Source organism: Microbacterium sp. TWP3-1-2b2 (assembly GCF_049896145.1).
Taxonomy (GTDB): Bacteria; Actinomycetota; Actinomycetes; order Actinomycetales; family Microbacteriaceae; genus Microbacterium.
In genome coordinates this window covers 167,480-222,889 of sequence record NZ_JAFCTS010000002.1, presented here as the reverse complement: position 1 = coordinate 222,889, position 55,410 = coordinate 167,480, and the positions used below count along the sequence as shown (strand labels likewise).

Annotated in this window: 55 protein-coding genes and 1 tRNA gene (2 of these 56 only partly in view); 22 read left to right on the top strand and 34 right to left on the bottom strand. The window is 66.0% G+C overall.

What is annotated here, in order from left to right:
• From ACP7AR_RS16560 to ACP7AR_RS16545, 4 genes are all read right to left on the bottom strand, one after another.
• A protein-coding gene (locus tag ACP7AR_RS16560) for a gluconokinase (protein WP_426188231.1) crosses the window boundary here: on the bottom strand, window positions 1-420 show its 5' portion. 99 nt of this gene lie to the left of the window's left edge; the window shows 420 of its 519 coding nt (coding positions 1-420); its start codon is at window positions 418-420; the stop codon falls past the left edge of the window.
• The gene (gene manD, locus ACP7AR_RS16555; RefSeq protein WP_426188229.1) at window positions 417-1,655 is read right to left on the bottom strand and encodes a D-mannonate dehydratase ManD; all 1,239 of its coding nucleotides are present in this window, start codon (window positions 1,653-1,655) and stop codon (window positions 417-419) included. Before manD ends, ACP7AR_RS16560 begins: the two co-directional genes overlap by 4 nt.
• Window positions 1,656-1,984: 329 nt before the next feature.
• Window positions 1,985-2,470, bottom strand: a complete 486-nt coding sequence (locus tag ACP7AR_RS16550; protein WP_426188226.1) for an FBP domain-containing protein — start codon at window positions 2,468-2,470, stop codon at window positions 1,985-1,987.
• A 190-nt stretch (window positions 2,471-2,660) separates the two neighbouring features.
• On the bottom strand, window positions 2,661-6,128 hold the full coding sequence (locus ACP7AR_RS16545) for a bifunctional proline dehydrogenase/L-glutamate gamma-semialdehyde dehydrogenase (RefSeq protein ID WP_426188224.1): 3,468 nt from the start codon (window positions 6,126-6,128) through the stop codon (window positions 2,661-2,663).
• Between the two features lie 146 nt (window positions 6,129-6,274).
• Here ACP7AR_RS16545 and ACP7AR_RS16540 point away from each other — a divergent pair, with 146 nt between their 5' ends.
• Window positions 6,275-7,165, top strand: a complete 891-nt coding sequence (locus ACP7AR_RS16540) for a LysR family transcriptional regulator (protein ID WP_426188221.1) — start codon at window positions 6,275-6,277, stop codon at window positions 7,163-7,165.
• 92 nt (window positions 7,166-7,257) lie between these two features.
• On the top strand, window positions 7,258-7,605 hold the full coding sequence (locus ACP7AR_RS16535; RefSeq protein ID WP_426188219.1) for a hypothetical protein: 348 nt from the start codon (window positions 7,258-7,260) through the stop codon (window positions 7,603-7,605).
• Window positions 7,606-7,625: 20 nt separating this feature from the next.
• Here the strand turns inward: ACP7AR_RS16535 and ACP7AR_RS16530 are convergent, their stop codons facing one another.
• Window positions 7,626-8,027, bottom strand: a complete 402-nt coding sequence (locus ACP7AR_RS16530) for a hypothetical protein (protein WP_426188216.1) — start codon at window positions 8,025-8,027, stop codon at window positions 7,626-7,628.
• A gap of 98 nt (window positions 8,028-8,125) precedes the next feature.
• Here ACP7AR_RS16530 and ACP7AR_RS16525 point away from each other — a divergent pair, with 98 nt between their 5' ends.
• On the top strand, window positions 8,126-9,565 hold the full coding sequence (locus ACP7AR_RS16525) for an MFS transporter (RefSeq protein WP_426188572.1): 1,440 nt from the start codon (window positions 8,126-8,128) through the stop codon (window positions 9,563-9,565).
• On the opposite strand, the gene ACP7AR_RS16520 is transcribed toward ACP7AR_RS16525, so the two are convergent.
• Entirely contained in the window at window positions 9,555-9,710 is a 156-nt protein-coding gene (locus ACP7AR_RS16520) for an SDR family oxidoreductase (RefSeq protein ID WP_426188570.1), read from the bottom strand. The two genes, ACP7AR_RS16525 and ACP7AR_RS16520, sit on opposite strands and share 11 nt — an antisense overlap.
• A 70-nt stretch (window positions 9,711-9,780) precedes the next feature.
• Between ACP7AR_RS16520 and ACP7AR_RS16515 the strand changes: the two genes are divergently transcribed.
• A complete protein-coding gene (locus ACP7AR_RS16515; RefSeq protein ID WP_426188214.1) occupies window positions 9,781-10,332 on the top strand; it encodes a TetR/AcrR family transcriptional regulator in 552 nt (183 codons plus the stop codon).
• A 26-nt stretch (window positions 10,333-10,358) separates the two neighbouring features.
• On the top strand, window positions 10,359-11,408 hold the full coding sequence (locus ACP7AR_RS16510; protein ID WP_426188211.1) for a 2,3-butanediol dehydrogenase: 1,050 nt from the start codon (window positions 10,359-10,361) through the stop codon (window positions 11,406-11,408).
• A 90-nt stretch (window positions 11,409-11,498) separates the two neighbouring features.
• Here ACP7AR_RS16510 and ACP7AR_RS16505 read toward each other — a convergent pair whose 3' ends face one another.
• The 3 genes from ACP7AR_RS16505 to ACP7AR_RS16495 all read right to left on the bottom strand — a co-directional run bounded on the left by ACP7AR_RS16505 (window position 11,499) and on the right by ACP7AR_RS16495 (window position 14,254).
• Window positions 11,499-12,005, bottom strand: a complete 507-nt coding sequence (locus tag ACP7AR_RS16505) for a MarR family winged helix-turn-helix transcriptional regulator (protein ID WP_426188209.1) — start codon at window positions 12,003-12,005, stop codon at window positions 11,499-11,501.
• 76 nt (window positions 12,006-12,081) lie between these two features.
• Complete coding sequence (locus ACP7AR_RS16500) at window positions 12,082-12,537, bottom strand: MarR family winged helix-turn-helix transcriptional regulator (protein WP_426188206.1); 456 nt, start codon at window positions 12,535-12,537, stop codon at window positions 12,082-12,084.
• Window position 12,538: 1 nt separating this feature from the next.
• Window positions 12,539-14,254 (bottom strand): DHA2 family efflux MFS transporter permease subunit, encoded by a 1,716-nt coding sequence (locus ACP7AR_RS16495; protein ID WP_426188204.1) that lies wholly within the window; start codon window positions 14,252-14,254, stop codon window positions 12,539-12,541.
• Window positions 14,255-14,384: 130 nt separating this feature from the next.
• Here ACP7AR_RS16495 and ACP7AR_RS16490 point away from each other — a divergent pair, with 130 nt between their 5' ends.
• From ACP7AR_RS16490 to ACP7AR_RS16480, 3 genes are read left to right on the top strand one after another with little or no spacing between them, the layout of a single operon-like run.
• Window positions 14,385-15,053 (top strand): hypothetical protein, encoded by a 669-nt coding sequence (locus ACP7AR_RS16490; protein ID WP_426188202.1) that lies wholly within the window; start codon window positions 14,385-14,387, stop codon window positions 15,051-15,053.
• Entirely contained in the window at window positions 15,050-15,610 is a 561-nt protein-coding gene (locus tag ACP7AR_RS16485) for a hypothetical protein (protein WP_426188201.1), read from the top strand. The genes ACP7AR_RS16490 and ACP7AR_RS16485 overlap by 4 nt, the downstream gene beginning before the upstream one ends.
• Window positions 15,607-16,116: a hypothetical protein gene (locus ACP7AR_RS16480; protein WP_426188198.1), complete on the top strand. Its 510-nt coding sequence runs from the start codon at window positions 15,607-15,609 to the stop codon at window positions 16,114-16,116. The genes ACP7AR_RS16485 and ACP7AR_RS16480 overlap by 4 nt, the downstream gene beginning before the upstream one ends.
• On the opposite strand, the gene ACP7AR_RS16475 is transcribed toward ACP7AR_RS16480, so the two are convergent.
• The gene (locus ACP7AR_RS16475) at window positions 16,000-17,295 is read right to left on the bottom strand and encodes a hypothetical protein (protein WP_426188196.1); all 1,296 of its coding nucleotides are present in this window, start codon (window positions 17,293-17,295) and stop codon (window positions 16,000-16,002) included. The genes ACP7AR_RS16480 and ACP7AR_RS16475 overlap by 117 nt on opposite strands.
• Before the next feature lie 111 nt (window positions 17,296-17,406).
• On the opposite strand from ACP7AR_RS16475, the gene ACP7AR_RS16470 reads away from it, so the two are divergent.
• Together ACP7AR_RS16470 and ACP7AR_RS16465 are read left to right on the top strand one after the other, a co-directional pair.
• Window positions 17,407-18,729 (top strand): FG-GAP-like repeat-containing protein, encoded by a 1,323-nt coding sequence (locus ACP7AR_RS16470; RefSeq protein ID WP_426188194.1) that lies wholly within the window; start codon window positions 17,407-17,409, stop codon window positions 18,727-18,729.
• 56 nt (window positions 18,730-18,785) lie between these two features.
• Complete coding sequence (locus ACP7AR_RS16465) at window positions 18,786-19,280, top strand: hypothetical protein (protein WP_426188192.1); 495 nt, start codon at window positions 18,786-18,788, stop codon at window positions 19,278-19,280.
• On the opposite strand, the gene ACP7AR_RS16460 is transcribed toward ACP7AR_RS16465, so the two are convergent.
• The gene (locus tag ACP7AR_RS16460; protein ID WP_426188190.1) at window positions 19,249-21,636 is read right to left on the bottom strand and encodes an FdhF/YdeP family oxidoreductase; all 2,388 of its coding nucleotides are present in this window, start codon (window positions 21,634-21,636) and stop codon (window positions 19,249-19,251) included. The genes ACP7AR_RS16465 and ACP7AR_RS16460 overlap by 32 nt on opposite strands.
• Window positions 21,620-22,516: a formate dehydrogenase accessory sulfurtransferase FdhD gene (gene fdhD, locus ACP7AR_RS16455; protein WP_426188188.1), complete on the bottom strand. Its 897-nt coding sequence runs from the start codon at window positions 22,514-22,516 to the stop codon at window positions 21,620-21,622. Before fdhD ends, ACP7AR_RS16460 begins: the two co-directional genes overlap by 17 nt.
• Before the next feature lie 60 nt (window positions 22,517-22,576).
• On the opposite strand from fdhD, the gene glp reads away from it, so the two are divergent.
• The 6 genes from glp (at window position 22,577) to ACP7AR_RS16425 (ending at window position 27,233) form a co-directional block, all read left to right on the top strand.
• On the top strand, window positions 22,577-23,779 hold the full coding sequence (glp, locus tag ACP7AR_RS16450) for a gephyrin-like molybdotransferase Glp (protein ID WP_426188186.1): 1,203 nt from the start codon (window positions 22,577-22,579) through the stop codon (window positions 23,777-23,779).
• Window positions 23,776-24,366: a molybdenum cofactor guanylyltransferase gene (gene mobA / locus ACP7AR_RS16445; RefSeq protein ID WP_426188184.1), complete on the top strand. Its 591-nt coding sequence runs from the start codon at window positions 23,776-23,778 to the stop codon at window positions 24,364-24,366. Before glp ends, mobA begins: the two co-directional genes overlap by 4 nt.
• Window positions 24,359-24,619: a DUF6457 domain-containing protein gene (locus ACP7AR_RS16440; RefSeq protein WP_426188182.1), complete on the top strand. Its 261-nt coding sequence runs from the start codon at window positions 24,359-24,361 to the stop codon at window positions 24,617-24,619. Before mobA ends, ACP7AR_RS16440 begins: the two co-directional genes overlap by 8 nt.
• Window positions 24,620-24,717: 98 nt before the next feature.
• Window positions 24,718-25,938, top strand: coding sequence for a formaldehyde dehydrogenase, glutathione-independent (gene fdhA / locus ACP7AR_RS16435; RefSeq protein WP_426188180.1), 1,221 nt, complete (start codon window positions 24,718-24,720; stop codon window positions 25,936-25,938).
• A 3-nt stretch (window positions 25,939-25,941) separates the two neighbouring features.
• Entirely contained in the window at window positions 25,942-26,343 is a 402-nt protein-coding gene (locus tag ACP7AR_RS16430; protein ID WP_426188178.1) for a GlcG/HbpS family heme-binding protein, read from the top strand.
• Between the two features lie 62 nt (window positions 26,344-26,405).
• Complete coding sequence (locus tag ACP7AR_RS16425; protein ID WP_426188176.1) at window positions 26,406-27,233, top strand: helix-turn-helix transcriptional regulator; 828 nt, start codon at window positions 26,406-26,408, stop codon at window positions 27,231-27,233.
• 2 nt (window positions 27,234-27,235) lie between these two features.
• Here the strand turns inward: ACP7AR_RS16425 and ACP7AR_RS16420 are convergent, their stop codons facing one another.
• Together ACP7AR_RS16420 and ACP7AR_RS16415 are read right to left on the bottom strand one after the other, a co-directional pair.
• Window positions 27,236-27,613, bottom strand: a complete 378-nt coding sequence (locus tag ACP7AR_RS16420) for a YciI family protein (protein ID WP_426188174.1) — start codon at window positions 27,611-27,613, stop codon at window positions 27,236-27,238.
• A gap of 114 nt (window positions 27,614-27,727) precedes the next feature.
• Window positions 27,728-28,468, bottom strand: a complete 741-nt coding sequence (locus ACP7AR_RS16415) for a CPBP family intramembrane glutamic endopeptidase (RefSeq protein ID WP_426188172.1) — start codon at window positions 28,466-28,468, stop codon at window positions 27,728-27,730.
• Window positions 28,469-28,560: 92 nt separating this feature from the next.
• Here ACP7AR_RS16415 and ACP7AR_RS16410 point away from each other — a divergent pair, with 92 nt between their 5' ends.
• Window positions 28,561-30,255: a long-chain-fatty-acid--CoA ligase gene (locus ACP7AR_RS16410; RefSeq protein WP_426188170.1), complete on the top strand. Its 1,695-nt coding sequence runs from the start codon at window positions 28,561-28,563 to the stop codon at window positions 30,253-30,255.
• 13 nt (window positions 30,256-30,268) lie between these two features.
• On the opposite strand, the gene ACP7AR_RS16405 is transcribed toward ACP7AR_RS16410, so the two are convergent.
• The 3 genes from ACP7AR_RS16405 to ACP7AR_RS16395 are packed head-to-tail and all read right to left on the bottom strand — an operon-like array spanning window position 30,269 to window position 33,453.
• Window positions 30,269-31,276, bottom strand: coding sequence for a fumarylacetoacetate hydrolase family protein (locus ACP7AR_RS16405; protein ID WP_426188167.1), 1,008 nt, complete (start codon window positions 31,274-31,276; stop codon window positions 30,269-30,271).
• A gap of 60 nt (window positions 31,277-31,336) precedes the next feature.
• Window positions 31,337-32,233, bottom strand: coding sequence for an MBL fold metallo-hydrolase (locus tag ACP7AR_RS16400; RefSeq protein WP_426188165.1), 897 nt, complete (start codon window positions 32,231-32,233; stop codon window positions 31,337-31,339).
• Entirely contained in the window at window positions 32,230-33,453 is a 1,224-nt protein-coding gene (locus ACP7AR_RS16395) for an MFS transporter (RefSeq protein ID WP_426188163.1), read from the bottom strand. The genes ACP7AR_RS16400 and ACP7AR_RS16395 overlap by 4 nt, the downstream gene beginning before the upstream one ends.
• 141 nt (window positions 33,454-33,594) lie before the next feature.
• On the opposite strand from ACP7AR_RS16395, the gene ACP7AR_RS16390 reads away from it, so the two are divergent.
• Window positions 33,595-34,548 (top strand): LysR family transcriptional regulator, encoded by a 954-nt coding sequence (locus tag ACP7AR_RS16390; protein ID WP_426188161.1) that lies wholly within the window; start codon window positions 33,595-33,597, stop codon window positions 34,546-34,548.
• 4 nt (window positions 34,549-34,552) lie between these two features.
• On the opposite strand, the gene ACP7AR_RS16385 is transcribed toward ACP7AR_RS16390, so the two are convergent.
• Window positions 34,553-36,040, bottom strand: coding sequence for an aldehyde dehydrogenase family protein (locus tag ACP7AR_RS16385; RefSeq protein WP_426188159.1), 1,488 nt, complete (start codon window positions 36,038-36,040; stop codon window positions 34,553-34,555).
• On the bottom strand, window positions 36,037-36,930 hold the full coding sequence (locus tag ACP7AR_RS16380) for an IclR family transcriptional regulator (protein WP_426188157.1): 894 nt from the start codon (window positions 36,928-36,930) through the stop codon (window positions 36,037-36,039). The genes ACP7AR_RS16385 and ACP7AR_RS16380 overlap by 4 nt, the downstream gene beginning before the upstream one ends.
• 162 nt (window positions 36,931-37,092) lie before the next feature.
• On the opposite strand from ACP7AR_RS16380, the gene ACP7AR_RS16375 reads away from it, so the two are divergent.
• Window positions 37,093-38,049 (top strand): PDR/VanB family oxidoreductase, encoded by a 957-nt coding sequence (locus ACP7AR_RS16375; RefSeq protein ID WP_426188155.1) that lies wholly within the window; start codon window positions 37,093-37,095, stop codon window positions 38,047-38,049.
• 15 nt (window positions 38,050-38,064) lie between these two features.
• Window positions 38,065-39,270: a cytochrome P450 gene (locus ACP7AR_RS16370; protein ID WP_426188153.1), complete on the top strand. Its 1,206-nt coding sequence runs from the start codon at window positions 38,065-38,067 to the stop codon at window positions 39,268-39,270.
• Window positions 39,271-39,282: 12 nt separating this feature from the next.
• On the opposite strand, the gene ACP7AR_RS16365 is transcribed toward ACP7AR_RS16370, so the two are convergent.
• Window positions 39,283-40,404 (bottom strand): 5-methyltetrahydropteroyltriglutamate--homocysteine S-methyltransferase, encoded by a 1,122-nt coding sequence (locus tag ACP7AR_RS16365; RefSeq protein WP_426188151.1) that lies wholly within the window; start codon window positions 40,402-40,404, stop codon window positions 39,283-39,285.
• A 114-nt stretch (window positions 40,405-40,518) separates the two neighbouring features.
• The gene (locus ACP7AR_RS16360) at window positions 40,519-41,877 is read right to left on the bottom strand and encodes an aminomethyl transferase family protein (RefSeq protein ID WP_426188149.1); all 1,359 of its coding nucleotides are present in this window, start codon (window positions 41,875-41,877) and stop codon (window positions 40,519-40,521) included.
• Between the two features lie 144 nt (window positions 41,878-42,021).
• On the opposite strand from ACP7AR_RS16360, the gene ACP7AR_RS16355 reads away from it, so the two are divergent.
• Window positions 42,022-42,963: a LysR family transcriptional regulator gene (locus ACP7AR_RS16355; protein ID WP_426188147.1), complete on the top strand. Its 942-nt coding sequence runs from the start codon at window positions 42,022-42,024 to the stop codon at window positions 42,961-42,963.
• A 16-nt stretch (window positions 42,964-42,979) separates the two neighbouring features.
• Here ACP7AR_RS16355 and ACP7AR_RS16350 read toward each other — a convergent pair whose 3' ends face one another.
• The 11 genes from ACP7AR_RS16350 to ACP7AR_RS16300 form a co-directional block, all read right to left on the bottom strand.
• Window positions 42,980-43,747, bottom strand: a complete 768-nt coding sequence (locus tag ACP7AR_RS16350; RefSeq protein ID WP_426188145.1) for an alpha/beta fold hydrolase — start codon at window positions 43,745-43,747, stop codon at window positions 42,980-42,982.
• Between the two features lie 8 nt (window positions 43,748-43,755).
• The gene (locus ACP7AR_RS16345) at window positions 43,756-45,054 is read right to left on the bottom strand and encodes a protocatechuate 4,5-dioxygenase subunit alpha/beta (RefSeq protein WP_426188143.1); all 1,299 of its coding nucleotides are present in this window, start codon (window positions 45,052-45,054) and stop codon (window positions 43,756-43,758) included.
• Window positions 45,055-45,135: 81 nt separating this feature from the next.
• The gene (gene ligM, locus ACP7AR_RS16340) at window positions 45,136-46,539 is read right to left on the bottom strand and encodes a vanillate/3-O-methylgallate O-demethylase (RefSeq protein WP_426188141.1); all 1,404 of its coding nucleotides are present in this window, start codon (window positions 46,537-46,539) and stop codon (window positions 45,136-45,138) included.
• A gap of 95 nt (window positions 46,540-46,634) precedes the next feature.
• Entirely contained in the window at window positions 46,635-47,258 is a 624-nt protein-coding gene (locus ACP7AR_RS16335) for a PadR family transcriptional regulator (RefSeq protein WP_426188139.1), read from the bottom strand.
• A 92-nt stretch (window positions 47,259-47,350) separates the two neighbouring features.
• Window positions 47,351-48,616, bottom strand: a complete 1,266-nt coding sequence (locus ACP7AR_RS16330) for an ABC transporter substrate-binding protein (RefSeq protein ID WP_426188137.1) — start codon at window positions 48,614-48,616, stop codon at window positions 47,351-47,353.
• Complete coding sequence (locus ACP7AR_RS16325; RefSeq protein WP_426188135.1) at window positions 48,613-49,611, bottom strand: branched-chain amino acid ABC transporter permease; 999 nt, start codon at window positions 49,609-49,611, stop codon at window positions 48,613-48,615. The genes ACP7AR_RS16330 and ACP7AR_RS16325 overlap by 4 nt, the downstream gene beginning before the upstream one ends.
• Window positions 49,611-50,492 carry a branched-chain amino acid ABC transporter permease gene (locus ACP7AR_RS16320; protein WP_426188133.1) on the bottom strand — a complete coding sequence of 294 codons (882 nt, stop codon included), beginning with the start codon at window positions 50,490-50,492 and terminating at the stop codon, window positions 49,611-49,613. Before ACP7AR_RS16320 ends, ACP7AR_RS16325 begins: the two co-directional genes overlap by 1 nt.
• 3 nt (window positions 50,493-50,495) lie before the next feature.
• Window positions 50,496-51,206, bottom strand: coding sequence for an ABC transporter ATP-binding protein (locus ACP7AR_RS16315; protein WP_426188131.1), 711 nt, complete (start codon window positions 51,204-51,206; stop codon window positions 50,496-50,498).
• Window positions 51,193-51,975, bottom strand: coding sequence for an ABC transporter ATP-binding protein (locus ACP7AR_RS16310; RefSeq protein WP_426188129.1), 783 nt, complete (start codon window positions 51,973-51,975; stop codon window positions 51,193-51,195). The genes ACP7AR_RS16315 and ACP7AR_RS16310 overlap by 14 nt, the downstream gene beginning before the upstream one ends.
• A 134-nt stretch (window positions 51,976-52,109) precedes the next feature.
• Entirely contained in the window at window positions 52,110-52,994 is an 885-nt protein-coding gene (purU, locus tag ACP7AR_RS16305) for a formyltetrahydrofolate deformylase (protein ID WP_426188127.1), read from the bottom strand.
• 49 nt (window positions 52,995-53,043) lie between these two features.
• Complete coding sequence (locus tag ACP7AR_RS16300; RefSeq protein WP_426188125.1) at window positions 53,044-53,931, bottom strand: methylenetetrahydrofolate reductase; 888 nt, start codon at window positions 53,929-53,931, stop codon at window positions 53,044-53,046.
• A gap of 151 nt (window positions 53,932-54,082) precedes the next feature.
• On the opposite strand from ACP7AR_RS16300, the gene folE reads away from it, so the two are divergent.
• Complete coding sequence (gene folE, locus ACP7AR_RS16295) at window positions 54,083-54,805, top strand: GTP cyclohydrolase I (RefSeq protein WP_426188123.1); 723 nt, start codon at window positions 54,083-54,085, stop codon at window positions 54,803-54,805.
• A gap of 266 nt (window positions 54,806-55,071) precedes the next feature.
• Here folE and ACP7AR_RS16290 read toward each other — a convergent pair.
• Both ACP7AR_RS16290 and ACP7AR_RS16285 read right to left on the bottom strand, forming a co-directional pair.
• A tRNA-Ser gene (locus tag ACP7AR_RS16290) sits at window positions 55,072-55,161 on the bottom strand.
• 135 nt (window positions 55,162-55,296) lie between these two features.
• A protein-coding gene (locus ACP7AR_RS16285; RefSeq protein WP_426188121.1) for a hypothetical protein crosses the window boundary here: on the bottom strand, window positions 55,297-55,410 show its 3' portion. Its footprint extends 933 nt past the window's final position; only the last 114 of its 1,047 coding nucleotides appear in the window; its start codon lies off the right edge, out of view; the stop codon is at window positions 55,297-55,299.

Here is a 55,410-nt window from a genome sequence, read left to right as displayed (position 1 = left end):
CAAGGTCGCCAACTGCGAGTCCAGCAGTGCGGCAGGCATGAAGTGGCCCATCCGTGCGTCCAGCCGCTGACCCAGCAGTTCCCTGCTCCCCGCTAGATGCATGAAGCTCACGTCTCCCGCTTCGTTTCTGATGAGATCACGGTACGAGCGGCGCAACGCCGAGCAGGCGACGACGATGCTCCGGCCCAGTGCGCGCTCGGTGCGGATCGCCTCGCCGACGAGGCGGAGCCACGGCTCCCGGTCCTCGTCCGTCAGGGGAACTCCGGCATGCATCTTGGCCTTGTTCTGGGCCGGGTGCAGGTCGTCGGCGTCGACGAAGCGCGCGCCGATGCGCCCGGCCAGCAAAGCTCCGACCGTGGTCTTGCCCGAGCCCGAGACGCCCATGACGACGACTGCGGCCGGCGCGTTCTGCGCGCTCACCAGTCGTGGACCGTACCGTCAGCAAGGCGGTTGTACGGCAGATACGCCTGCTCATACGGATACTTGCCTGCTTCGTCGATGTTCAGCTCGACGCCGATACCGGGGTTGTCGCCGGGATGAAGCAGCCCACCCTGCCACGTGAACGACTGCTCGAACACCTGATCCGTCTTGTGGCCGTGCTGCATGTACTCCTGGATCCCGAAATTGTGGATCGCGAGTCCCAGGTGCATCTGCGCAGCCATGCCGACGGGCGAGATGTCGGTCGGGCCATGGAACCCGGACTTGATCTGATACAGCGCGGCGTAGTCGAGGGTCTTCTTCAGCGGGGAGATGCCGCCCATGTGCGTCACGGCACCGCGCACGTAGTCGATCAGCTGATCGCGGATGATGTCCTTGAAGTCCCACACCGTGTTGAAGATCTCGCCGATCGCGAGCGGCGTCGTGGTGTGCTGGCGCACCAGCCGGAGCGCCTCCTGGTTCTCCGCCGGTGTGCAGTCCTCGAGCCAGAAGAGGTCGTAGGGCTCGAGGGATTTGCCGAGCTTCGCCGCCTGGATGGGGGTCATACGGTGGTGGCCGTCGTGCAGCAGCGGGATCTCCGGCCCGAACTCGTTGCGCACGGCTTCGAACACGCCAGGCAGGTGCCGAAGATACGCTCTGGTGTCCCAGTCCTCCTGCACGGGCTTGGCACCCCGACGGGCGGGTTCGTGGTCGTAGCGGGACTCGCCTCCGCCGGCATCCGCGGACTGCGAGGCGATGCCGTAGATCGCTTTCAGCCCCGGCACACCGGTCTGGATCCGAATCGCCTGATACCCCTGCTCCAGGTGCGAACGCACGCTGTCGAATAGCTCGGGCAATTCCTTACCCGAAGCGTGCCCGTATGCCAGCAGTCCCGACCGCGATGCCCCGCCCAACAACTGATACAGCGGCATACCGGCCGCCTTCGCCTTGATATCCCACAACGCCATGTCCACGGCAGCGATCGCCGCCATCGTCACAGGACCGCGACGCCAGTACGCGCCCCGATACAAGAACTGCCATGTGTCCTCGATCTTCGACGCATCGCTGCCGATCAGCAACGGCACCACGTGCTCGGACAGGTACGCGACGACCGCGAGCTCGCGCCCGTTCAACGTCGCATCCCCCAGGCCGGTCAGCCCATCCTCAGTGGTCAGCTTCAGCGTGACGAAGTTGCGGTCAGGGCTGGTGACGATGACTTCTGCCTTATCGATCTTCATGACGATCCTTCTGATGTGAATGAGTTCCGGATGTCCGGACTATTTCTCGAAACTGGTCCAGCGTGCGCGCAGTGCGTGCGCGGCGGACTTGGGTCGGCGATCGCGCGTGAAGACGCACCGGCGCTTCGTGCTCGGTGACGAGCTGTGAAGCGATCAGCAGCCTTCGTCGTTGAACGCCGAAGGCTGCTCAACTCTGAGATCTACGCGTCGCCACCCGGTTGCAAGAATGCCAGAGACTCCGCTGCTCTGCTTCATCGCAATCGATTGCCATCCGGGACGGGACGCTATGCGGTCGCCAACCAGGCATCCGCGTCCCGGACGGCCGCGTTCTAACCGGCGACCTCGCCGAGGAAGGCGCGCACGTGCTCCTGCATCCGCAGGATGCGCAGGTCGCGCGCCGTCTCGCGGTCGTACCCCTCGTAGGCGAGCGGCGGGAGGCGCCGCACGTTGTGCGAGCAGCCGAACTCCGCACAGACCAGCGTGCCGATCGTGTCGCCCTTGCGCCCGGCGGCACCGGCCTTGCGGGCCGAGTACAGCTGCACGTCGTTGCGCAGGGTGACGTCCTCGCACCACGAGCACTGCGCTCGCGAGAGCACGCGCTGCTCGGCGCGCTGCAGCAGCACGCCCGTGGGGGCGTCGTCGACCTCGCCGATGACGTACGCACGTCGCGGGAACTTCGGGTCGGACCAGCCGAGGTAGTCGATCCGATCGAAGTCGATGTCGGCGAGGCCCGGAGGCAGCGACAGGGATGAGACCTCCTTGCGGGAGGCGTTGATGAAAGAGGCACGGATGGCGCGCTCATCGATGGGACGCATGAGAAGGACTGCTTTCTGATGTGAGGTGAGAAGATCACGGCATCCGTCAGAGGGATGCCGGGTATGACGAGTCACCGGCGACGGGGGTTCCGCCTCCGGCTCGCACTCAGCCTCTGCCGCCGGCGCGGGGCGCGCCTGCAACCGCCTTCCGCGCCCTCAGGGCGCTCATCGAGAACAGCACCCGGCGAGTTTACACCCGCTGCTGCCCCACGAGCGGCGCGATCTCGTGGCGGCGCGGGGTGCCGAACCGGTGCGACGAGATGGACACCGCCTGCTCGCGCAGGTACGGGAGCAGCTCGATCCGACCGGCGGAGAGCACCGGCCCTGCGTACACGGCGACGGCGGGTGAACCGCCTGTCGCGGCGGCCGTGGCAGCAGCATCCCCGCCGACGAGGCGGATGCGACCGCCACCTGTCTCAGCGAGACGCGTCGCACGCGCTGCCCACCCGGATGCGTCCTCCACTGCGACGACGACGCCGGCAGACTCGACCCAACGCGTGACCTCGCTGGGAAGCGCGGATGCCGTGCTCACGTTGACGCGCCCTCCTGCGCGAAGACCCGCCGCGATCACACGGACCGCCTCGGCGGCGCTCGCCTGCTCCAGCCGGATCGTGACGGGGACGACGTCATAGCGCAGCGCGTTCTGCTCGGTCGTCAGGGCGGTGACATCGCGCACGGCGCCGAACTCATCACGCCAGGCGGCGGCATCTGTCGAGAGAGCGCCCTGCAGCCAGGCGGCGTCCTCGTGGTCTCCGAGCGCCTCGAGTGCGCCGCGGGAGACGGCATCCTTCGGCGCCTTCGCCGTGACCGGCGCGTCCACCCAGTCGGACAGGCCGATGAGGTAGCTCGGGCCGCCTGCCTTGGTGCCGGCACCGACAGCGGCCTTCTTCCAGCCTCCGAACGGCTGCCGCTGCACGATCGCTCCGGTGGTGCCGCGGTTGACGTAGAGGTTGCCGGCCTGCACTGATGCCAGCCAGGCGGCGATCTCGTCCTCGTCGAGCGAGTGCAGCCCGCTGGTGAGGCCGTAGTCGATCGCGTTGACCATCGCGGTCGCGTCCTCGAGCGAGTCCGCCGTCATGATGCCGAGCACAGGACCGAAGTACTCGGTGAGGTGGAACGGGCTGCCTGCGGCGACGCCCTCGCGGATGCCCGGCCGCCACAGCGCACCCTCGTCATCGAGCTTCGAAGGCTCGACGACCCAGCTCTCTCCCGGCTCGAGCGTGGTGAGTGCGCGCAGCAGCTTGCCCTCGGCGGGACCGATCAGGGGTCCGATGCGCGTGGTGCCCTCCCATGGCTGGCCGACCCGATACGAGCCGACCGCGTCGATGAGCTGACGTCGGAACCGTTCGCTGCGCGCGACGGATCCGACGAGGATCACGAGCGAAGCAGCGGAGCACTTCTGACCCGCGTGACCGAACGCGGAGTACGCGACGTCCCTCGCAGCGAGGTCGAGATCGGCGCTCGGGGTGACGATGATGGCGTTCTTGCCGCTCGTCTCTGCGAGCAGCGGGAGGTCGGGACGGAAGCTGCGGAACAGCTCGGCCGTCTCATACCCGCCGGTGAGGATGACGCGCTCCACCGCTGGAGCGCTGATGAGCTGCGTGCCGAGTTCGCGTCCGTCGAGCTGCACGTACTGCAGTACGTCGCGCGGGACACCGGCCTCCCACAGCGCCTCGATCATGACGGCTCCGGAGCGACGGGCCTGACGCGCGGGCTTGATGATCACCGGTGAGCCGGCGGCGAGCGCCGACAACGTGGATCCGGCAGGGATGGCGACCGGGAAGTTCCACGGCGGCGTCACGACCGTGAGTCCGACCGGCTTATGGGTCGCACCGTCGATGGCCTCGATTCGCTTCGCGCTCTCGGCGTAGTAGTGCGCGAAATCGATCGCTTCAGAGACCTCGGGGTCGCCCTGCTCGAGCACCTTGCCGCACTCGGAGCCCATGACCTCGAGCAGTTCGGCGCGGCGCGCCTGGAGGATGTCGCCGGCACGGTGCAGGATCTCCGCCCGCCCGGCGGCGCCCAGCGCCCGCCAGCTCTCCCCGGCCGCGGTGGCCGTGGCGATGACCTCGTCGAGGGCTGCGGCATCCGACAGTGTGTTCGCCCGCACCGTCTCGTCACCGAGCGTCGACGACTGCATGCGTGAGCGGATGCTGTCGCCCCACGCACGGTTGGCCGCAAGGCTCGGGTCGGTGTCCGGAGTGTTCGTGAAGGAATCGCGTGCAGCAGCGGGCTGCTCGGCCGTGCGATCCTGCGAGCGGTTCGAAGCAGGCACGCCAGTGGGCATCGACTGGATGGATGCCAGGAACCGGTCGCGCTCGCGCGCGAACAGCGCCGGCTCGTCGTCCAGTTCGAACACGGCCGACATGAAGTTGTCGGTCGACGCGCCCTCTTCCAGCCGGCGGATCAGGTACGCGATGGCGACGTCGAACTCCGCCGGGTGCACGACGGGCGTGTACAGCAGAAGTGAGCCGACGGTGCGACGCACGACGCTCGCCTGAGCTGTGGCCATACCGAGCAGCATCTCGAACTCGATGCCGTCTGTGACCTCTCGCCGATTCGCGAGCAACCACGCGAGCGCGATGTCGAACAGGTTGTGACCGGCGATGCCGATGCGCACGTTCTTCGTGTGCTCCGGGCGCAGCGCGTAGTCGAGCACGGCCTTGTACGAGGCGTCAGAGGCCTGCTTGCTCTCCCAGGTCGCGAGCGGCCAGTCATGAGTCTCGGCATCCACGCGCTCCATCGGCAGGTTGGCGCCCTTGACGACGCGAACCTTGATCGGGGCTCCACCAGCGGCCACCCGCGCGGCAGCCCACTCCTGCAACCGGATCATGGCGCCGAGCGCATCGGGCAGGTATGCCTGCAGCACGATGCCGGCCTCGAGACCACGGAACTCGTCGCGATCCAGAATCGAGGTGAAGACCGCGATCGTCAGGTCGAGATCCTTGAACTCCTCCATATCGAGGTTGATGAACTTGCCCCCACGCGTCTTCGCGATCTGGAACAACGGCACCAGTGCGTCCGCGGCGTGGTGCACTGCCTCATCGAACGCCCACGGGCTGTGCGGAGCGACCGTCGAAGACACCTTGATCGAGACGTAGTCCACATCGTCGCGCTTGAGGAGTCGACGGGTCCCCGCCAGACGCCGTGCGGCTTCCTCCTCGCCGAGGATCGCCTCGCCGAGGAGGTTGATGTTCAGATGCACGCCGTCGTCGGAGCGGATGCGACGGATGGCCTTGCCGAGCTTGGCATCGGTCGCATCGACGATCAGGTGCCGCACCATGCCGCGCAGCACCCGCCGACTGATCGGCACGACGATTCCGGGGAACGCGGGGGCGAGCGCGCCGCCGAGGCGGATGAGGCCGCGCAGCGCGCCAGGAAGGAACTTCGGGGTGAGCGGCACAAGGTCACGGAGGTTGTGCGCGGCGACGCTCAGATCTTCGGGTCGCACGACACCGTCGACGAAGCCAACAGTGAAGTCGAGTCCGTTCGGATCGCTGAGCACACCCGCGAGGCGCGCGGCCGACGTGTCCGTCGGCACATCACGACTCTCGACGAGCCAGCGCTGCACGAGCGCGATGGCTTCATCTGCGAGTTCCGCGATCTCTGACTGCCCGGTCGGGGCCTGCCCGGTCGGGGCGGATGCGACGTCGGTCATCGGGTCTCCTCACTCCAGCGTGCGTCCACTGCTTCAGTGATCGAGCCGCACGTTCTCGTCTCAGTGTGAAGCTGCAACACCATTCGTGAAAAGCGAGCGTTTACGATGGATAATGTTCGATTATCTCGATGAATATGAGGCGCTCCATGTTCGAACTGCGACGGCTGCGTCTGCTGCACGAGTTGGCGCTGCGCGGCACGATCTCCGACGTCGCCTCGGCTCTCGCCTACAGCCCGTCCACCGTGTCTCAGCAACTGGCCCAGCTCGAACGCGAGGCCGGGGTGCCGCTGCTCGAACCCGACGGTAGACGTGTGCGACTCACCGCACAAGGGCGTCTGCTCGCGGCGCATGCCGCGCGTGCGCTCGAGCTCGACGAGGCCGCACGCGCCGAACTCTCCACGAGCTCGCAGTCTGAGGAACGCGTGCGGATCGCCGTGATGCCGACCGCCGCCGAGGCGCTTGTTCCCCCCGCACTCACGCTGCTCGCCGATCGGATGCCGCAGCTGCGCGTCGAGATGGTGCAGATGGCGCCGGAGGAAGCACTGTTCGAGTTGCAGGCGCGTTCGTTCGACCTCGTGGTGGCCGAGCAGTACGCCGGGCACACGCGCGAGTTGAGAGACGGCATCGATCGCACGCTGCTCGGCAGCGATCCGGTGCGCCTCGCCGTTCCTCCGTCGTCTTCGGCGACCACGCTGGACGATCTGCGCGACAGCGCGTGGGTGATGGAGCCAGAGGGCACGGCGGTGCGGCAATGGGGTGTCCAGCAATGTCGTGGTGCCGGGTTCGAGCCCGATGTGCGATTCGAGGCGACGGACCTCATCGCCCACGCTCGACTGGTGGCTGCAGGCCACGCCGTCGCCGTGCTGCCCGACCTGGTGTGGACGGGCGACCGCGCCTCGGTGCGGTTGTTGGAACTGCCCGGCTCCCCCGTGCGCGAGATCTTCGCTGCGACGCGGTCGTCCTCGCGCGACGGCGCGGCGGTTGCCGCCGTGCGGGATGCGATGGCTGATGCGCTCTACGCGCATCAGCCCCGATAGCAATAATGTTTCGCCAGGTGTCGGCGTCGTTTCCTCCCGGCGATCGCCCGATCTACTCTTGCGGGATCAGTCCAGAGATCGAGGAGCTCATCGTGTCCACACCGCTGCACCGCCTTTCACCCCTCGAGGTGACGGAGCGTACGGCGTGCATGTGCGACCACGGCGACATCTGCTCCTCATTCGCTCCGGGCCATGCACTCCACCTGATCCAGGCACGCCTCGCGTCGGCGACGCCGAGCGACTGGGTCGACGGCATCGTCGACCACGCGGATGCGGTCACGGGCGAACTGCGTGTACGCACACTCGAAGGCGACCAGCACTCGCTCTGGAACGCATCGGGTGCCGCACGCGAGGCACCGACAGGCACGCCAGTGGCCTTGCATTCGCGTTACCACGTGCTGGCGGTCGGACGAGTGCAGTTCAACGTCGCCGTCGTCTGATCAGCACGACACGCCTGAGGTCAGGCGGTCGCCATCATCATGTTCTTGACGTCCACGCAGGCGTCCATGCACGCCTTGCAGGACTGCGCGCACATCTTGCAGACCTCGCTGTGCGCGGCGTGCTCCATGCACTCCTCCATGCACATCTGACACATAGCGATGCAGGCGTCGAGCATCGCCATCATCACCGCCGGCGTCATCCCCTGCATCCGCATCATCGACCGCATCATGGTGTTGCACATATCGGCGCAGTTCATGCACGCCGGGGCGCAGTCCATCATCTGCGTGGAACAGACGGTGCACGCCTGCTCACAGGCGGAACACGCATCCATGCACGCCTGCATGACCGCCATGTCCATCGTCGCCATCCCTGGCATCGCCTTCATGTCCGCCGACATGGCGCCCATCATCATCGAATCCATCGCGCACCGCTTTCGTCAGGGCTTTCGCCGTCGAGAGCGGGCAGGAGACCCGCCTGCGGCCAGCGTAATCCTGTCGGGTGCAGACGTCGATGGGTGTCATGGATCGTCGCCCGACGGAGCCAGGCCGCTCGAGCAGGGCGTATTCTCGGCCTGTGCCATCGTTCTCCGCCGTCCAGCGGCTCGTCATCACCATCGCCGTCCTCGCCTCGTTCGTGACCTTCCTCGACGGCACCGTCGTCACCGTCGCGCTTCCTGCCATCAGGGACGAACTCGGCGGCGGCATCACGACCCAGCAGTGGGTGGTCGACGCCTACCTCATCACGCTCAGCGCGCTCATCCTGCTGGCCGGATCCCTGTCGGACGCATACGGCCGCGTGCGCATCATGCGAATCGGACTCATCGCATTCGGCATCGCATCGGTCGCTGTGGCCGCGGCCCCGGAGCCGCTCACACTCATCATCGCCCGCGCGCTGCAGGGAGCGGCGGGCGCACTGCTCGTGCCGAGCTCGCTCGCCCTCATCATGGCCACCATGCGCGGGGAGTTGCAGTCACGGGCGATCGGGGTGTGGACCGCCTTCACGACGGGTGCTCAGATAGCCGGGCCCCTTCTCGGCGGTTTGTTCGTCGACCTGCTGTCATGGCGATTCGTGTTCCTCATCAACGTCATCCCCATCGGCATCACGCTGTTCCTGCTCGCTCGGCTGCACCTGCCCGATCAGCCGCGCGGCGCGCGCGTTGACTGGTGGAGCGGGATGCTGTGCGCAGTCGGTCTCGGCGCAGTGGTGTTCGCGCTCATCGAGCAGCCCAACCTCGGCTGGTCCTCACCGGCGATCTGGCTGCCCGGCGTGATCGGCGTCGCGCTGTTCGTCGCCTTCCTGGTGCGCCAGCCCCGCTCGCCCGCTCCTCTGATGCCTCTCTCGCTCTTCAACGCCCGCAACTTCGCCTGGGGCAACCTCGCCACGCTGTTCATCTACGCCGCACTCTCGCTCAACGGGTTCGTGATCGGCGTCTACCTGCAGGAGGGCGCCGGACTCTCCGCGACCGCAGCGGGCCTCGCGAGCCTGCCGATCACCATCCTGATGATCCTGCTCAGCTCGCAGGCAGGTGCATGGGCGGGAAAACTGGGACCGCGCCTGTTCATGACGGTCGGACCGTTGATGATGGCCGCCGGTGCGCTGCTCCTGCTCACTGTGTCGCACGACTTCAGCTACTGGTGGCAGGTGCTCCCGTCGATGATCATCCTCGGACTCGGTCTGTCACTCACGGTCGCCCCATTGACCTCTGCCGTCCTCGGGGCGATCGATGAGAACCGCTCCGGCATCGCATCCGCCGTCAACAACGCGATCTCCCGTGTCGCCGGCCTCATCGTCGTCGCCATGCTGTCGACGATCGTCGGCGGCACCCTCGACCTCGACGGTTTCCACAACGCGGCCTGGGTGACGGCGGCGCTGATGGCGCTGGGCGGCGTCATCTCATGGATCGGAATCCGACGGGTGCCTGCGCAGCCGGCGGAGGCCGAAGCCCCGCTCAGGCCATGAACGGCCGCAGGTCAGGGTAGCCCGTGGCCGCCCACGCGCCGTTGACGACGATGTTCTCGCCGTTCACGTACGACGCGTCCTGAGACGCGAGGAACAGGGCGACACCGGCGATCTCATCGGGGTCGGCCGGACGCTTCGCCGGAATGCGCTCGAGATAGGCGCCACTCGTCTCTCAGAGTAGCCCTATCTGACACATGTTGGATAGAGTGGTTGACATGGACGCGAGGGCGCGACGCTCACAGGAGAAGCTGCGATCAGCGGTCATCTCGCTTGCCACCGACACCCCGATCTCGGAGATCACGGCATCGGCGATCTGTCGGGAGGCCGGCGTCACCCGCGACACCTTCTACCGCCATGCGAACAGTCCGGTGGATCTGCTCGCCGATGCGCTCTCGGCGGAGATCGACGAGGTCATGACCGTTTTGCCGAGGGCAGAGGCCATCGGCGACGGCGAGCGGGCGCTGCTCGAGCACGTCCAGCGCCGCGCCGCTGTCTACCGAGGTGCGATGCATCCGTTGCTCGCGGCTCCTGTACGCGGCAATCTCGAGCAGTCCATCCGAGGTGGGCTGGAACTCTGGGCACGGCTGCACCCGCACATCGTCCCCGCCGTCTTCATGGCAGACGAGGCGGCGATGCGTATGGCGATCGCCTACGCGGCTGCGGGCACAGTCGGCGCAATCGAGGAGTGGTTGCGCGACGGCGATGAGGACATAGAGCGAGCCGTCGAGGTCATCCTCGCGGCATCACCGGAGTGGTGGCTGCGCTGATGCGGCCCCAAGAGAGGAGAAACACCATGAAGGCAGCACTGTTCCACGCGAAGGAAGACCTCCGCATCGAGGAGGTGCCAGAGCCCAGCCCCGGCCCAGGCGAGGTGAAACTGCAGAACGCATTCGCCGGAATCTGCGGGTCCGATCTGCACGTCTACTACTCGCCGGAGGCCGCGGGCCTCGATCTCGAGAACCCGCACCCCGTGACAGGGTCGACCCTTCCGCAGATCCTCGGACACGAGTTCTCCGGCACCGTCACCGAGCTCGGCGAGGGCGTCACGAACGTCGCGGTCGGCGATCGGGTCGCTGTCTGGCCGATCTACTACTGCGGCGAGTGCCCCGCCTGCCGGAAGGGCATGTTCAACGCGTGCCAGAAGATCGGGTTCCACGGTCTGAGCTCCAACGGTGGCGGAATGGCCGAGTTCACCACGGTGCCCGCATCCAAGTTGCATGTCCTCCCCGAGAACGTAGACCTGCGTCTCGGTGCCCTGGTCGAGCCGATGTCAGTCGCCTGGCACGCTGTCGGTCGCAGCGGAGTGGATGCCGGCGGCACCGCTCTCATCGCCGGAGCCGGGCCGATCGGCATCGGCGTCTGGTTCGCGCTCAAGGCACGTGGCATCGAGAAGGTGCTCGTGTCCGAACCGAGCGCCGACCGGCGTGCGACCATCGCAGCCCTCGGTGCGACGGTCATCGACCCGGTGAACGAGGATCTGGCAGCTGCCGTGTCAGAGATCAGCGACGGAGATGGTGTCGATGTGGCCTTCGACGCCGCGGGCGCAGGCCCCGCGATCACATCGGCGTTGGCAAGTCTTGTGCCAGGTGGACGCGTCGTGGTCGTGGCGATCCACGAGCGACCGATGGAGTTCTTGCCGACGCAGCTCGTGATGGCAGAGACCGACATCGCCGGCGCCCTCGCTTATCTTCCCGAGGACTTCGACGCCGTCATCAAGGCGATGTCCGAAGGCGTGTACGACACGACCGGCTGGGTCGACGAGGTGTCGCTCGACGGCGTTGTGGATGCGATCCACGCGCTGCGCGGCGGCGTCGGGGCGAAGATCCTCGTGAAGTCGGCGTGACCAGCACAGACCCGAGATGAATCAGGGCAGACCGTGAGCACCGCGTGCTCATGGTCCGCCCGATCGTTCCTTGGATCAACGACTGCCGGTTCACCGGCCGAGTGCGCCGAGCAGCTCCACGAAGTGATCGAGATCTGCGGCCGACCACGTGCGCAGTCGTTCGCCGATGCGGCCCTCGTACCGCGCGCGTGCGATCGCTATGCGCTCCTGCGCGAGATCGGTCGCGACCAGAACACGAGCGCGTCGATCGTCTGGGTCGGGGACGCTCTCAGCGAGCCCCAGCTCCTCGAGCTGACGCACCTGACGGCTCACGGCCGACTTGTCGGTCTGCAGCCTCTCGATGATCGCCTTCGCCGACGTCGCCTTGCCGCTCGCGATCGAGATCAGCACCTGGTACCCGAGCGGCTGCAGGTCGGGGTGCACTGTGACCGCCGCCTCCCGCCAGCTCACCCTGATACGGGCGAAGAGTCGACCGAGCTCATGCTCGACCCGCGCCACCGCCTGGTCGAGTTCGCCGCCCTCGAGCGCCTCGCCCTCGACGTCAGGATCGGATGCTGCGGCGCCGGGAGCCACGGGTTCGGGAGACGACGCACTCATGATCGCCAGTGTACGGCGAAGCCCCGCCGCAGCACGCCTCGGGCGAGTGCTGTGACGGGGCCTGTCTGCTCGGACATCAGACCTCGGCGAGAAGGCGGAACACCTTCGATGCGGCCTGAAGCTCATCCGGCGTCAACTCCGCAAGGATCTCACGCAGCCGGTCTGCGTGGTCGCCTCTCAGATCGGCGAGGATCTCGCACGCGGCCGGTGTCGCCGTGAGCACGCGCTGGCGCCCGTCGTTGTCGTCAGGGCGAGATTCGAGAAGGTGGAGATCCTCCAGCATCCGCACCTGCCGACTGACGACCGACTTGTCCATCTCGAAGCGATCAGCCAGCTGATGCGCGTTCGCGCTGCCCGCCCTGGCGATGAACGTCAGCAGCTTGTAGCCGGACGGCTGCAGCTCGGGGTGGATGCGAGCGGCAGACTCCTTCCAGAGGGATCGGGCTCGGGCGAAGATCAGGTTCAGGTGTCCCTGGAACTCCGAGAGCGCGTCGTCGACGTCGGTCGGCACCGCAGTGTCGGCGGCAACCATGTCAGCGCCCGTTCTCGCGATCTTCGCGCTCGAGCACGGTCACGGATCCCGTCGACGGAGAAGTGGATTCCCCGCCGCCGATGCGAATGGCGCCGGTCGACGTCGTCGCGCCCACCTCGGCCTCGGCGACCTCGATCGCTGATTCCTCAGCCTGATCGCGCAGCAGCTCGGCGGCGTTCTTCGTCGACAGCGGCTTGTTCTTGATGAACGCGATCGCGATGATCGACAGCACGGCGAGCGGGATTGCGAGGATGAAGGCTTCTGCGATGCCCTGACCGTACGCGGACTCGACGATGGTGCGGATCGCCTCCGGCATCTCGGACATGTTCGGGACGTCGCCCGACGCGAGGTGCTTCAGAGCATCGATCTCATCCGGAGTGGTGGGGGTGAAGCCCTTCAGCCCGCCCGCGATGTACGTGCCGACGCTCGTCGACAGCACGGAGCCCATGATCGTGACACCGATGGTGCCGGCGATCGTGCGGAAGAAGTTGACGTTCGACGAGGCTGCACCCAGCTGCGAGGGAGGCGTGTCGTTCTGCACGATCAGCGTGAGGTTCTGCATGACCATGCCGAGGCCTGCGCCGAGCACGAACATGTAGGTCGCGACGAGCGGGAAAGGCGTGTCATAGCGCAATGTGGCCATGAAGGTGACGCCGATGGTCGCGAGCACGGATCCCGTGATCATCCAGCCCTTCCACTTGCCGAACCGGCTCACGAGCTGACCGATGATGATCGACGCACCCATCTGGCCGATGATCATCGGGATCGTCATGAGGCCAGACTCGGTCGGCGTGGCGCCACGCGCCAGCTGGAAGTACTGCGCGAGGAAGACCGACGTGGCGAACATCGAGACGCCGATGGCGATCGAGGCGATGACCGACAGCGTGAACGTGCGGTTGCGGAACAACGACATCGGGACGATCGGTTCCTTCACGAAGAACTCGACCGCGATGAACCCGAGGATGGCGATGCCGGCGATGACGGCGAGCATCACGCTCGTCGACGAGTCCCATTCGAACTGGCTGCCGCCCATCGACACCCAGATGAGGAGAGTCGAGACGCCGACGGCGAGCAGGACGATGCCGAAGTAGTCGATCGACACCTTCGTGCCCCGCTGGGGCTTCGGCAGGTGCAGCGTGAACTGCAGGAGGATGAGGGCGACGATCGCGAAGGGGACGCCGACGAAGAAGTTGGCGCGCCAACCCAGCGTGTCGGTGATGAGCCCGCCAAGGAGCGGACCGCCGATGGTGCCGAGCGCCATGATGCCGCCGACGACACCCATGTACTTGCCTCGCTCACGCGGCGAGATGATGAGGGCGACGGCGATCATCACGAGCGACATGAGGCCGCCGACGCCGATCCCCTGGATGACCCGCACCGCGATGAGCATGTTGGTGTCGGTCGAGAATCCGGCGATCACCGTTCCGGCCGTGAAGAGGATCAGCGAGAGCTGGACGAGGATCTTGCGATCCATGAGGTCGGCGAGCTTCCCCCAGATGGGAGTGGAGACCGCGGTCGCCAGCAGGCTCGCGGTGATGACCCAGGTGTACTGGGACTGGGTGCCACCGAGGTCGGCGATGATGACCGGCAGGGACGTCGACACGATGGTGCCGGAGAGCACGGCCACGAACATGCCGACGATGAGGCCGGAGATCGCGGTGAAGACCTCGCGCGCGGAGCGTGCGGTCTCCGAGGTGGGTGGAGTGTGAGATGTCAAAGTGGGATGCTCCCGCGTCAGAAAGGTTGATCTGGGTCAACGATAGACGCTTAGTTGCTCCAAGTCAACTGTAGCGCGATGTCAACTAAGTGGCCGACGACGCCCGACCACCACTGGATAGGCTGACTCCGTGATCAGGGTGAGGGACGTGACGGGTCGAGCGCGCGATGCCGCCGTCCGTGCTTCTCGAGCCGCGGTCAGCCGAAGAGCTGCACCCGTCTGGGTGTCAGCAGGCGCCGTCGCGGCGGCAGTCGTGACCTTCATCGCGATGGGCGGCCTCGACAGGAGCGAGGTCGTGCCCACACTTCTCGCCGCCGGCGATGAAGTGCGGATGCCTCTCTATGCCGTCACGGTGCTCGACGCCGAGCTCACCGACGAGGTCGAAGAAGAGTCGATGAGCGCCGACCCTGGTGAGACCCTGGTCATCGTCACCGTGCGTCTGGAGAACCTCACAGACCGGCCGATCGGCGTCGGGAGGGCTGCTGACAAGGTCGAAGCGAACCTCGTCGGCTTCAACGATCCGCTCCTCAACCTCACCGGCGTCACCCTGACGGACAGCGCCCAGGCATGGCGCAGCGACGGCTCTGCCGGCACGGTCTTCCTGCAGCCGGGAGTGCCCAGCGAGGTCACGCTGGCGTGGACAGCACCCGAGGACGCCTTCATCGACGGCGTCGTCGAACTCGATGTGTACGATGCCGTGGAGACGCACGGTCAGATCCTCATCTCGGCTGACCACATCAACTGGCAGCGCGGCGACCTTGCCGCAAGAGTCACCGTTGATGCGGAGGTCCGAAGGTGAAGCGCGCAGTCCCCTGGCTGATCGGTGCGGCACTCGCCCTCACCGCCGGCGCCATCAGCATCAACATTCCGGGTGATGAGGTGTACCGCGCGCCGTTCCTGATCCAGGGCTCTGGCGAGGAGCATTCGGTGTCTTCGCGCACGTTGAACGCCATGACGCTCGACGCATCCTTCGCGGACCGGGTGACGGTCACCGACGCCGACTGGCACGCCGACGGCAACTGGCTCGTCGTCACCATCGCAGCATCCGCGCCGCAGACCGAGATCGATGCACGCATCCGACTCGCGACGCTCGTGATCGGCGAACGGGTCTTCCAGTCGAGCGAGCGTCCGGGCAATTCGATCACCGAGGCCGATCTTCGAGTCGGCATCGACACCGAGGGGATGCTGGCCTTCGAACTCCCGCCGGACGTGCAGACGGGCGACGGTGAGGTGCGTCTGACCACCTCGTTCGCCACTCCGGTGCTCGATGATGTCGTCGTGCTGCCCATGTCGCTCGATGATCTGCCGCGGGTTCAGAACGTGGATCTCGCGACACCCACGTTGGCTGCCCGATGAGGCAGCGCGGCGTGGCGTGGTGGCGACGGCAGCGCCTGGCGCTGACAGCTCTCGCTGTCGCCGCCATCGCAACGCTCGGCGTGCACGTGTGGCTGGATGCGCTGCCTCAGGTCCAGGCTCAAGCTCAGGACATCACGCAGGTGACCGACGATGAGAGTGTCGAGATCGCCGGTCAGACGTTGTCGCTGCGCTCGGCCCGTTGGGGCGAGTTCGATGCACCGGAGGGGATGCGCACGGTCAGCGTCCGGCTGAACGCGAGCGGCGGCGACGAGGCGACCTGGTGCCGCGAGTTCACTCTGGCCGAAGCACACGGCGGTCGGGTATGGCTGGACGCCCGATCGGTGCTCGACGTGCCGTACGACGCGGGCGAGGCGTCGTGTCGCGACGAGTCATTCTCCTACGAGATCCTTGCGGTCTTCCTCATCCCGGAGGATGCCGCCGGCCCCTTCCACTTCGACATCCCCGGAGAGCTCGGCGACGTGACCCGCTTCACCGTCGAGGAGTGACGCGCCGGGCTCCGCACCCTGGACTGTCTCTCGCGAGTCCAGGCCGGCATCTGGACGCGCGATCACCGCGTCGTACGCGGTGGCCACGATCGCGACGCGCAACGGCTCGGCGATGGCGGCGACCGCGACAGTGAGGAGAGGGAGGAACGCGGACCAGAACCAGCTCTCGTGTCCTCCGACCGATCGCAACACACCCTGAGTGGCGAGACGTTCCGTGTACGCCCAGAGCGAGTACGCGAGCACGGCGGCGCCGAAGATGACCGGCCCGCCCCTCCAGACCACGGCGACCGCCGCCCACAGACTCTCGAAACGCTGGAGCATCGTCCGCGACAGTGTCGCAGCCGTCCCGCGCAGCGCGGCGAGGCTCCGCTCCACGGGTGCCGGAGCAGAGCTGAAGGTCGTGCCGTAGATGACGCCCGCCACTGCGAGCCAGGCGGCGGGGACGAGCAGCACTGCGGCGAACACGCCGACGATCCACAGCATCCCCTCCCACAGCACCGCGATCGGCGCGATGTTGAGGGCGAACCAGTCGCCGATGCCCTGCAGCCAGCCCATGCCGACCGTCCCGTCCAGCCACTGCCTGGCATCACCCCACCATTGGACGACCAGGGTGAACAGCATGAAGGTCCACAGCACCTCCGCATATGCGGCGAGCGCGAGTGTCCACGACGGGAGACGGGAGCTGTACCTCGAGAACACCAGACGGGCGGCGAGCGCGATCACGAGCACTGCCACCGGGAGCACGCCGACGGACACGAGGCCGCCGCGATCGCCCAACTGCTCGGCGTCGAAGTTCGCATCGTAGATCGCGATGGAGGTCGCGATGTTGAAGAACTCGTACAGGTCGGTGTTCAGCATGCCCCACGCCGAGTAGAAGGCGAAGAACGGCAGGATCGACACGAGGATCGCGGCCGCGAACTCCCGATGTCCGTCAGCCTCGGGTCTGGCCACGTGGGGCAACGATCGTCGGACGGTGAGGTACATCGCGACATACGCCACGAGCTTCGCCGCGACGGCGAGCGGCAGCAGCAGGAGGCCTCCGAGCGTGGTGTACCCGCCCACGAAGCCGGCGAGCTGCAGCAGCAACTGATGCACCGCCTCTCCCCCGAGATACCAGGCGATCAGCGCGGGCCAATGCCGCGCGACGATGCGCCCGAATGTGCGGAGGGGCTGAGGCATGAACCCAACGTAGCGGTCAGAGGGGCGACGAAGGATTGGTCGAATGCGCTGATACTGTGACGTCGGTGGACACTGCGTCCCTGGGGCCGGCCGAGTTGGAGAGATCTCGACATGAAGCGAACGTCACGATGGCGTCTGGCGCGCATCGCGATGCTGGCCGCGGTGGCCGTGCTCGTCGGGACGATCGCACCGTCGCTCGCGCCGGGCGAAGCCGCATCGGCAGCGACCGACGGGCAGATGGTGCACCCGGCATCGGGATCGATCATGTCGAAGGTCGGCGACGGGTGCCGCTCCAACTACCGCGACCACGACGGCATCGACATCTCGGGTCAGGGCGGCACGCCGATCCTCGCCGCCTACGACGGCGTCATCAAGACTCGCGCCTTCAGCAACAGTTACGGCTACTACGTCGACATCCAGCACACGTCCGGGTACGTCACCCGATACGCCCACATGGCTGCGCAGGCAACCGTCGCCCCCGGTGCACGGGTGGCGCGAAGCCAGCAGATCGGCGTCGTCGGCAACACCGGCGCGTCGTCGGGCGCACACCTGCACTTCGAAGTGTGGCGGAACGGATCCGTGTACTCGGGGATCAACCAGGGCTACGTCTGCCTGTCGAGCGTCACGCGCGGCACGCCGATCCCGATGGTCTTCCCCGGGCTCGCCACCGTTCCGCTCTCGCCGGTGAGTTCGGCCGACTACAACGGCGACGGGAAGGCCGACCTGCTGGGGGTCGCCGGCGACAGCGATCTTCAGTTCTTCGCAGGCAACGGCGGTGGCGGCTTCCTCAAGGGGTCGGTCATCACCGGTGCGTGGGGAGGCCACCGGCACGTGACTCACACCGATCTCAACGGCGACGGCAGAGCGGACATCCTCGTCGCACGCAGCGACGGCGTGCTCGAGTACTACGCCGGCAACAGCACCGGTGGTTTCGGCGCATACAGCACACCCGGATCCGGGTGGTACGGGATGCTGCACGTGACGTCAGGCGCCGACTACACCGGCGACGGCCACCAGGACGTGCTCGGCGCATCGGCGGCCGGCGTCCTCACCATCTATCGCGGCAACGGCACCGGAGCGCTCCCCGGTCCCCACACCGTGGTCGGGAGCGGGTGGAACACCATCCTGTTCCTTGCCGGCGGCGACTTCAACGGCGATCGCCTCGGTGACGTCATGGCTGTGGCGAGCAACGGCACTCTCTACTTCTACCCCGGACTGCGCGGACGCTTCGGCACCAGAATCGCGCTCAGCAGCGGTTGGGGCGCGATCACCGCGTTCACCGGGGGCGTCGACTACAACGGCGACAAGCACCCCGATCTGATCGCCCGCACGTCGACGGGTGAGCTGTACCTGTACCCGGGCGACGGGACGGGACGACTCAAGAGCCGCGTCCTCATCGGCTCGGGGTGGGGCGGGTACCTCCAGGTCGAGTGACGCGCCGAAGCGAGAATGGGGAGTTCGACGTCTGCGCCCGCTTCTACGATGAGACCATGACCTCACATCGGTTGGCCCCGTCCCTCGCCGTCGCTCTCGTGCTCCTCGCCGGTGCGACCGTCGTGGGTTGCGCACCGGAGGCGTCCACCTCCGAGCCGAGCCCGACCGCCGAGCAGACCTCGACGTCGCCCACCCCTTCCTCGCCGACGCCGGCACCTGCCCCGACGACCGATTCGCCTGAGCCACCCGAGACTCCCCCGGCGTTCACCGAGAGCGAGCTGGTGCAGATCTGCATCGACGTCACGACGTCCGTGTACGACCCCGGTGTCGTGTTCGATGCCTCAGGAGCCCGGATCGAGAAGCGCACGGTGACGCCGGAGTGGCTCGTGCTCGTGCCTGCTCAGACCAACGGCTACGACGGGGAATCCGTCTGCACGATCGGCGGATCGCCGACGGACCCGGACATCGAGATGTCGTCGGGCTCGATTCAGCCGCTGCCGGAGGAACAGATCCAGAAGCTCATCCGCGGCGAGAACGAGGGCGGGGAGTGACCTGCCGATCGCTGGAGCGCGTCACGCGCACGTGGATGCTCTTCATCAGCGGCTGATCGCTCTGCGCGCTGTAGTCGGCGTTCCCGACCAGGACGTTCATCTCGGGCATGTAACCCGCGGCGCTTCCTCTCGGTGTGTCGTACGCCACGGCCCGGTACTCGCGCAGTTCGCGCTCCGAACCGTCTTTGGACGTGGAGACGATGTCGACGAGATCGCCCTGCTCGATGCCTCGCTCGCGCATGTCGGCGGCGTTCATGAAGATGAGCTCGCGCAGGTTCTTGACCCCGCGGTACCGGTCGCTGCTGGAGTAGATGGTGGTGTTCCACTGGTCGTGCGAGCGCATCGTCTGCAGCACCAGCATGTCCTCCGAGGCAGGTCGCACATCGTGCAGGGCAGGGGTGGAGAAGTCCGCCTTGCCTGACGCCGTGCGGAAGTCGCGTTCGCGAGCCGGCTGCGGGATGCGGAACCCGTTCGGATGCGTGATGAGCTCGTTGAAGCCCTCGAAACCGGGCAGCACCTGTGCCATCACGTCGCGGATCCGGCCGTAGTCCCCCACATACGACTCCCACGGTGTCGCGCTGTCGGGCATGGTGGCGCGTGCCATCCGCGCGATGATGTCCGGTTCGGAGAGGAGGTGCTCTGACGCCGGCTTCTTCTTGCCGACCGAGAGGTGGACCATGCTCATGGCGTCCTCGACGGTCTGACCCTGGAGCCCGCCGGCCTGCTCGTCGCGCTCGGTGCGCCCGAGGCACGGAAGGATGAGGGCCTTGGCGCCGTGCACGAGGTGACTGCGATTGAGCTTCGTGCTGACCTGAACCGTCAGCGAGCACTGGCTCAGCGCCTCCGCGGTGTACGTCGTGTCCGGTGCCGCCAGAACGAAATTGCCGCCGAGGCTCACGAAGACCTTCACCGCGCCTTCGTGCATGCGATGGATGCTTGCGACCGTGTCCAGCCCTGGTTCACGCGGCGACGTGATCCCGCACACCGCGTCCAGACGATCCAGCAGAGCCGCAGGAGAGTGATGATTGATACCGCACGTGCGGTTCCCCTGCACGTTGCTGTGCCCTCGCACCGGTGCCGGCCCAGCACCCGGACGGCCGATGTTGCCGCGCAGCAGCAGCACGTTCATGAACTCGCGGACCATGTCGACAGCATGCTCCTGCTGGCTCACGCCGAGGCACCAGCTGATGATCGTCTTGTCGGCCTTCAGGTATATCGCGCCCGCTGCCCTGATCTGCTCCTCGGTGAGGCCGGACTGCTGCACGATCTCCGACCACGGCGTCGCCGCGACGACGGCGCGATACTCCTCGATGCCCTGTGTGTGACGATCGATGAACGCGGTGTCGAGCGCATTCGGGTCGGTCTCGGCCGCTTCGAAGACCACCTTCGCGATGCCGCGCATCAGCGCCATGTCGCCACCGATGCGCACCTGCAGGTCGAGGGTGCCGGTCTCGTGGGTCTTGAAGAGCGCCATGTCCACGAAGTCGTGCGGCACGATCGTGCGAGTGGATGCCGCTTCGATCAGGGGATTCACGTGCACGACCTGCGCGCCGTTCTTCACGGCATCCGACAGCGCGGTCAGCATGCGGGGTGCATTCGAGGCGGCATTGACTCCGAGGAGGAACAGGGCATCCGTCTGCTCCCAGTCCTCGACCGTGGTGGTCCCCTTGCCGGAGCCGATCGACGCGGTGAGCGCGCGACCAGACGCCTCATGGCACATGTTCGAGCAGTCCGGCATGTTGTTCGTGCCGTACTCGCGGATCATCAACTGGTAGAGGAAGGATGCTTCGTTGCTGAGTCGTCCGGAGGTGTAGAACGTGGCTTCATCCGGGCTGTCGAGAGCCCGCAGCTCCTCACCGATGAGGGCGAAGGCGTCGTCCCAGCTGATCGGCGCATATCGATCGGTCTCTGGGTCGTAGACCATCGGCTCAGTCAGGCGGCCCGCGTTCTCCAGCTCGAAGTCGGTCCACTGTGCGAGCTCGGTGACGGTGTGCTGCGAGAAGAATCCACTGCCGACGCGCTTGTGCGTCATCTCCCACGTGACGTGCTTCATGCCGTTCTCGCAGATGTCGAGCTTCAGCCCCTTCTGATCGTCCGGCCATGCGCACCCGGGGCAGTCGAAGCCCTTGATGGGGTGGTTCATCGTGAACATCGCCAGCGCGCCGCTCACCGGTCGCTTCGATTCCAGCAGGACCTCGCCGACCGACAGCGCCGCGCCCCAACCCGCCGCGGGGTGCTCGTAATCCTCCTGGGACCATGGCCGCGTCGTGACGGGACCATAGCCGCCTTGCCGAGGCTCCGCGGGCATCAGCCCGAGTGCAACACCGCGTTTCCGATCGTCATCGAGGCTGGTCATGTCCTGTCCCTTCCGTCACGAGCGCACGATCATCGGACGGTGCCGGTTCGACCCTCACCCGGTGAGGATGCGAGTAGACGTTCATGCTCCTCTCCCTGAGGAATCCCACCAGCGTCAGACCCGACTTCTCGGCGAGCTCCGCCGCGAGCGACGAAGGCGCAGACACTGCTGCCAGCATGGGGATGCCGGCCATCACCGCTTTCTGCACGAGCTCGAAGCTCGCCCGGCCGGACACCTGCAGCACGGTTCCCCGCAACGGCAGTCGGTCGCTCAGCAGCGCCCAGCCGATCACCTTGTCCACCGCATTGTGCCTGCCGACGTCTTCACGCAGCACGAGGAGTTCGCCGGTCGCGGCATCGAAGAGCGCGGCCGCGTGGAGTCCGCCGGTCTTGTCGAAGACGTCCTGCCTCTCCCGAAGCCGGACCGGGTAGGTGACGAGATCCGAGGCATCGACGACCATGTCATCTCGTGCGACGTCGTACCGGGAGACCGTCTCCACCGCGTCGATGCTGGCCTTCCCGCACACACCGCAGGAGCTGGTCGTGTAGAACGCCCGAGCGACATCCGGTGCGGGCGGCGGCACGCCGGGAGTGAGGGTGACATCCAGGACGTTGTAGGTGTTCTCCACGCCGCCGGTACCGGGTCCACCGCAGTGGATCGCGGAATGGAACTCATCACCCGCCCCGACCACGCCCTCTGAGACGAGGAAACCGGCTGCGAGCTCGACATCGGCCCCCGGCGTGCGCATCGTCACGGCCAACGGGGCTCCGCCGACGCGGATCTCCAGTGGTTCCTCGACGGCGAGCGTGTCGGCACGGCGGTTCGCACCGCCGTCCAGCGCGATCTTCATCACCGACCGCCGCGTCGTGATCCGGCCCATGTGTCCGAGCGTACCCCCGGCCGGCACCGCGAGGTGCGCGAGCGGCTAGCGTGGGACCCGATGATCACCATCGACGAGCATCTCGCAGACATCCTCCGCACCGCCCATCGTCTGCCTGCGGTGCAGCGGAGCCTCGCGGAGGCGCACGGCCTCGTGCTCGCCGCCGACGTGATCAGCCGCCTGCCTTCACCGCTGTTCGACAACTCGGCGATGGATGGGTACGCCGTCCGCCGAACGGATGCCACGGCGGGAGCCGTCCTGAGGATCGTCGCCGATGTCGCAGCGGGCTCGGACGAGCATCCGGTGATCGGTCCTGGCGAGGCTGCGCGCATCATGACGGGTGCCGCGGTTCCTTCGACGGCAGATGCCATCGTGCCGCTGGAGCACACGGACCTGGGCACGGCGATCCGCGCCCAGGCGCCTGACCAGATCACCGTGTTGGTCGAGCCGGAGCCCGGCGCGCACATCCGCAGCCGCGGGGAGGACGCATCGGCCGGCGCGCTGGCCGTCGCATCCGGAACGCCGATGGGTCCGTGGCAGCTGTCGGCCGTCGCCTCGGCGGGAGTGGAGGAAGTCGCAGTGCATCCCGCCCCGCGTGTCGCGATCATCTCCACGGGCAGCGAACTCATCGCACCTTCCGCCACGCCACGGCGCGGGCAGATCCCGGAATCGAACTCTGTTCTCCTGAACGCCGCAGCGCGCGATGCGGGCGCGGTGATCACCAGCATCCGCATCGTCGCGGACGACCCGGCGGTGCTCCGGCAGGCATTGGACTCCGCGGATGCCGACGTCGTGATCCTCTCGGGCGGGGCGAGCGTCGGGGCCTTCGATGTCGTCAAGGCGGTTCTCGGCGGAGAGCGCGGCGTGCGCTTCGATCAGGTCGCGATGCAGCCGGGCAGGCCCCAGGGCTTCGGCGTGCTCGACACGGGAACGATCGCGTTCTGCCTTCCAGGCAATCCGGTGAGCGTCGCAGCATCCTTCGAGATGTTCGTCCGTCCCGCGCTGCGGCAGATGGCCGGGTTCGCCGTCATCGACAGGCCCCGGATCGTTCGAGCGGCCGGCGTTGCGTGGGCCAGTCCGAAGGGAAGAGTTCAGCTCGTGCCCGCGGTGTTCGATGACGAGATCGTGCGGCCTGCGACCCGTGGCGGGAGCCGCTCGCACCTGGTCGCCTCGCTGGCAGCCGCCACAGCATTCGCCATCATTCCCGCTGAGACCGAGCGTGTCCACGAGCGAGATCCCGTGACGGTGATGGTCCTGTCATGACGGGGCGTGCCACGGCGGCGCTCGTGCTGGCGGGTGGACGCTCGAGTCGGCTGGGCGGCATTGAGAAGGCCGGGGTCGAGATCGACGGCGTCGCACTGCTCGATCACGTCTATGCCGCGGTCCGCTGGTGCGCACCGATCATCGCCGTCGGCCCTGACAGCATCGGCCGGCCCGGCGTCCGTGTCGTGCGTGAGCACCCTGCTTTCGGCGGGCCGGCGGCCGCCGTCGCCGCAGGCATCCCTGCACTCGATGGATCGGGGGTCACCGAGACCTGGCTGCTCGCGTGCGATCTCCCCCGCGCGACGGAGCTCGTGGCACGCCTCGCGGCCGTGCCGATCCCCGATGATGCCGACGGCGTCGTCGCCACGGACGACGGTGGACGGATGCAGTGGCTCGCCGGACGCTACCGGGTCTCTGCACTGCAGGGAGCGGTCGCGCGGCACCCGGATCTCACAGGGTCATCGATGCGGAAGCTCTTCGAAGGCCTTCGACTCCACCCGGTCGACGACCGAGGCGCCGCCCATGACCTTGATACCTGGGCGGCCATCGAGCAGTATCGAAGCACGCGAAAGGACGACCATGCCTGATGCTCCCCACGACCTCGATGCCTGGGTCGCGACCCTCGCCGAAACGCTCGGACTCGGCGCCGACGAGCATCCGACCGGCCTCCTGCTGGAGCTCACGCGTGACGCCGCGCACGGCGTCGTGCGGCCGGCTGGTCCGCTGACCACCTACCTGGTCGGGCTCGCCGTCGCGCGCGGCATGTCCGTGGAGGATGCCGCCGCCCGCACCCGCGCCACGATCGCCGATTGGAAGAAGGACGCGTCAGAACCTGCCTGATCGGGTAGGTACAAACGGTTCGAGAGTAGGTATCGCACCCGCGACGTCTGGGACAGTCTGGACGTGCGGAGATCCTCCGCCCGAGAGGAAGGACGAAGATGTTTGGAAACAGAGCGGTCGCCTACGAAGGTCCCGGCGTCGTGAAGGTGATCGACACGGATTACCCCGACTTCGAGCTTCACGACGGGCCGGGCGTGAATCCGGCGAACGTCGGCAGGAAGATCCCGCACGGCGTCATCCTCCGCACGGTTGCGACGAACATCTGCGGGTCGGATCAGCATATGGTTCGCGGACGTACGACGGCTCCCGAAGGACTGGTGCTCGGACACGAGATCACCGGTGAGGTGGTCGAGGCCGGGCCGGATGTGGAGTTCATCAAGGTCGGCGACATCGTCTCGGTGCCCTTCAACATCTCGTGCGGACGCTGTCGCAACTGCAAGGAGGGCAAGACCGGCATCTGCCTGAACGTCAATCCCGATCGGCCCGGCAGCGCCTACGGCTATGTCGACATGGGCGGGTGGGTCGGCGGTCAGGCGGAATACGTGCTCGTGCCCTACGCGGACTGGAACCTGCTCAAGTTCCCCGACCGCGACCAGGCGCTGGAGAAGATCCTCGACCTGACGATGCTCTCGGACATCTTCCCCACCGGCTTCCACGGCGCCGTCACAGCCGGCGTCGGCGTCGGCTCAACCGTCTACATCGCCGGTGCCGGACCTGTGGGTCTCGCGGCTGCGGTCGGTGCCCAGCTGCTCGGCGCCGCCGTGGTGATCGTCGGTGATCTGAATGAGGATCGTCTTGCGCAGGCACGCAGCTTCGGTTGCGAGACCGTCAACGTGGGCGCGGGTTCTGTGCCCGATCAACTCGACCAGCTCCTCGGCGTGCCCGAGGTGGATGCCGCTGTCGACGCCGTCGGCTTCGAGGCGCGCAGCGAGGGCCATGGGGCGAAGGCGAAGGAGGCTCCGGCCACCGTGCTCAACTCGCTCATGGATGTGACGGGAGCCGGCGGCGCCATCGGCATCCCCGGTCTGTACGTCACGGGAGATCCCGGCGCGGTGGATGAGGCGGCCAAGGTCGGATCGCTCTCGATCAGTCTCGGCACCGGCTGGGCGAAGTCGCTGTCGTTCACCACCGGACAGTGCCCCGTCATGCGCTACAACAGGCAACTCATGATGGCGATCCTGCACGACAAGGCGCACATCGCGTCGGCGGTCAATGCCAAGGCCATCACCCTGGATGAAGCGCCACAGGGCTACGCGGAGTTCGATGCGGGAGCCGCCACGAAGTACGTGCTGAACCCCAACGGATATATCAAGGAGTAGATCATGACCACCGTCAACCTCGAAGACGCACGTCGCGTCATCGCCGCCGCTGAGAAGAAGGCCACCGAGATCGGCCAACCGATGAACATCGCTGTCGTCGATTCCGGCGGCAACCTTGTCGCACACGTGCGGCAGGACGGCGCATGGATCGGCAGCGTCAACATCTCAATCAACAAGGCCTGGACCTCGAAGGCCTTCGACATCTCCACGAAGGATCTGGGCGATAACTCTCAGCCCACGCAGCAGTTCTTCGGCATCCAGAACACGAACGGCGGAAAGGTTGCGATCTTCGCGGGCGGCATTCCGCTGGTGCGCGAAGGCGCGGTCGTCGGGGCAGTGGGGGTGAGCGGTGGTTCCGGCGAACAGGATCACTCGGTCGCAGAAGCAGGAGCGGCAGCGCTTTGAGAACTGACCGGTCGCTCCCCCCCGGCGGGTGGGGGGGGGCCGCGACCGGGTAGGTTGGCGTCATGGACAGCGAAGATGCTTCCCCCGGTTCACGTCGACTGCTCGTAGATCTCGATCGAACAGTCGCGGACCAGGCTGATCGCCATGCCCTTGAGCTCGAGTCGCTGCTGGCGATCCTCCGGTCGCCCCGGCTCGACGATCGCTCAGCCAGATCGTCCGCGATAGACACGGCGGCGTCGGCGTTGGTGCGCCTGAGAACAGAGGCCGACGAGCAGAGAAGCTCGATCCTCGAACCGGTCGTCGGAGCGTTCGCCCGACTGCGAAGCGATCTGCGTCCCCTTGAACGGTTCGGCTCCCTGGAGTTCCAGTTCGTGGAACCGCCTGCCACGGGACGAGCCCTTCCCAGCGAGGTCGCTCACGCCGCGCGGGCGATCGTCCGCAACACCATCCTCGGTCTTGTCGACGGCGGCGATGTGAACCGCGTTCGCGTGCAGTGGGACTGCGACGGGCTGAACCTTCTGGTCAGCATCCGAGACGACGGGCGCGGCAACCTGAGCGTGCACGACGAGTCGCTGCGGCCGATCGCCGAGCGGGTCACTTCCCTCGATGGTGTGCTGAGCGTCGACGCGACGCCGGGGTGGGGTTCCTCGGTGGAGGTACGACTGCCGTTGGATCCTCGCTCCGACTCCAGACCGCTCGTGGAGGGGGCGTTCCTGACCGGACGAGAGCATGAGGTGCTTCGACTCGTTACGGCCGGGGAACGCAACCAGGCGATCGCCCTTCAACTCGGCATCAGCGCGAACACGGTGAAGTTCCACGTGTCGAACCTGCTGCGGAAGGTCGGCGCCAGCACGAGGGCCGAGCTGACAGCGCTGGCGCTGGCACGTTAGGCCTACGCCTCGGGTTCCTCCTGCAACGCCCGAACCTCGATACGGCACTGCAGTGCGGCCGATGCCTTGGTCGCCCATCCGACCGCGGCGTCCGCGTCAGCAGCCTCGATGACCCAGAAGCCGCCGACGTACGACGCTGCTTCCACGAACGGCTCGTCGAGCACCTGCGTCTGACCCGAGGAGACGTCGACGGTCTTCGCGGTCGAGGGCGGGTACAGGCCACCGGCGTAGACGAAAGCGCCGGAGTCCTTCAGTGCCGTGTTGAACTCGTCGACTGCTGCCATGACGGCGGCGAGTTCTGCCGGGTCGAACTCCTGCATCGACTCCATCGTCGGCTCGGTCGCCGAATCGTGCGGAACGGTCAAGAAGTACTGAGTCATGATTGATCCTCTCGAATGCGGGCCACCGTGTGTCGCCCTCTCACTACTACGTCGAATGCATCACGCATGGATCGACATCGTCCAGAAGAAATTTCGTGACGATGGACCGCACGGTCATCCGGCGTCGCGCATCGCGCTTCGGCGCGTGCGTGAGCTCAGCAGCGGACGCAGGGTCAGCGCGGCAGTCGCGATGAAGACGAGGCACGTGATCACGATCACAGCATCCGGGAGCGGATCCGCCGAGAGGATCGTCGTGAAATCGGCACCGCCGTGCACGAGCACGAGCGGAAGCACCCAACGGAACCGGTACTGGAACGCCGCCAACCCGATTCCGTAGCACGCCGAGACGAGGACGTTGAGGAAGACGTCATCGACAGTGCGATTCGAGGTGGCGAACGCGGACAGATGCTGCAGACCGAAGAGTGCGCCCGTGAGCGCGACTGCACCCACAGGCGCGAACGACTTTCGCATCCTCTCCAGCACCACGACGCGGCTGGTGAGCTCCTCGTTGAGGCCCACCATGAGCAGGGTGAGTGCCCACAGCCCGAACCCGGGCGGACGCTCGACGAGTCCTCCGGGCACCGCCCACAGGAGCGCCTCGATCACGAACGGCAGGAGAAGCAGCAGGGCGGTGCGCCCGCGCCAGAGTGAGAAGAGGCCGGAGCGATGCCAGAGTCCTCGCACGCTCACCAGCACGACGGCGAAGATCACGCAGGCGAAGTTCGCCGCGAGGCCCAGGTACCAGCCCGAGATGCCCAGCAGCGGAGCCAAGGCCAAGGCCCCCATGATCACGCCGAATCGAAGGAGATGCACGCCGAGGCCGAAGCCTATCGCCCGCCACCGGTCGTGAGTCACGCGCTCACGCTAGGGACGCGCGGTGAACCGCGCGTGAACGGCGCCGGCCACCTCCGGCTGACAGACGACGGCGTTCCGGGCAGGATGGAACCATGACCGTCCATCCTCTCGAATCTCGCCCGTGGCTCGACTCCTATGCGGAAGGCGTTCCCGCGGAGATCGAGGAGCCGACGCAGACTCTGCCGGAGATGATGTCGGCGAGCGTGAAGGCGTTCGGCAGGCGTCCGGCCCTCTCGTTCTTCGGCGCTGTCACGACGTACCGGGACCTCGGGGAGCAGATCGATCGCGCCGCAGAGGGGTTGCGGCGACTCGGAGTCGGTAAGGGCGACCGAGTCGCACTGGTACTGCCCAACTGTCCGCAGCATGTCGTGGCCTTCTATGCGACGCTTCGGCTCGGGGCGATCGTGGTCGAGCACAACCCGCTCTACACCCCGCGTGAGCTGCGGCATCAGTTCGAGGATCACGGTGCGCGCGTCGCCGTCGTGTGGGACAAGGCCGTTGATGTGGTCGACGGCCTTCCCGCAGACCTCAAGGTCGAACACATCGTGAGCGTCGACATCACCACCGCGATGCCGATCTCGAAGCGTCTGGCGCTTCGCCTGCCAGTGCCGAAGGCGCGTGCGGCCAGAGCGAAGCTGACCGGCACTCCGAAGGCGAGGCACCTCGTCGACTGGACGCAGCTGGTCGCTCACAAGCGGCTCTCGCGGCGCGTTGTCGGGCCGAAGCTGGGCGACACGGCGCTGCTGCAATACACGAGCGGGACCACGGGCACCCCGAAGGGCGCGATCCTCACGCATTCGAACCTCCGCGCCAATGCGATGCAGGGACGTGCGTGGGTGCCAGGGCTCGTCGACGGCGAGGAGACCTTCTACGCCGTGCTTCCGTTGTTCCATGCCTACGGCATGACGCTCTGCCTGACTTTCGCGATGAGCATCGGCGCGAAGCTCATCCTCTTCCCGGCCTTCGACCTGGGGCTGGTCACAGAGGCTGCGCGCTCGAATCCGCCCACCTTCCTCCCTGCCGTACCCCCGATCTACGACGCGCTGGCCCGCGCGGCTGCGCGCGGAACCATAGATCTCTCGACGGTCAGGTTCGCGATATCCGGCGCGATGAGCCTGCCTGTCACCACGGTGCAGCGTTGGGAGGAGGCGACCGGCGGCCTCCTGGTCGAGGGCTACGGAATGACCGAGACCTCACCGGTCGCGCTCGGCAATCCGATGGGAAGAACCCGCCGCCCCGGTACTGTCGGCGTGCCGTTCCCGAGTACTGAGATCCGTGTCGTCGACCCCGAGGACCCTTCCGTGGACATGCCGGCCGGGGAGCGCGGCGAACTCCTCGTCCGCGGCCCGCAGGTGTTCCAGGGATATTGGGGGCGGCCCGGCGACACCGCTGATGCGTTGCTCTCGGGCGGATGGCTCCGAACCGGCGATATCGCAGAGGTCTCAGCAGATGGGTTCGTGACGATCGTCGACCGGCTCAAAGAGCTCATCATCACCGGCGGGTTCAACGTGTCTCCCAGCGAGGTGGAGGACGCGCTCGAGGCGCATCCCGATGTGGACGCGGCGGCCGTCGTGGGCCTTCCGAGGTCCAGCGGGGGCGAGGAAGTCGCGGCGGCCATCGTCCTCCGAGAGGGAGCCGCTCTCAACGCTGATGCGCTGCGGGACTTCTGCCGCACCCGACTCACCCCGTACAAGGTTCCCCGACGCGTCGTCGTCGTCGACGAGCTCCCTCGATCGCTCATCGGCAAGGTGCTCCGTCGCAAGGTGCGGGAACAGCTGCTCGCGTAGACGGGAGCGGTGCTCAGGAGGTTGCCGGGTCCGCGAGGTGGCGTCGGCGCGTTCGGGGTCGGGCCGGCGGCAGTTCGGGTCCGGCGACCGTCGCGCCGACGCGGTTGACGAGCTCACCGATGCCCTCGATGGACATGGCGACGACATCACCCTCCCTGAGAGGAGGCGGGGTGAGTCCTTGGTTGCGCCCCCACAGCTCGCCGAGGCATCCGCCGTTACCCACTGTGCCCGACCCCAGAACATCGCCAGGGACCACCCGCGAGTTTCTCGACGCGTAGGCCACAAGCTCAGGGAATGGCCATCCCATGTTCGCGATGAGGTCCTCGCCGACCTGTTCGCCGTTGACCCGGACTTCGGCGCGGATCTGCAGGAATCCTTCCTCGTCGAGATACTGCTCGAACTCGTCGGCGGTCACGATCCACGGTCCCAGTACTGTGCCGAAGTCCTTGCCCTTGGCAGGGCCGAGTCGCACCTGCATCTCGCGAGCTTGAAGATCGCGGGCCGACCAATCGTTCATGATCGTGTACCCGAAGATGACGGATGCCGCTTCCGCAGCAGTGAGATTCGACTCCCCCACTGCGGGTGCGGCGCCGATGACCGCCGCCAGCTCGAGCTCGAAGTCCAGCCGCTCGGTGACGGGTGGGTGAAGCTCTTGGCCCGGCGCGTGGACGGTGTGCGGGTTGGTGAAGTAGAACGTCGGCGCCTCGTACCACTCGGGTGCGACGTGACTCTTCCCTTCCACTCCGGCGGAGACTCCCTCGACGTGCTCTTCGAACGTGACGAAATCTCGGATCGAGGCGGGAACGAGCGGGGCCAAGAGCACCACGTCCGCGAGCGGCACTGCCGAAGCATCCGATTCCCGCAGCTGGTGAAGGATCTGCTCGTGATCCTCTCGCGCTCGCCCGAGGCCGCGGGCGAGAGTGTCGGCGACCGTCGCGCCGTCCGCGAAGGCCACCACCCGGTCTCCGATGACGAAGCCCTCACTCAGGTCTCCGTTGTGTGTCCAGCGGGCGATCCTCATATCGGGGTCTCCATTCGGTCCGTGATCCGGTGCTGTGCCGCGAGGACGGCGACAGGATGCTCAGGCATGGCAGTCAAGGGGCCGCATTCCGTTGTATTCGTACATGTCCTGCCAGGCTCTCGCGACGTCCGGTTCGACTTCGTCGAGTTCTGCGAGGGCGCGATGCAGGTTCCCGACGATGCGCTCCTGCTCCTTGAGGTCGCCGAACCGCGTCAGATCGAGGGCGCGAGCTGCTTCCAAGGGGCCCAGACCGACTTCACGGGCCTCCGTTGCCGCATCGATGAGGAAGTGCAGGTAATCGGTCACCGGCTCGAAGAGCTCGGGACCGCCCACCGGCCCATGCCCGGGAACGACGGTCTGCGGCTCGAGAGCCGCCATCTGCTCCAGGGCACGCAGCCACCCCGCCGGCGACCCCGACAGCGCGAACGGCGTTCCGCCGTGAAAGACCAGGTCTCCGGTGAAGAGCACTCGCTCCTCGGGGAGCCAGACATACGCATCGCCGCGAGTATGGGCGGCTCCTCCTGGGTGGCGCACCTCCACACGACGTCCGCCCGGATCGATGGTCACAGCGTCGTCGAAGACGAGGGTGGGGATGCGCGGCTCTGCCAGGCCTTGTTCGAAGGGCTGGAAGATGTGCGGGGCGAGTGCATGCGGCCTTTGCAGGTCATCGGCGACTGTTCGATGGGCGATGATCTCGGCATCGGGCAACAACGAAGTGCCGTTGCAGTGATCCGGGTGCGAGTGGGTGAGCACCACGCGTCTCACCGGCACCTCTGACACGCGTTCGATCGTGCTCAGATACTCGCGCGTGCGCCGTTCCGTCGACGTCACATCGACACTCGTTGCACCATCAGTCCCGATGATCAAGCCCATGTTGTTGATCATCCAGCCGCCGTCGGGCTGGATGTACGCCCACACTCCCGGCGCGAGCTCCTGCATGCTCGGGGCCGCGGTCACGATCCGGAGTCCTTACGGAACGGCGGCAGGGTCAAGAGCACGACAGCGGCTACCGCCATCATCGACGCGGCGACGATGAGCGGGATGCTGTAACTACCTGTGGCGTCGAACGCGAAGCCCGCCATCACGGGCCCGAAGGCGCTGCCGATCATGAAGACGCTGTACACGATGCTGTACAGCGCCCCGAACGCGCGCGGGCCGAAGTACCGCGAGCTGAGGTATGACATCAGGTCGATCTCGGCGCCGAACCCGATGCCGATGAGGAGTGCGGTCAACGGTGCTGCACCGGGTCCGGCCCACAGGAGCACCAGGCATCCCAGTGCAGCGGCGACGAACAGCGGAACGGCGACGTGAGTCGCGTTGAAGCGATCAAAGAGCCAGCCGATCACCGGACGAGCGATCACGGTGCCGACACCGACGAGCGACGACAGGAATGCCGCCCGCACGGGGTCGACACCGGAGTCGATGAGAAGCGGCACAAAATGCGGAATCATCGTCAGCAGCGCCCAGCCCAGCAGGAAGAAGACGACGCACAGGCTCCAGAATTCGCGGCGGCGGACCGCGGTGCGTAGCGTGAGCCCGGGAAGAGTCGAGCGGTCGATCGCAGCGACGGCGGCCGGCGCGCTCAGCCGCGCGAAGAACACGAGCACGAATGGCAATGCCGCCAGCACCGCCATCGTCAGGTAGGCGGCACGCCAGCCACCGTTGGCGACCACCACGCCCATGAGCGGAGGCAGGAGCAGTCCTGCTGTTCCGAGCCCACCCGCGACGATTCCCAGCGCGATGCCGCGGTTCTTGTTGAACTTCTCGACGACCGCCTTCGAGTAGGTGACGGCCGACGTGCCGGCGCCCAGCAGCCCCGCCATGGCATAGAACGACAGGAAGGTCATCAAGTTCGACGTCAGAACGCTCAGCAGCGTCAGTACGACGACGAACAGCGGGAGCGAGACCAAGGCGACGCGCTTGACCCCATAGCGATCAAGTAGCTTGCCCACGAACGGGAGCGCAGCAGCCAGACCGAGCGAACTGACCAGGGAGGCGAGGTTGATCTCGCCGCGTCCCCACCCGAACTCCTCCTGGAGCGGCACGACGAGCGTGCCGAGAATGTACCCCAGCGCGCTCAGGCCGACACCGGCGCCGATCGTGCTGAACACGAGTGTCGGCCATCCGCGTCGGAACTCGCCCACGACCTTCTCTTCTACGGTCAGTGACTGTGTCATGTGCGTTCCTCTTTCGACGTTGAAGGTCGCGCTCCGGCGCTCGGGTTGCGCAACGATCAATCGTCACAGCCGGGTAGTATTCATGCAATCCCGTCTTTGGCATGGTCTTTATCCATCGCGTGGATACTACGAGGAGATCCCATGGCTGCCTTCGACTTGAATCTCCTGCGACCACTGCTGGTGCTGCTGGAGGAACGCAACGTCACCCGAGCAGCGGCGCGTCTGCATCTCAGCCAGCCCGCGACTTCTGCGGCGCTCGCGCGACTGCGACGCCATTACGACGATGACCTGCTGGTGCGCGCCGGCCGGATCATGCATCTCACCCCCTTCGCGCGTGACCTGCTGCCGGCGGTGACCCATGCGGTCGCAGAGCTGACACCGGTCGTGGACCGCAAACTGAGTTTCGATCCGACTCGCACCGAGCGCAGATTCGTCATCGGAGCGACCGACTACATGACGGCGATCCTCGCCGGCCCGCTGCTACGGACTCTTTCCCAGGACGCTCCCCGCGCATCGGTCGACTTCGCACCGCAACCGGTACGTGACGGGACTCTTGCGCCCTACAGCCATCTTGATCTCATCGTCGGGCCTGTCGGATTCAACCTCCCTGGCCGCAGCAAGGAGCTCTTCACCGACGATTTCGTGCTCATCGCGGATCCGGACAATCCCGTGCTCTCCGGACCCGATCCGACCGTCGCCGACCTCTCTTCCGTGCCGCACGCCGTCGCGTACCTCAACGACCCCGACCACGACCACGTGCAGGACCTCCTACGTCGAGCTGGAGTCGACTACATCGTCGGCGCTCGGCTCTTCGGCCTCGCCGCGCTACCGCTCCTCGTCTCGGGAACGGACATGGTCGCAATGGTTCCGCGGATGCTGGCGGCCAAGGCCTCTCGCACGCTTCACCTCTCCGTGTTCGAGCTCCCCGAAGACATGACGCTACCGATGACCGAATGCGTGTACTGGCACCCGCGCGACGAGGACGACCCCGCGATCGCGTGGCTCCGGGACGCTCTCACCCGAACTGCCGGTTCGCTCTCACGAGAGCCCAGCTGGCCCTCACCGCGGACACTCCCCCATTCTCAGCCAGTGTGATCGGTCAGTGTGATTGTGCGGCGAGGGCCGCGGTGTCGATGTGGGCGATGGAGCGCGTGTCCTGGAAGGCGCGGATGCCTTCGATGCCCTGCTCGCGACCCATGCCGGACTGCTTCATGCCGCCGAACGGTGCCCGCAGGTCAAGGCGGGTGGCGCCGTGGTCGTTGACCCAGACGTACCCGCACTGCAGCTGCCCGCCCACGCGGTCGGCAGTGTCGGCGTTCGCGGTCCAGACCGAACCGCCGAGGCCGCCCCAGGAGTTGTTCGCCGCCGCGATCGCCTCGTCCTCGTCGGTGAAGGGGAGGATCGGGATGACGGGGCCGAACTGCTCTTCGGTGACCACGCGCAGGGAGGGGTCGGGGTCGACCACGATCGCGGGACGCAGGAAGTTGCCGCCGGCGAGGTCGCCGCCCGGGAGTTCACCGAACTCGCGGACGTCGGCGCCGGCATCCTTCGCCTCCTGGATCAGAGCCTCGACGAACGCCTTCTGCACAGGGGAATGCAGCGGGCCCATCGTGGTGCCCTCTTCGAGCCCGTAACCGATGACGGTCTTCTCCAGGCGCGCGGTGAGACCGGTGACAACCTCATCGAGCCGGGAGTCATGCACGTAGACGCGCTTGGCGTTCATGCAGATCTGACCGGTCGTGTCGTAGATCGCGGCGAACAGGCGGTCGAGGTGAGTGTCGTCGAGGACAGCATCTTCCAGCACCACGGCTGCGTCGTTGCCACCGAGCTCCAGCGTCACTCGCGTAAGAGAGTCCGCGGCCATCTGCATGATCCGCTTACCGCCGTTCACCGATCCGGTGAAGCAGACCTTCGCGACGTCGGTGTTCTGGATCAGACCGGCCATGTTCGCGTCCCTGCCGGTGACGACATTCAGCACACCGGCGGGGAGTTTCTCCGCGATCCGCTGCACGACGCGGGTGAGCGCCAACGGAGCCGAGGGCGGCGGCTTGACGATCGCCGTGTTGCCCGCCAGCAGCGCGTGCGGCAACGCGGCACCGAGGATGGCGATCGGCCAGTTGAACGGCACGATCAGTGTCACCACGCCGAGAGCCTGGTACGACACCGTCGTCTCGACGGGGATACCGGGGGCGACCGGGAGAACCTTGCCAGTGTCGACGTCGTCGGCGAGCATAAGGGCGAGGTTCCAGCGAATCTCGAAGACGAGGGAGTCGACCCAGGCTTCGAGGCGGACCTTTCCGTTCTCCTGAGAGAGGATCGCGGCGTCCTCGTCTCGTGCCTCGGCGATGCCGGTCAGAGCATCGGCCATGAGAGCGGCCCGCTCGGTCGCCGACAGTGCCGACCACGCCGGGAAGGCGGCCTTGGCGGCGGTGACCGCATCGGACACATCCTCGGCCGTAGCGGCTGCCGCGTACCCCACCACGACGCCCGGTTTGCCCGGATCGGCCACGGCCAGCGTGTCTGCCGCCTCTCGCGCGACACCACCGATGAACAGTCCGGTCCGGACTGCGTTCACTGTCTCAGTCATAACGATCCTCTCTTGATGGGTGGAAGTTCGGCACGGATCCCGCCCATTGCGGGTACCGGCCTTTGCATAGCGCGCGATGACACGAGGTACTCCATCGACTTCGTGGAGCTGTGGACGAGTGGGCGGAACCCGCCTCCGGGCTCGGCGCCGGGATCATCCGGTGCGAGATATGCTGCGCGCAATTCTGCGGAGATTCGCTCCGCTGCCTTGCGCAATATGGAGATGATGGACGCCGGGTCGGTCTCATCGTTCGGGACCACGACGGCCACCGCGGCCACCACGGCACCTTCGGGGCCGCGCACGGGTACCGCGATGCCGCGGGCATCGACGTGAATGTACCCGTCCGCGACGACGAAGCCGTCATGACGAGCTTTGGCAAGCAGAAGCCGAAGAGCAGCGGAATCGTGCGGCGTGGAAGCAGTGAAGCGTTCACGCTCTGAGCTGAGGTACGCCTCCTGGGCATCGAGAGGGGCGTGCGCGAGCAGCACGAGGCCGCTGGCGGACGCGTGAAGCGCCAGCCGACCGCCGACGAGGGTGGCATTGACGACCGCGTCCTTCATCGAGAGGCGTTCGACGAACAGCACCTCCGATCCGCTGAGGACTCCCAATTGCGTGTGCTGTCGCACCGACGCATGGACCTGCTGCATGTGAGGCAGCGCGACTTCGCGCAGGCCGAGCGCGCCCGGCGTGCGTGCCGCAAGCTCCCAGAGACGCACGCCGAGCCGAAAGGTGCGATCGTCGAGGCGCTCGATGAAGCGGTGCTCTTCCAGCTCTGCCACCAGGCGATGCGCCGTGGAGATCGGGATGCCGCTGCGGCGCGCGATCTGCGAGAGCGTGAGGAAAGCGGCATCCGCATCGAAGGCATCGAGAATCGCCAGATGCCTGCTCAAGCTCGATCTGCCCGATGATCCGTGTGCCATGTCCCGGAACATAGCACGGGTGTTCTTCCATTCATACAAACTCTTGCCATCAATGGAATAGCTCGACCACACGCGGAACTCGGCAGGTAGCTTCGCCTCATCCCGTCGATGACGACCAGGAAGGGGCCGATGATGCCGGCATCACAGACCGAACGCGACAATACTCTCGTGGTTGCGGCGAAGAACGTCGTGGCCGAAGGACTCGTCGCGCTCGAGTTCGTGCGGCCGGACGGAGGCAGACTCCCGGATTGGACTCCCGGCGCACACATCGACGTCGTGCTCGGCGACGGCTTCGTCCGGCAGTACTCCCTGTGCGGTGATCCGTTCGACAGTCGCCGTTATCGGGTCGCCGTGCTCAGGGAGCAGGGCAGTCGTGGCGGCTCGCACTACATCCACGACAGCCTCGAGGTGAACGATCGCGTCGGCTTCGGCGGCCCCCGCAACAACTTCGCCCTCGTACCCGCCCCTCGGTACTCGTTCATCGCCGGCGGCGTCGGCATCACGCCCGTGCTTCCGATGCTGCGCATGGCGGACCAGATCGGCGCGGAATGGCGCCTGCTGTACCTTGGCCGCAGCCGACGCTCGATGGCCTTCCTCGATGACTTCTCGGGCGAGGAGCGTGTCGACGTCCACGCTGCTGATGAGAGTGGCCGTGCCGACCTCGCGGCGTGGATCCGCGAAGCTGATTCCGATTCGAAGATCTATGTCTGCGGCCCGTCCCGTCTCCTCGACGCCGTCGAGGAGACCACCCGCGATCGCCGCCCCGGCTGGGTGCGCATGGAACGGTTCACCGCTCGCGAGCAGGAAGCCCCCGCCCGCACCACGGCATTCGACGTCGAACTGCGCGCGTCGGGTCTTGTCGTCACTGTTCCGCCTGAGGCGACCATCGTCGATTCGGTCCGCGCAGCCGGCGTCAAGATACTCACGTCGTGCAGCAAAGGCGTCTGCGGCACGTGCGAGGCGAGTGTCATCTCGGGCGAGCCCGACCACCGTGATTCGCTGCTCACCGACGCCGAGCGCGAGATCAACGACTGCATGTTCCCCTGTGTGAGCCGTTCCCGCAGCGACCGCCTCGTCCTCGACCTCTAGACGAATGAGACTCCCATGACCACGACGACCACTCGAGCGATCCCCGTTCTCGATGATGACCCGTTCACGGAAGAGAGCCTGCGCGACCCGCTGCCGTTCCAAGAGCGTCTTCGGGAAGCCGGATCCGTCGTCCTCCTCGAGAAATACGACGTATACGCGATGGGGCGCTACGACACCGTTCACACCGCTCTCCTCGACTGGCAGAGCCTCCAGTCGAGTGCGGGCGTCGGGCTCAGCAACTTTCGTTATGAGAAGCCGTGGCGACCGCCGAGCCTGCTTCTCGAAGCAGATCCACCGCATCACAACGCGCCGCGCGCAACGCTCGAGAAGATCCTCAGCCCGCGCGCGATCCGGCGCATGACGCCCGCATGGGAACAGGACGCGCACGATCTTCTCGATGAGGTGCTCAGCGGGCCGCGCGAGTTCGACGCTGTCCCTGCCCTCGCCGAGGTTTACCCGCTCCGGGTCTTCCCGGATGCCGTTGGCCTGCGCGAAGAGGGCCGAGACGCACTGCTCCCCTACGGCAATCATGCCTTCAACGCATTCGGACCCGCGAACTTCCTGGTCGTAGAAGGTGCTCCGCACACACAGAGCCTTTCGGCCGCTGTTGCTCAGATGTGTGCGCGCGGCCAGCTTGAGGAATCAGGGTTCGGCGCGGACATCTGGGCGGCATCCGATCGCGGAGACATCTCCGTCGATCAGGCCCCCTTGATCGTTCGCTCATTGCTCACGGCGGGCGTCGACACGACAGTGCACGCGATCGGCGCGATGATCTACGCCCTGGCATCCAATCCCGCGCAGTGGGAAGCACTCAAGGCCGACCCGTCGCTGGTCAGGACCGCCTTCGACGAGGCGATCCGGCTCGAGTCCCCCGTTCAGACGTTCTTCCGCACGGCGAAGAGCGATGTGGAGATCGACGGGCACCTGATCCCGGAGGGCAAGAAGGTCCTGATGTTCCTGAGCTCGGCCAACCGTGATCACCGCCGCTGGGACGCCCCGGATGCGTTCGATCTGACCCGCGATCCCTCAGGGCACGTCGGCTTCGGCATGGGAATTCACCAGTGCGTAGGCCAGCATGTCGCCCGGCTCGAAGCCGCGAGCCTGATAGGCGCGATGGTCGAGCGCGTCGACACCATCGAGATCGCCGGTCCCACAGAGCGTCATCTCAACAACACGTTGCGGGCTTGGCATTCCCTACCGGTCAGGGTGACGCTCCGGTAGCCCTGCGGCCCGCTACCGCCACACGTCGGCGGCGATCTCGACCACCGAGCGCACCTTCGCCCACTGCTCGTCTTCGGTGAGGGTGTTGCCCTCCTCCGTCGACGCGAACCCGCATTGCGGGCTCAGCGCGAGCTGCTCGAGAGGTGCGAAACGAGTAGCTTCCTCGATGCGCCGCTTGACGGCATCAGGATCTTCCAACTCCCCGGACTTGCTGGTGATGAGCCCGAGCACGACTCGTTTGTCGCCCGAGGGAAGGAAGCGCAGCGGTTCGAAACCTCCGGCGCGCTCGGTGTCGTACTCGAGGAAGTACCCGTCGTAGTTCGTCGCGCCGAGCAGCTGCTCCGCGACGGGCTCGTAGCCTCCCGACGAGATCCAGGTGGAACGGAAATTTCCCCGGCACACATGAGTCGTGACGACGAGGTCGTCAGGTTTTCCTTCGAGAATGCGGTTGAGCAGGCGCGCGTAGCGGTCGGCGATGCCATCGGTCGGAACGCCGCGTTCTCGGGCCTTGTCGACTTCGACCTCGCTACACAGGTACGCCCAGGCCGTGTCGTCGAACTGCACGTACCGCGCACCGACGTCGTACAGACCCTGAAGCGCATCCCGGTAGGTGGTGACCAGGTCGTCTTCGATCGCCTCATGGCCACCCGGGTACACGTCGTTGTCGATGTGCGCCCGCTCGACCCGGAAGTCGAGCACGGTGGGGGCCGGGATCGTGAACTTCGGGGTGACACCCGCCCGCTCGGCCTCCCCACGAAGATGTGCGAAGTGGTCGAGGAACGGGTGCGTCGAGGGGAAGCGGATCGGACTGGAGATATGGATGCCTCGAGGCTTGGTCTGCACGGCCTGGAATTGGATGCCGTGATCGACCTCGACGATGTCGACGCCGTCGAGCATCCCGAAGAAGTCGAAGTGCCACCATGAGCGGCGCAGTTCCCCGTCGCTCGCGACCTTCAGACCGATATCCGCTTGCTTCGCGACCAGGTCCGCGATCGCATCGTCCTCCGTCTCACGCAACGATGCGGCCGGGAGACCGCCTGCGGCATAGCGGTTCCGCGCCTCGGCGACAGTGCGCGGGCGGAGGAAGCTTCCGACGATGTCGGCGCGGAAGGGAAGGGAGGCATCAGTGCTCATCTGGCTGATGTTACCGACCGTCCTCGCCGGATCCAGATCTCGGTTACGCCGTGCGACACTCCGGCGCCGCGAGTTGCGGAGGTGGATGCCGGCGCATCCACCTCATCGCGGCCATCAGTTCTTGCGGTAGTTCTCTCGAGCGAAGGAGGAGTACGGCGCGGGGTACACCGTCGCACGGATATCGATCTGACGATGCGGCTCGACCGCGGGTTTCGTCGAGTTCGGCTCCTCGCCCCACACCACCACGACCTCGGTTCCCGGCTCGGCGTGGGCGGCGTCGAGGCTCGCGAGCGAGGCGAAGACCTGCTCCCCCGTGATGTACCCCGCGTCGTGCGAGATGCCGACCGCAATGCCATCCGCGAGCACGCGGTCGACCTGGTACACGCCGTAGCGGGCCTTCGGGAACTCGATGTACTTCGCCGGGATGCCCGGTTCGTACAACGACCGCTGCGCAGCAGCGAGGTCTTCCGGGTTCCACACCAGTGTCACCTTCGTCAGCTGATTGGTGGCCGCGTGCTTCTCGAGCGCTGCCCGTCCGATGAAGTCATGATCGAAGGCGACGCTGCGACCGTAGCCGAGATCGTAAGGCGTGAGGTAGTAGTGCTCGATGTCGTCGGACGTGAAGCTTCCCGCCAGCGAGCCGAGGCGGTTCGCCGGAAGCCATCGGAGGTATTCAGCCGTGCCCTCGCCGGTGAAGATCGCGGGCAGTGGGGATGGCACCCACGCCGATTCGAGGTTTGCAGAGGAGTACGCCTTCGCGCCGACGAGCACGAGATCGAACTCCGCTCCCGCCGCGATGATGGCGTCGCGAATCTGCTCACCCTGATCCCCCGGCCCGAACAGCTCGAAACCGGGCTGTCCTGCCATGCCGTGCCGCAGCGAACGCACTTCGACTCCGTCGATCGTGAATTTCGCCATGTGGAAGAACTTGGTCTGCGGCACCGGCGCGCGCGTCAGCTTCTCCATCAGTGCGAGCGCGTTCGGCCCCTGCAGCTCGTACCGGTACAATTTCGGCGCAGCCCCCGGCTCCCGCATCAGAGAGTTCGCGTCGCGCTCGAAAGTGACGTCGTAGTCACCGGTCTCGCCGATGTACTGGACCCAGTCGAGCACCATGAACCAGCCGACCAGATCGAACAGGTCCTCCTCGAGGTGGAAGAGGATGGCATCGCCGATCAGATATCCCTCGTGGTTCACTGCGATGAACTGCTTGGCCTTGTCGACATCGAAACTCTCGAAGCTGTTCACTCCGGTGTCCCTCAGCAGGCGCAGCGCATCCGGGCCCGAGATGAACAGGTCCGTCATGTGGTGCGACTGATCGAGCAGCGCAACGCTCTGACGCCATGACAACTGCTCGGAACGCCAGTTCGTGAATTCCGGCGTGACGGGGAAGATGGTCGGTCGCGATTGCGCGTTGCGCAGCAGCTCGACGGCGTTGCCGGTGCTGGCGATCGCTTCCGCGGCGGTTTCGGGCATGAGAACTCCTTCGTTCGACGACGGGATGCGCAGGCATCCATCGTTCATGTTAGTAATCATGATTTCTTTCCCGCGGCAATCCACATAAGCTCTGCTTATGCCCAGCGAAGCAGTGCTAAGCCAGCGCACCAGACTGGCCAGCGCATGGATCTGAACCTGGTCAGGGTCTTCGTGGCGGTATACGAAACACGGAGCCTGACGACGGCAGCAGCTCGGTTGTTCGTGACTCAGCCGGCGGTCAGCCAGGCGCTCGGCCGGTTGCGGCGCGAGCTCGACGATCCTCTCTTCGAGCGCGAGGGGCGTGTCATGCGTCCGACGCCGCTCGCCGACAGCCTGTCCGCGGATTTCCGCGGTGCGATCGCGAGCATCGACCGAGCGATCGACACCGTGCACGGTTTCGATCCGTCGCACTCCCGTCGACTGGTGCGCATCGCCTTGTCGGAACTCGGCGAGATCGGCTGGCTGCCGGCGATCCTTGCCGCGCTGCGTTCGCGGGCGCCGCACATGCGACTCGAAGTCGTTCCCCTCGATGTCGACCTCCTCCCCGAGTGGCTCTCCCGCGGAACGGTCGACCTCGCCGTGACAACGACCCACATACCGGGGATGTTCGAGAGACGCGTGCTGAAGTCACAGGCGTATGCGGTCGCGATGTCCGCCTCGAATCCCCTCGCGCATGGCACGCTCGATCTCGATGCGTATGTCTCGGCATCACACATCATTGTCGGGGGCGACTCCGGCGCGCCCGTGCTCGCGATGGCCCAGCGCCGCGCAGGAATCTCGATCGAACCGACCGTCGCGCTGCGCCACATCGCGACGCTGCCACCCGTGCTCGCCGCCAGCAGCGAGCTCATCGCGAGTGTGCCCGACACGATCGCCGAGGGATGGGCGACGACCTGGCCGCTCGTCGTCCGCCCGCTCCCGTTCGACATGCCTCGGGTCGACATCGCCCTCTACCGACGCTCGACGACACAGCACACCGCGGCGCTCGACTGGCTCTATACGACAGTCGCCCGGGCGATCGAGGGCTCATCCGGCCAGTTCTTCGTCATCCACGGAGACACCGACGCCCGGCCCGCGTCTGGATGACAGGCGCAAGATCGGGTCAGTTCCGGATGCTGTCGGTGAAGCTCAGCAGATGTCGGACGAGTTCCTCAGGTTCAGTGATCATGGGGAAGTGTCCGGTGGCGATCTCGACGACTTGCCAACCAGGCGACTCTCGCACACGTCGGCGGATCGGGTCGATCGTCGGATAGGCCGGCTCATTGCAGTCCACGAACAGTCGCGGCAATGGTTGCAGCAGCGCCTCATCGTAGTGAAGGGGCTCTCGGTACATGCCGAAGGGGTGGGGAACGTGCCTGCGACGCAGCCATTCGACGTCGGCGTCGTTCAGAGCGAAGCCGACCGCGGGGTCCGGCGGCGGTAACGCATTGCCGTGCTGGGCCGCGGCCGCGATGCGTGCTGCGGCGATCTCGGGTGGGTGCGCAACGCCCCACCCTTCACCGGGAAGGGGCGCCATCGCGTCGACATATGCGAGCCCGCGCAACGGGGACACGGGACGCGATTGGAGCGCTGCCGCGGCACCGGTGACCACCATTCCGCCATAGCTGTGGCCGATGAGGACCGCGTCGTGGAGTTCCTCTGCTTCGATCAGGGCGAGGACGTCGTCGATGTGACTCTGCAGGGTGATGTCTGGGCGGCGAAGGTGCGCCCGCTCGCCGTCGCCGGTGAGTGTGATCGCGTGCACTTCGTAGCCCGCGTCCCGCAGCGGTGCGAGGACGCGGCGCCACACCCACGCACCGCCCCAGGCGCCGTGCACCAGGACAAGGGCGGGTTTCGTTGCGGGCGCAGCGTCTTGGATTCCGGTGACCATGTCGGTTCCTAGCGTTTCGGGTTGCTGACGACGAGGTGTCCGACCGCGGTGTTGGATGCGGGTACGTGATAGAACCGGTGGTCCAGTTCGGGAGCCTCTCCTCCGAACTGGTCATCCATCGCGCCGCGGGCGATGAGCCAATCGACGAGCTCGATGCCCTCCGAGCCCGCCTCATCGACGTACTCCATGTGCGACCACTCAGTCAGCCCTTTCGGGTCAGCGATCAGATGATCGAGGAACGCGTTGTCCCACTCCTCATTGATCAGACCCGCACGCGGCCCCTGCAGCTGGTGGCTCATCCCACCGGTGCCCCAGATCTGCACGTTGAGCTCCGGGCCATCCCATTTGTCCAACGCGCGACGGATCGCCTTGCCGAGTTCGTAGCAGCGGCGTCCGGACGGAACCGGGTACTGCACGACATTCACCGGCAGCGGGATGACCTTGCACGGCCACTCCTCGACATCGCCGAAGACGAGTGACAGCGGCACTGTGAGCCCATGGTCGACGACCATCTCGTTGACGAGGGTGAGGTCGAAGTCATCCTGGATCACCGACTGCGCGATGTGAGCTGCGAGCTCGGGGTATCCCTTGACGTCCGGCACAGGGCGGGGGCCGTAGCCCTCATCCGCGATCGGGTAATGCTCACCCGTGCCCAGCACGAACGTCGGGATGATGTTCGCGTCGAACGCGGTGGCGTGGTCGTTGTATACCAGGATCACGACGTCAGGAGTGTTCTCCTTGACCCACTTGCGCGTCCAGGCGTACCCGTCGAAGACCTTCTTCCAGTACGGCTCCTCGGTCTTACCGAGATCCATCGCTGCACCGATAGCCGGCACATGCGAAGTGAACAGCGCAGAAGTGAACCTCGCCGGTGCATCCGGACGCATCGCCTCAGATTTCTCCGTCGACGGAGGCGTCCAGCCATCCAAGTCCTTGAGGCGATTGCCCTCCGGCCGGCGTCCGCCACTGACCATCATGTCCCGGTAGGCGGCCTCACTCATACCCGTCATGGAACCGGCCATCTGCTGGACACTCAGACCCAGTGTCGCGCCGATCTTCACGAGGAAATAGATATTCCCGCCCTCGGCGATCATGGCGTTCAGATCCATGTCCAACACGGCCTGACGCTGCACGGGATTGAGCGGCCACTCGTCCAGGTAGGCCGCCTGGTCAGCAAGGAACCGCTCGCGATTCTCCGCTTTCATCAACGACATCGCGAACTGGTTCAGATGAAAACCCTTGCGGGCCTGCTCCGCATCGAACACCGTCGTCCCCGGAACATCCCTGTACGACAAGTCAAGTGCCATGACAAAACTCCTCCATCAATGCGCCGGAGACCACGGGGACGAATGCCCGTTCTCGGCATCCGTCCCCGTCAGGTCATCAGATCAGAGCGCCCCGGTCGAACGCCATCCACCGTGGTACTCGGTGCGAGCGGTCTCCGCATACGGAACCGGACTGATGACCGCGCGCACTGCGATCTGCTCATGCGGCTCGACCGTGGTCTTCCCGGATCCGCCGTCAGGCTCGCCCCAGACGACGCGAACCTCGGTGCCGATCGGAATGTCGCGATCAACGGTGGCGAGCGACAGACCACGCCTCTCATTGGCGCTCACGCCGGTGAAGAGCGAGAGGCCGACGTTCGTTCCGTCGGCGTCGATCACGGCGTCGTAGTTCGAGGACCCGTAGTTCGCGTTGGGCAGATCGAAGAACTGGTATGACGGTCCTTCTCGATCGATGATGTTGGCGAGGATCTTCGACAGGTCCTCGTTGTTCCACGCAAGGGTGACCTTCTTGCGCTGTGACTCAGGATCAATCTTCTCGAGCGCGTCACGGCCCACGAAATCGTGGTCGAACTTGACGAACGAGCCGTAGCCCAGTTCCCACGGATTCAGGTAGTAATCCTCGATGTTCTCGGACACGAAGGAGCCTGCGAGGGCGTTGGTCGCCTCGTAGCTGTTCGCCGGAAGCCATTCGCGGTAGGCGCGCTCGCCATCGCTCGAGTACACCGCGGGAAGCGGCGAAGGGATCCAGCCCGACTCCAGCGTGTTCGACGAGTAGGCACGCGAGCCGCACGGCTCGATGCCGAATTCCGCGCCGGCCTGCAGGATCGCATCGCGGATGCGGCCATGCTCGGCGTACGGGCCCCAGATCTCGAGACCGGGTGCCCCTGCCATGCCGTGGCGCAGCGTGCGCACATTCATCCCGTCGACCTCGATGTGGCCCATGTGGAAGAACTTCACCTGCTCGACAGTCCGCCCGGCAAGCTTCTCGATGATCGGCCAGGCGTTGGGGCCCTGGATCTGGAATCGGTAGTAGTCGCGGTGCACTGCCTCACCGTACGGACGAGACGGCGAGCGGTCGTCATACTGGAACTCGACGTCGTAGCCGCCGGTCTCCGCGTGGAACTGGAGCCAGTTCGCCGCGGGCGCGCGTCCGACGTACACGTACTCGCCTTGCGCCTCGTGGAAGAGGATGCCGTCGCCGATGACGCCGCCGTTCGACGCGGTCGGAACGAACTGCTTCGCCGTGTTCACGGGGAAGTTCGCGAAGCTGTTGATTCCGGTCTCGCTCAGAAGACGCAATGCGTCTGGGCCCTTCACGAAGAAGTTGACCATGTGGTGCGTCTGATCGAACAGCACCGCGCTCTCTCGCCACGACTTCTGTTCACGTCGCCAGTTGGAGAACTCCGCCGGCACGACGGGGTAGATGTACGTACCCAGACGCGAATTGCGGAGCAGCTCGACGGTGCTCCCCTTCTCGTCCAGCAGTTCCTGCAGATTGCCTGCCATGACAGCCTCGACTTCCTTGTCTGTAGAGGATTGTGAGAGCCATCATATGGCTATGCATTTACCTATGTCTAGAGGTAAACACCCCGATCTTCAGATCATCGCGGAGCCGCATCCGGCGAGGGAACGATTACCGGATGCTCCCCACCCAGCCGCTCCAGCAGTGCGAGGCCCTGCCGCGCCCACTCGATCTCGACGCGCGCGCGATTGACGAGCCCCTCGTAGGCGAAGCGCTTGTACGCGGTGGTCCGCTCGTAATCCTCGGGTGCCGTGACCGCGAGTCGGCGGACGAGCATCGGGCTGGTCAGCTCATCCGTCTGACGAATCTGACCTTCGAACTGCGCCAGTTCGTTCGCCCACTCGACGATGTGTCTCTGCAGGAAGTCGCGCACCGCCTCGGGGGTGGCTGCTTCGAGATACGCCGCGCGCAGGCGCGCGGGATCTCTGAACCGCTGGTACTCCAACGGGGCGGACATCCACTCGAGAAACGTCGTCTGACCGAGATCTGTGACGTGATAGAGGCGGCGCCTGCCCCGCTCGCCGCGGGTCTGCTCCTCGGCCTCGACGAGTCCGTCTGCCTCCATCCGTCGCAGCTCGGGGTAGATCTGAGAATCAGGCGCGTACCAGACGTGCCCGACAGACTCGGAGAACTGTTTGGCGAGTTCGTAGCCGGACAACGGCCCGACTCGGAGGATCGCGAGCAAGGCCATGCGCAGACTCATCGGACTTCCTTTTCTGCTTTTCGTCCCGTGCGGTGGGAGAGCACCATCACGATACCCGTAGGGATGCTCCCCCACACTCACGTCCGTTCCGCCTAATCCCACGTATCGGCGGATGCGTATCCCTTGCCGTTGTACTTCTGCACGACAACATTCGAGACGGCCGGGAGACCGTCCTCAGTGGTGTCGACGACGGCACCCTCGAGCATGAGAGGAGCGGTGTACCCGCTGATCGAACGGAGCTGCTTCATGAAGTCCGCGCGCGTGGGCTCGGTCATCTTCCCGAACACCTGTTCCAACGTCGCCCCGACCTGGTACGACCATACGCAGTGCGGGAACGCCGGCGCGTCAGGGTAGTCGGCGTACTCCTTCAGATCGGCGAGGAAGGCTGCGCCCTCCTCACTGTCGGCGAAGGTCGGCGCCGCAGAGGACTGTGCGAAGGCCACGGTGTACACGCCCGGGAAGGCCGATGCCCCACCGGGCTCGAGGATCGCGCTCGGGCTGGACGTGTTCGACGGCAGGAACCAGTTGGGGAGCCAACCGATCTCCTGCGCCTTCTGCAACGACGAGATCACCAGTGGAGTGATGGACATCGCGTTCACGAACACATCGGCACCGGTCGCTGCGAGCTCGGTCAGCTGAGCATCCACGGACGTGTCCGTGGCTTCATACGTGAGTTCCTTCACGATCTCGATGTTGTCGGCCCCCTCGATGCCGACCTTGAATCCTTCGACGTAGCCTTCGCCGAAGTCGTCGTTCTGCGACAGGATCGCCACCTTGTGATCCTCGGATGACGACGCCAGCAGCTCACCGAAAGCCTGCCCCTCGTTCTGGTAGACCGGCACGAAGCCGAGCTGCCAGGGACTCTGCTCGGCGTCGCTGAAGATCGGGTCACCCGTCATGACCAGCGCCTGCGGCACCTCGTCATCGATGGCCGCCTCTCGCCACGCGCGGTTCGTCGGTGTTCCGAGTCCCGCTGTCATAGCGAAGACGCTGTCCTTGAGCTGCTCGAAGTTCGCTGCGGCCTTCTGCGGGTCGTAGGCGTCATCGAGCGCCTCGATCTCGACGGTGCGAGTCTTTCCGTCTCCGAACTCGACACCGCCATCGGCGTTCTTCGCGCCGAAGTAGGCGGTGATGCCTGCGACGGTGCAGGTCCCGGGGCCGGCGGTCCCGCCGGACAGCGGTGTCGTGATGCCGAGCGTGATCGAGTCGTCGGTGATACCGGGGCTGGATGCTGCACCATCGCCATCGCCGCCGCCGCCGTCTCCGCCTCGGCTGCATCCGGCTGCGAGCAGGGCGACGATGCCCAGCCCGGCGACGATCGAGATCGCCCGCGTCCTATTACTGCGGTGTGTACTCATGTGCCTTGCCTCTCTCTACTGCGTGGGTTCGTGGATGATGAACGTCGACGGCGCCATATCCGCGGCAGCGATACGAGGCCGCCGGGCAGGACGAAGAGCACGAGGAGCAGGATCGCCCCTTGGAGCGCCGCGGTGAGGCTGGGATCGATGACGTTCGTCAACTGCGGCGCGAGCACGTAGTACGCCCCGCCGATCAGCGAGCCGATGATGCTGCCCGCGCCTCCGATCACCATCGACGCGACCAGCGTGATCGAGTGGCCGAAGCTGAGGGTCTCGGGAGAGGTGTACTGGACGACGACCATGTAGAGGAACCCGCTCACGCCGCCGAGAAGCGAGGCCAGTGTGAACGCGAGCACCTTGTACCGATAGGGCGAGATCCCCATCGAGGCCGCGACGGACTCGTTGCCCTTCACGATCGCGAATGCTCGTCCGTACTTGCCGTGCACCAGGTTGCGGGTGAGCAGGAACGCGATCCCCGCGATGAGAAGCACGATGTACAACTGCCATTGGTCGTCGTACAGACCCGTCCACTCCGGAGCGGAGGTGAACCGTGCAGACATGCCCTGCGAGCCACCCGTGAACTCCGACAGACGTTTCGCGAGCGGCACGCCGACGATCGGCAGAGCGATGGTCACCATCGCGATCGCGAGTCCACCCAGGCGCGCAGCGGCGAGCGCGACGAGGAGCCCCACCGCCGCGGGGATCACGCAGGCGAGCGCGAAGACGACCACGATGTTCCATCCCTGCGAGACACCATACGCGGTGACGTACGCGCCCAGGCCCAGGAAGAAGATCTGACCCAGGGAAACGGTGCCGGTGTAGCCCATCACGAGGTTGAGGCCGAGCACAGCGACGGCGAACACTCCGATGCGCGCGATCGTCGTGTTCGCGAAATCCGGCAGGACCAGCGGCAGCACGATCATCGCGACGATGAGAAGGACGATGCCCGCCCTGCGGACCCAGGGCTTGCGGAAGAAGATCGAAGCAGCAGACATCAGACGCGAACCACGGCTTTCCGGCCGAACAGGCCCTGGGGTCGGATGATGAGGATGAAGAAGATGAGCAGGAACGGCACGGCGATCTTCAGATCATGTCCGATGAACGGCACGTACACCGCGGCCAGATTCTCCAGCACCCCGATCATCCATGCCGCGACGATCGCTCCGACCGGGCTCGACAGACCGCCGATGATCACGGCCGCGAGTGCGTACACGAGAGCAGTGTCCATCATTCCCGGAGTCAGTGTCAGTGCAGGCGCGACCAGCGCGCCCGCGACGGCTCCGAGGCCTGCTGCCAGCCCCCATCCCACCATCAGCAGACGTCCGACATGCAAGCCCGAGTACGCCGCCGACTCGGGGCTGATCGACACCGCTCGCAGGGCAAGCCCGAGCTTCGTGCCGAGGAACAGCGCCTGAAGCAGAACCATGATCACCACGACCACCAGGATCGTGCCCAGCGAACGCACGCTGATGACGGCGCCGGCGACCGTGATCGTCTCCAAGGGGAACAGCGACGGGAGCATCCGGTTGTTGTACGTCCAGATCCATGCGCACACGCCGGTGACGAGGGTCAGCAACCCGATCGTGACGACGACCGCGGTATCGGGGTCACCGCCCTCGAACCTTCGGATCAGGTACCTCTCGACGACCGCTCCGATCACGAACGACACGGCGATCGATGCGACGATCGCGAGGATCAACGGAAGTCCGAACTGCGTCAGCTGCCACGCGATGTACGCCGACAGCACCGCGAGTCCGCCCTGGGCGAAGTTGATCAGGCCGGTCGCCTGATTCACGAGCACGATCGCCAGAGCAAGCGCCCCGTAGATCGAGCCGGCCGAGAGCCCGTCGATGACGAGCTGAATGAAACTCCCCACGAGTCAGCCTCCCAGATACGCGCGGCGGATCGCGTCCATGCCTTTGAGTTCCGCCGTCGGCCCGGTCAGTACGCTGCGCCCTGTCTCGAGCACGGTCGCCGAGTCGACAAGAGTGAAAGCCAGATTCGCGTTCTGCTCCACGACGAGCATCGAGATGCCCGACTCGACGCGCAGGCGCTGAATCGAGGCGTACACGTTCTTCGCCGTGCTCGGCGCAAGACCCAGCGACGCCTCGTCCAGCAGAAGCAGTCGTGGCCTCGCCATGAACGCACGCGCCACCGCCAGCATCTGCTGCTCTCCGCCGGACAACGCCGATGCGTTCGAGCGGATGCGCTCTTCCAGCTGGGGGAACAGTTCGAGGCAGTAATCGATGTCCGCAGCGATCCCCTTGCGGTCCTTGCGCGTGTAGGCTCCGACGCGGAGATTCTCACGGACGGTGAGGTCGCCGAGCGTTCCCCGACCTTCCGGAACGTGCGCGATGCCGATCCCGGCCACTTGGTCCGGTCGCATCCCGCGGATGTCTCGCCCGTCGAAGCGAATACTTCCGCCCGCGCGGATCGCGCCGCTGATCGCCCGCAACGTCGTGGTCTTCCCGGCGCCGTTCGCACCGAGGATTCCCACCGCTCCCGCTTCCGGGACGCTCAGCGAGACCCCGTCGAGCACCTGGACGGGTCCATAGAACGCGGTGACGTCGGTGAGCTCAAGCAGCGTCATCGGTGACGTCCTTTCCGATGTAGGCCTCGATGACTCGCGGATCGGACTGCGCCTCGGCGGCAGTGCCCTCCATGAGTTTGCGTCCGTGATCGAGGACCACGACCCGATCGGTGACAGCAGCGATGAGGCCCATGTTGTGCTCGACGACGACAACCGTCATATCGTCTTCGTCGCGCAGGCGACGGACAGTGGCGATGAGTTGCTCCACTTCGGAATGCGGAAGTCCTGCTGCCGGCTCATCCAGCAGCAACAGGCGTGGTCTCATCAGCAGCGCCCGGCACAGCTCGATCCCCTTGTGCAGGCCGTGCGAGAGCTCATCCGCCTGCAGATCCGCCGCCCATCCCAGGCCGTTGCGCTCCAGAAGAGCCAGCGCTTCCTCACGCAGAGCTCGCTCGGAGCGAGAAGTGCGCGGCAGACGCAGGGACCACTCTGCAGCACCACCGGGAAGTCGCGTGTGCGCCCCGAGCAGCACGTTCTCCAGCACCGTTTCGTGCAGTTGCAACGCGGGATGCTGGAATGTGCGGGCGAGCCCACGCTTCGCCAGCGTTGCAGGACGGGATCCTCCCACCTCCGCGCCATCGATCATGATCGATCCCGCACTCGGGCGGTAGTGACCGCTGATGCAGTTGAACAGCGAGGTCTTCCCCGCGCCGTTCGGACCGACGAGCCCGAGGATCTGTCCTGGCTCCGCGGTGAACGCGACTTCCTGCAACACCTGGATGCCCGCGAAATGCAGGTTCACGTCCTCTAGGGTCAGTCGAGCGGCCATGCTCACCTTTCGCGTCATTGCGTGGGTTGGCGTACAGGGGACGGCGGAACCTTCGTGGTTCCTTGGCGAAGGCCGTTCTGGAATGAGCGTACCTATGCCGATAGGTATTGACAATAGTCAATATGCGAAATCGGCTAGGGCCGATCCGTGAAGACTATGGTCTGGTTTCCCTGGCGAATCACACGATCTTCGGCGTGCCACTGCACGGCTCGGGACAGGACCGCGCGTTCCACGTAGGCGCCGCGGGCCTGCAGATCGGCAGCCGTCATCGCGTGGTTGACCCGAGCGATGTCCTGCTCGATGATCGGCCCCTCGTCGAGATCCTTCGTCACATAGTGCGATGTCGCGCCGATCAGCTTGACGCCTCGCTCGCGGGCCTTCCGATAGGGGGCGGCCCCGATGAACGCGGGCAGGAACGAGTGGTGGATGTTGATGACGGGCGCCGCGACTTCGTCGAGGAAGCCCTCACTGATGATCTGCATGTATCGTGCCAGCACGACGAAGTCGACATTCCCCTGCAGCAGCTCGAGGATCCGTGCCTCAGCCGCCGACTTGTCCGCGCCCTGCGACGGGACGTGGAAGAACGGGATCCCGAACGAGCGCACGTCTTCGGCGACATTCGTGTGGTTGGAGATCACCATCGGGATCGTCACGGGCAATTCACCCCTGCGGTGGCGCCAGAGCAGTTCCAGCAGACAGTGGTCGGACGTGGATGCGAGGATCGCCATCCGTTTCGGAATGGATTGATCGGTGAGCGTCCACTCCACCCCGAATGGGATGAGAGTCCTCGCCAGATCGGCCTCGATCTCCTCGATCGCGACTTTCAGATCCTCCCGATGGAACACGACGCGCTGGAAGAACTCCGCTTCCTCCGTCTTGTCGGAGTACTGATCAAGCGTCATGATGTTGCCGCTGTTCCTGGTGATCAGCGCTGCGATCGCTGCGACCAGTCCTGGCCGGTCTGGTCCGTGCACGACGAGGCACGCGTGGTCGATGAGTGATTCGACGGTGTGGGTCATTCGACTGGCTCCGTAGTCATTCCGCTGCCTCCCCGACAATCGTTTCGAGTCAGGCCCGCGCAGTGAACTGGTTCGCCCAGTCGGCTGTGGCCTTGAGCCCTCCGAATGTGTAGAAATGCAACTTGGTGTTGTCGGTCCCACCGGTTCGCGCTGCAGTATCGGGGTCGGCGAGCAGCCCCGACAGGTCGTTCACGAAAGTGTCGGGGCCCGCCGTTCCCATCAGGTTCGTGAGCGAGAACCCGTACTTCTTCACGATCATCGCGTTGGCGCCGATTCCGAACCGGCGCGCGAATCCGAGCAGCCGCTTGATGCCCGCGGGTCCGGGCGTTCCGATGCGGATCTGCGAATCGATCCCCCGGTCGCGGACTGCGGTGATCCACTCCATCACCGGGTCGGTGTCGAACGCGAACTGCGTGAGAATCACCGCGTCCAGACCTTGTTCCTTCAGTGCTGCGGACTTGGCCTCGAGGTGGCGCCACAGCACGTCGTTCTCGATGTCGGGATGACCTTCCGGATATCCCGCGATCGACACTTCCTTCACTCCGTAGCGCTGCAGCAGTCCGGTCTCGATCACAGCGAGCGACGAGTCGTACGGACCCTCCGGCGTGGCCGGGTCACCGCCGACCGAGAACACGTGATCCGTCGCCCCCACCTCTTGGAGCCGGCCCAGAAACTCCTCCAACTGACCCTGCGACGAGAGACGTCGCGCCGAGATGTGGGGAACCGGCACGAAACCGAAGTCTCGAACGGCCTTCGACGCGCTCACGCGCATCTCCAGATCCTCGTTGCCGAGAAATGTGACGTTGATCTTCGAGCCCTGCGGGATCGCGTCGCGCGCCTCTTCGAGACCGGGCACATCCTTCCCGGTCATCTCCAGGGAGAAGTTCTCCAGGAGCCTCACTGCGGGTGACTGATGAGCGGGGTCGATGTGTGCCACGGGCGGGCCTTTCCGTGTGGGATAGCGCAACGTCGCGCGGATCCGACTATACCTATCTATATAGGTATAGACAATAGGTATTGAGATCGACGCCAGAACCCTCCTTTCGCTTGCCAATCACTATGCAGATAGGTACTCTCGGGAGATCGCAATGACGCGTGAGAGCGGAGAATGCCGGATGCTGTTAGAAAGCGGGCCAACGCCCGAAACGCAATCGCTCCCACGCCCGATTCGTCACGACGTCGCTCTCCAGGGTGCCACCGAACCGACAATCGAGAGCGGACCAATCTGCGATTCGCCCCAACGGTCCGTCAACCGCGCAGACGCGATCGCGGCAGTGCGCCAGTTGCTGGCAGCCGTCGGCGAAGACCCCGATCGCCCCGAGCTCGCCCGAACCCCCGGGCGCGTAGCCGATGTGTTCACCGAGCTGTTCTCAGGAATCGGCGTTGACCCGGCAGACGCCTTGGGAACGCCGCTCGACAATCTGAGCACGGACGAGATCGGCGACCTGGTGGCACTCACGGGGATCCGCTTCACCTCCGTGTGCGAGCATCACCTGTTGCCGTTCACGGGCACAGCCGACGTGTACTACGCACCCGATCAGCGAATCGCCGGCCTGAGCAGAATCGCAGCTGTGGTCGAATCCGCCGCCCGCCGCCCGCAGCTCCAGGAACGCTTCGGAACGGATATCGCACACGCGGTCATGACGGCCCTTCAGCCGCACGGGGTGATGGTTCGCGTCGAGGCCACGCACGGATGCGTCGCGCACGCAGCTCCCAACGCCGCAGATTCGCGTGCCGTGACGATCGCGCGGCTCGGCGATATCTCCGGGGGCGCCTTGCAGCTGGCCCTTCGCGAGACCCGCGACATCTGACACCGCGACATCGACGCATCCGACTGCGAGTGGAGCCGCCGCTCCCGCTCGCCTGAGCGGACGAGAGCGGCGGTCGGTCGAGACCTCCGGGGCCTCGGCGCGCGCATGTACGCCTGCTTCACCTGAGCAGACGCGTGCTCCACGCGCAGTTCTTCGTAGCTCGCGAGCGCTGCCGAAGGTGAACGCGGCTTCGCCCGCAAGTCCGACACCTTAACGAAGAAGCCCCCAACTCCCGCAGAATTCTGCGGGAGTCGGGGGCTTCAAGCTGGCGGTGACGGTGGGATTTGAACCCACGGTAGGGGTGAACCTACACAACATTTCGAGTGTTGCACCTTCGGCCGCTCGGACACGTCACCGCGGAAGAGTTTACGCGACGACGGGCTGACGCGCGAATCGGCCGGTTCAGGGCACGAGACCGAGTCTGCGGCACGAGACATAGCGTGCACGGCTCGGTGTCGCGCCGCAAACTCGGTCTCGCGGAGCGGCGGCACTCACCAGGCGGCGGCGACCTCGGCGTGCGTGCGCAAGATGCCCTCGGTGGTGCCCTCCGGTGCCCGCCCGATGCCGCACTCCGTCGCCACACCGAAATCGGAGACGAAGGCGGA

Bases quoted from the DNA above. Each gene is read 5' to 3' on its own strand.
- fdhD (WP_426188188.1), bottom strand. From the start codon at position 22,516: ATGGGCCGGATCACGACGCGGCGGTCGGTGATGAAGATCGCGCTGGAC.
- ACP7AR_RS16350 (WP_426188145.1), bottom strand. From the start codon at position 43,747: ATGGTCACCGGAATCCAAGACGCTGCGCCCGCAACGAAACCCGCCCTT.
- ACP7AR_RS16385 (WP_426188159.1), bottom strand. From the start codon at position 36,040: ATGACTGAGACAGTGAACGCAGTCCGGACCGGACTGTTCATCGGTGGT.
- ACP7AR_RS16310 (WP_426188129.1), bottom strand. From the start codon at position 51,975: ATGGCCGCTCGACTGACCCTAGAGGACGTGAACCTGCATTTCGCGGGC.
- ACP7AR_RS16460 (WP_426188190.1), bottom strand. From the start codon at position 21,636: ATGACCAGCCTCGATGACGATCGGAAACGCGGTGTTGCACTCGGGCTG.
- ACP7AR_RS16465 (WP_426188192.1), top strand. From the start codon at position 18,786: ATGACCTCACATCGGTTGGCCCCGTCCCTCGCCGTCGCTCTCGTGCTC.
- ACP7AR_RS16505 (WP_426188209.1), bottom strand. From the start codon at position 12,005: ATGAGTGCGTCGTCTCCCGAACCCGTGGCTCCCGGCGCCGCAGCATCC.
- ACP7AR_RS16425 (WP_426188176.1), top strand. From the start codon at position 26,406: ATGGACAGCGAAGATGCTTCCCCCGGTTCACGTCGACTGCTCGTAGAT.
- ACP7AR_RS16410 (WP_426188170.1), top strand. From the start codon at position 28,561: ATGACCGTCCATCCTCTCGAATCTCGCCCGTGGCTCGACTCCTATGCG.
- ACP7AR_RS16470 (WP_426188194.1), top strand. From the start codon at position 17,407: ATGAAGCGAACGTCACGATGGCGTCTGGCGCGCATCGCGATGCTGGCC.
- ACP7AR_RS16430 (WP_426188178.1), top strand. From the start codon at position 25,942: ATGACCACCGTCAACCTCGAAGACGCACGTCGCGTCATCGCCGCCGCT.
- ACP7AR_RS16550 (WP_426188226.1), bottom strand. From the start codon at position 2,470: ATGCGTCCCATCGATGAGCGCGCCATCCGTGCCTCTTTCATCAACGCC.
- ACP7AR_RS16480 (WP_426188198.1), top strand. From the start codon at position 15,607: ATGAGGCAGCGCGGCGTGGCGTGGTGGCGACGGCAGCGCCTGGCGCTG.
- ACP7AR_RS16530 (WP_426188216.1), bottom strand. From the start codon at position 8,027: ATGGATTCGATGATGATGGGCGCCATGTCGGCGGACATGAAGGCGATG.
- ACP7AR_RS16500 (WP_426188206.1), bottom strand. From the start codon at position 12,537: ATGGTTGCCGCCGACACTGCGGTGCCGACCGACGTCGACGACGCGCTC.
- ACP7AR_RS16355 (WP_426188147.1), top strand. From the start codon at position 42,022: ATGGATCTGAACCTGGTCAGGGTCTTCGTGGCGGTATACGAAACACGG.
- ACP7AR_RS16440 (WP_426188182.1), top strand. From the start codon at position 24,359: ATGCCTGATGCTCCCCACGACCTCGATGCCTGGGTCGCGACCCTCGCC.
- folE (WP_426188123.1), top strand. From the start codon at position 54,083: ATGACGCGTGAGAGCGGAGAATGCCGGATGCTGTTAGAAAGCGGGCCA.
- ACP7AR_RS16370 (WP_426188153.1), top strand. From the start codon at position 38,065: ATGACCACGACGACCACTCGAGCGATCCCCGTTCTCGATGATGACCCG.
- ACP7AR_RS16420 (WP_426188174.1), bottom strand. From the start codon at position 27,613: ATGACTCAGTACTTCTTGACCGTTCCGCACGATTCGGCGACCGAGCCG.
- ACP7AR_RS16375 (WP_426188155.1), top strand. From the start codon at position 37,093: ATGCCGGCATCACAGACCGAACGCGACAATACTCTCGTGGTTGCGGCG.
- manD (WP_426188229.1), bottom strand. From the start codon at position 1,655: ATGAAGATCGATAAGGCAGAAGTCATCGTCACCAGCCCTGACCGCAAC.
- ACP7AR_RS16325 (WP_426188135.1), bottom strand. From the start codon at position 49,611: ATGTCTGCTGCTTCGATCTTCTTCCGCAAGCCCTGGGTCCGCAGGGCG.
- ACP7AR_RS16525 (WP_426188572.1), top strand. From the start codon at position 8,126: ATGGATCGTCGCCCGACGGAGCCAGGCCGCTCGAGCAGGGCGTATTCT.
- ACP7AR_RS16315 (WP_426188131.1), bottom strand. From the start codon at position 51,206: ATGACGCTGCTTGAGCTCACCGACGTCACCGCGTTCTATGGACCCGTC.
- ACP7AR_RS16365 (WP_426188151.1), bottom strand. From the start codon at position 40,404: ATGAGCACTGATGCCTCCCTTCCCTTCCGCGCCGACATCGTCGGAAGC.
- purU (WP_426188127.1), bottom strand. From the start codon at position 52,994: ATGACCCACACCGTCGAATCACTCATCGACCACGCGTGCCTCGTCGTG.
- ACP7AR_RS16345 (WP_426188143.1), bottom strand. From the start codon at position 45,054: ATGGCACTTGACTTGTCGTACAGGGATGTTCCGGGGACGACGGTGTTC.
- ACP7AR_RS16360 (WP_426188149.1), bottom strand. From the start codon at position 41,877: ATGCCCGAAACCGCCGCGGAAGCGATCGCCAGCACCGGCAACGCCGTC.
- ACP7AR_RS16510 (WP_426188211.1), top strand. From the start codon at position 10,359: ATGAAGGCAGCACTGTTCCACGCGAAGGAAGACCTCCGCATCGAGGAG.
- fdhA (WP_426188180.1), top strand. From the start codon at position 24,718: ATGTTTGGAAACAGAGCGGTCGCCTACGAAGGTCCCGGCGTCGTGAAG.
- ACP7AR_RS16515 (WP_426188214.1), top strand. From the start codon at position 9,781: ATGGACGCGAGGGCGCGACGCTCACAGGAGAAGCTGCGATCAGCGGTC.
- ligM (WP_426188141.1), bottom strand. From the start codon at position 46,539: ATGGCAGGCAATCTGCAGGAACTGCTGGACGAGAAGGGGAGCACCGTC.
- ACP7AR_RS16545 (WP_426188224.1), bottom strand. From the start codon at position 6,128: ATGACCGACGTCGCATCCGCCCCGACCGGGCAGGCCCCGACCGGGCAG.
- ACP7AR_RS16390 (WP_426188161.1), top strand. From the start codon at position 33,595: ATGGCTGCCTTCGACTTGAATCTCCTGCGACCACTGCTGGTGCTGCTG.
- ACP7AR_RS16335 (WP_426188139.1), bottom strand. From the start codon at position 47,258: ATGAGTCTGCGCATGGCCTTGCTCGCGATCCTCCGAGTCGGGCCGTTG.
- ACP7AR_RS16330 (WP_426188137.1), bottom strand. From the start codon at position 48,616: ATGAGTACACACCGCAGTAATAGGACGCGGGCGATCTCGATCGTCGCC.
- ACP7AR_RS16540 (WP_426188221.1), top strand. From the start codon at position 6,275: ATGTTCGAACTGCGACGGCTGCGTCTGCTGCACGAGTTGGCGCTGCGC.
- ACP7AR_RS16475 (WP_426188196.1), bottom strand. From the start codon at position 17,295: ATGCCTCAGCCCCTCCGCACATTCGGGCGCATCGTCGCGCGGCATTGG.
- ACP7AR_RS16395 (WP_426188163.1), bottom strand. From the start codon at position 33,453: ATGACACAGTCACTGACCGTAGAAGAGAAGGTCGTGGGCGAGTTCCGA.
- glp (WP_426188186.1), top strand. From the start codon at position 22,577: ATGATCACCATCGACGAGCATCTCGCAGACATCCTCCGCACCGCCCAT.
- ACP7AR_RS16405 (WP_426188167.1), bottom strand. From the start codon at position 31,276: ATGAGGATCGCCCGCTGGACACACAACGGAGACCTGAGTGAGGGCTTC.
- mobA (WP_426188184.1), top strand. From the start codon at position 23,776: ATGACGGGGCGTGCCACGGCGGCGCTCGTGCTGGCGGGTGGACGCTCG.